This is a genomic window from Rhizobium acaciae (assembly GCF_025941625.1).
In the GTDB taxonomy this organism is placed as follows: domain Bacteria; phylum Pseudomonadota; class Alphaproteobacteria; order Rhizobiales; family Rhizobiaceae; genus Rhizobium; species Rhizobium acaciae.
Map to the genome: position 1 here is coordinate 1 of NZ_JAPCZO010000017.1, position 57,671 is coordinate 57,671.

The window sequence follows — 57,671 nt, forward strand, 5'->3', positions numbered from 1 at the left end:
GCGCGTCGCGCGCGGAAAATTGCCGCGGTGACGTTCGAGATCGGCAAAAACGCGGTAACGGCCCTCGGTGTGAAGCCCGTCCAGCTCGCTTTTAAAATACGCTTCAAAATCCATCATATGCTCCAGTATCACGCGACCGTTCTTGCTGACCGGACGTTCGCGCGTCAACCCTTGCCCTTTGCTTTAACATCAACTGCGGCAAAAGGCGCAGAGTTTTGAATGATTCCAGATAAAGAATATGCGAGCCGCGATCAACGAAATTGATGTGGCAAGCATAATGGAAATTCGCGAAACCGCGCAGCTGGCGACAACATCCTGTATCGAAAAAAATCAGGACAGCAGTGGACAACCCTTTCTTCCGACATAGTTTTCGGGCTAGCCTAAAAAAAACAGAAGGGACGGTCCCCGCCCATTAAGGCGGCAACCCAGGAGAAAAAAGATGAAGAAAGTCGTCATACTCGCATTGATCGGTCTGTCGATCGCAAGCTGCACGCCGACGCAGCAGGGCGCCGGCATCGGTGCTGCATCAGGTGCCGTCATCGGTGGCGTCGTCACCGGCGACGTCCGTGGCGCGGCAGTCGGCGCCGCTATCGGCGGCGTGTCCGGCGCCCTCATCGGCAGCGTCGCCGAACAGCCCGGCCAGTGCTACTATCGCGACCGCTACGGCCGCCGCTACATCGACAGTTGCCCGCGCTGAGAGCGCTTGGAAATCGGCAAATTCAGGAAATCCCGGACACAGGTCCGGGATTTTTTGTGCTAAATTAGCGCGTTGGCAATTTAAAATGGTACACCCCGCGCGATTTTGCCGCTAAGCTATTCATGGCTGGGCAACGAAGCTTCAATGTAGACACAACCAAAAGCGGCGGATGCGGATCAGAGGGACAGGCCCGAAAACAGGTACTGCGTATCGGCGAACAGGCACCATGATGGTGGTCGCAGCGGCAGCTGCGTTCTCACCGGTCCTGATCGGCGACGCTTACGCCTTCAAGCTTTTCGGCATCACCATTTTCGGCAAAGAGGAAGACGAAGGCGAACAGGTGCCCGATCCGGTGCGCTACCAGGTCGACCTCAAAGCCGATACCGCCGATCCCGACCTCAAAGAAGCGTTGGAAAACAGTTCCCGTCTCGTCAGCGACCAGAAACAGCCGGTGTCCGGCGATCTCGGCATCGTCGTCAAGGCGCGCGACGACCGGGAACGGCTGATCGCCACTCTGTATGAAAAGGCCCGTTATGGCGGCCTGGTGACGATCACCATCGACGGCAAGAATATCGACGACCTGCCGCCCAATCCGACATTCGACCGGTCAGGGTCGATCCCCGTCACCGTCGCCATTGCTCCCGGCCCCGTTTTCAAGGTCAGGGAGGTCCAGTTCGGCGGCGATGCCGCAAACCATAATCCCGCCGATTACGATCTCGCCCCTGGTGCGCAAGCCGGCTCGCTCGCCATCATCAGGGCCGGCGACAAGATCGTCGAACAATTGAAGAGCGAAGGCCGGCCCTTCGCCAAGTTGACCGAACGCAAGGTGGTCGCCGATCACAACAGCGATACCGTCGATATCGTCCTTGCTGCCGATGGAGGCCCCATCGCTCCGATCGGCGATGTCGGCGTCACCGGCGAGAAGACCGTCAAGCCAGATTTCATCCAGCGTTATTCCCGGCTGAACAAGGGCGAAGCCTATTCGCCGGAAACGCTGAAGAAAGCCGGCGAGCGCCTTCGCGCCCTCGGCGTCTTTTCGAGCGTCACCATTCACCAAGGAGATGCATTGGCATCGGACGGCACCTTGCCGATGACGATTGAAGTTTCCGAGGGTAAGAGGCGCTACTTCGGCGTCGGCGCGCAATATTCCACCACCGACGGCTTCGGCGTTCAGGGCTATTGGGGCCACCGCAACCTTTTTGGCGAAGCCGAAACGCTGAGGATCGAGGGAGCGGTCTCCAGGCTTGGCGAAACGACGGATGTCGGCAGCCTCGACTATTCCGCCGGCATCCTCTTTACCAAGCCCGGCGCCTTCTTCCCCGCCGCCACCCTGAAGGCCGGCATCGTCGCCAAGACCGAAAATCCGGATGCCTATAACGCGACGCTTGTCACCGCCTCGCTCGGCCTTTCCTACGAACTGACCGACCAGGATACGATCTCGGCGAGCGGCGAGGTCAGCTGGGAGCGCGACGACGACGCCTTCGGCACGAACGACTATCTGACCTTCACCTTGCCGATCCAATATGATCGCGACGCACGTGACGACAAATTCAACCCGACGGAGGGTTATCGCGCGACGCTCTCGGCTAAGCCCGGCTACGAGATCTTCAACGCCACGCCCTATGCAGCATTCGAGGGCTCGATCTCCGGCTATCTGCCGTTCGGACAGGAAGACGGCGTGGTGCTTGCCGGCAAGGTTTCAGCCGGCGTCCTGATCGGCGGCGACAGCATTGGGGACATTCCCGCCACGCAGCGCTTCTTTGCCGGCGGCGGCGGCTCCGTGCGCGGATACAGTTATCAGGAAATCTCGCCCTATAACGACAATGGCGATCCCACCGGCGGCCGCTCCTATGTGACCGGTTCGCTGGAGGCGCGCATCAAGATCACCGATACGATCGGCATCGTGCCCTTCATCGATGTCGGCACCGTATCGGACAGCACCTTTCCGGGTTTTTCCGATATCCGCGCCGGCGCCGGCGCCGGAATACGATATGCAACGCCTTTCGGCCCGCTGCGGCTTGATTTTGCCATGCCGCTGAACAAGTACGAAGATGGCACAGATTACGGAATCTACGCCGGCATCGGCCAATCCTTCTAGGATTGCCGATTTCGCTCGTGTTTTCCGATCTGTGGGCCGTCACGAAAACGGGGTAGTGTCCACGCCGATGCAAACGCTGACAAAAATCGTCAACTGGATCGTACGGCTCGCCGGCTATGTCGTCGGCGCCACGTTGATTCTCGCGGTCGTAGCACTGGCGATCTTCGGCTTCACCAGTTTTGGCGCGCGCATCGTCACCGAAAAGATAGCCTCGACGCTGTCCAATCGCGACATGACGATCGAGGTTCGCGAACCGCAAGGCCTTTTGACCGGCGGGCTTCGCGCCGCCGAGATCTCCATCTCCGACACCAGGGGCGTCTTTGCGGAAATTCATGGCATCGCGATCGACTGGAATCCGCTTGCGCTGCTGACCGGAACCTTCCATGCCAAACGCTTCGAGATCGAAGCGATCAACGTGCTGCGCAAGCCGGTACGCACCCTGCCCTCGCGGCCCGCGGCTGAAAATTCCGGCGGATTCAGCCTTCCGATCAAAGTGGATGTCGACCGTATTGCGCTGCCCGATATCAAACTTGCCGCACCCGTTGCCGGCCGCGCCTTTGCGCTCGCCGCCGAAGGCAGCCTTTCGGCGAACGGCGATGGCGGCGAGGCCGTCGTCAATGTCAGCCGTCACGCGGTTCCGGATGCGCGGCTTGCTGCCGACATCGCTTTTGCACCAGCAGAAAACCGGCTGCGGCTGAAGGCACAGCTGTCCGAGCCGAAGGGCGGACTGCTGGCGGGCTTTCTCGGCCTGCCGGACAGCCCGGCCGTCAACATCGATCTCGATGGCCAGGGGCCGATATCCGATTGGAAAGGCAAATTGCAGGCTGCCCTCGACGGGCAGCAGCGCGCCGCAATCGAGGCCCGGCATCAGATTACGGAAGACGGGCTGCACCACCTCGATCTCAAGGGCGGCGGTGACCTGAGCTCGCTGCTTCCATCGGCATTTCGGCCGCTTTTTGCCGGCCAGACCAATATCGATCTTGCCACCACCTTCGACAATCACGGCAAGATCGATATCCAGACCGGCAATATCGCCACCGGCAGCGTCGTGATCGCCGCCTCGGGCACCCTCGATCCGGCCGGCAACAACAGCCTCAACGCCAATCTGCTCGGCACGTCGGGGCCTGTCGATTTCCGCTGGCCGCTCGCCGAAGGCGAAGCGCGCTTCCTTATATCAGGCCTCAACCTGGCGCTCACGGGCGATGCGCAGACCGCCCGACTCAACGTCAGCGGCTCGCTCGACACCGCAACCCTGCCGCAGGCCGATATCGGCAACGTCAAACTGACGGCAAAGAGCGACGCCTTCAATCTCGCCGCCCGTTCCGGCAGCGTCCAACTGCGCCTTGTTGCCGGCGACGCGACCTTTGCCGAGCCGAACCTCAACCGTGCGGTCCAAGGCCCGATCACCATCGCCTCGCCGCTGCAGATCTCGCCCAGTGGTATCGGCTTCAACGGCACCACCGTCGAAAGCGCCAATATCAACGGCAGCCTCAACGGCTCCTATCGGCTGACAGACCAAGCACTGACCGGCAATCTCAAGCTCACCATCAACCCGGCAGCCCTGCCGGCTGCGGCAACAGGCAGGTTCGACGGGCCGATCTCGCTCGAGAGCCAGGTGGTCGGCACCATCCCGTCGAAATTCGCGCTGTCCAACCTCATCCTAAAGTCCGGCACGCTCGAAGCCGCCGGCAACGTCGCGCTCGACGGCGCGATCTTGAACGCCGATCTCTCCGGCCGGCTGCCTGACATCGGCAAGCTCATCCCCGGCGCCAGCGGCGGGGCGGGTTATGCGTTGAGAGTGGGGGGTGAACTCCCGGCAATCTCCCTGACGGCCAATCTCAAGGCCGCCAGCCTAAATATGGCCGAGCGCACGCTCGGCAACCTCAATATCGACCTGTCGGGTCTCGCCGATCCCAAGGCGCCGCAGGGCAGGATCGCCGCCACCGGCACCATCGACGGCCAGCCGATCGGCATCAACGGCGACATCCGCTCGCAGGACGGCAAGATAAGCATTCCGGCGCTGACCGCCGACATCGGTGGCAACCGGCTGACCGGCAATGTGGAATTCTCGTCCTCCCTTGAGCCGACTGGCGCGCTGACCTTCGATCTCCCCAATATCGGCCTGCTCGCCGCACTCGGCGGACAGAAGGCCGAAGGCGACCTCAAAGGGTCGCTCGGCGTCAGCAGCGATGGCGGCAGGATTGCGCTCAAGCTGCTTGCGACCGGCGGCTCGATACGCCGTGATACGCTTGCGATCGTCAAGCCGGATATCGATGTCACGGTCAGCGATCTCAAAGCCCTTGCGGCAAACGGAACGGTCAAGGCCGAGGAGGTGAGTGCCGGAACGAACAGGCTCGCCGACCTTTCGCTCGATTTTACCAAGCAGCAAGACCATACCGATTTCGATCTCGATGCTGCCTATGACGGCAATCCCGTACTGGCCGCCGGCAATATCGAAGCGGCCGGCGGCACAATGCACCTGAACCTTGATCGCTTCTCGGCAAGCCCCCGCAATATCCCGATCGAGCTTGCCGCACCGACGCAGGTCGCCATCGGCGGCGGTGCCGCCAGCCTGAACGGACTGACGCTGAAGACCGGCGCCGGTTCGGTGATCGTCACCGGTTCCGCCGGCGAAACGCTGAAGATCGATGCAGACATTCGCGAGCTGCCGGCAGCGCTTGCCAACGGTTTCGTGCCAAACCTGTCAGCCGGCGGCACGATCTCCGGAACCATTGCCGTGACCGGAACGCCGGCAGCACCGGTTGCCGACTTCAAGCTCGACTGGAAGGATGCGACGACGGGCCAGACGAAGGGGGCAGGTCTGGCACCGCTCGGCATCACCGCCGGCGGCAAATTCGCCGACAATAAGCTCGATTTCGACACGACGGTCGGCAGCAATGACGGCCTGTCGCTCAAGGCCGCCGGCAATGTCGCGCTCTCAGACCCGAAGGCGCCGGTGCTTGATGTCGACGCCGATATCCTCAATCTGCCTGCCCGCATCGCCAATGGTTTCGTTGCCGATCTCGCCGCCGAAGGCACGATTACCGGAAAACTGGCGGCCTCCGGCTCCCTCGCTAATCCCACCGCCAATTTCGATCTCGATTGGAAAAATGCTGCGACGAGCCAGACGAAGCGTGCCGGCCTTGCCGAGCTCGCCGTCAAGGCATCCGGCAAATTCGCCGACAACAAGCTCGATTTCGACACCGTGATCGGCGGCGCCAACAGCCTGTCGCTGAAGGCAAACGGCAATGTCGCCATCACGGGCACGACGCTCGGCAACGTCGCGGTCGACGCCGCACTGGCGAATATCCCGGCAAATATCGCAAACAGCTTCGTCCCCGATCTCGCCGCCGAAGGCGCGATCTCAGGAACGGTCTCGGCCAGCGGCTCTCTTTCCGCTCCGACCGCCAATTTCGATCTCAATTGGAAAGATGCTGCGACGAGCCACACGAAACGTGCCGGCTTTGCCGCGATCGGCGTGACCGCATCGGGAAAATTTGCCGAAAACAAGCTTGATTTCAATGCTGCAGCGAGCGGCGACAAAGACCTCTCGCTGAAGGCCATGGGCAATGTCGCATTGGCCGGCACGGCGATCGACAGCATCAAGGTCGATGCCGAGATCGCCAAGCTTCCGGCCAGTCTCGCAAACGCCTTCGTTCCGGATCTCGCGGCCGGCGGCACGATATCAGGCACCCTGTCCGCCGCCGGCACACCCGCCGCACCGAAAGCCGACTTCAAGCTTGACTGGACAGATGCTGCGACCAGCCAGACCAGAAGCGCTCGCCTCTCGGGCCTCGCACTTGCCGCATCGGGACGTTTCGCCGACAATCGGCTCGATTTCGATGCCAATCTCGCCGGCAAGGACGGCCTCTCGCTGAAGGCCGCCGGCAACGTCGCGATTTCAGGCACGTCAGTCCGCAACCTCGACGTCAAGGCCGATCTCGCCAACCTGCCTGCAGGCCTCGCCAACGGCTTCGTTCCGGGTCTTGCCGCCGAAGGCACCGTCTCGGGCACGGCATCCGCTTCCGGCGCGCTTCCGAAGCCGGCGGTCGATTTCAAGCTCGACTGGAAGAACGCCGCGACCGCCCAGACCAAGAGCAGCGGCCTTTCGGGCCTGAATGCTGCGGCCTCCGGCAAATTCGCCAATGACAGGGTCGATTTCGACGCCAATCTCGCCGGCAAAGACGGCGTGCTGGCCAAGGCGACGGGCGGCGTGACGATCGCGGGAACAGCCATCCGGGACCTTTCGATCAATGCCGATATTCCGGCGCTGCCGGCAAATATCGCAAATGCCTTCGTTCCCGGTCTCGGCGCCGAAGGCACGCTTTCGGCAAACGCCGTGACGTCGGGGACGCCAGCAAATCCGATCGTCGATTTCAAGCTCGACTGGAAGGATGCCGCGACCAGCCATACCAAGGCTGCCGGCCTGTCCCGCCTTGCGCTGGCGGCGACCGGGAAATACGCCGGTGACAGGCTGGATTTCGATGCCGCCCTCAACGGCGGCGGCGGCATTGCGCTGAAAGCCACCGGCAATCTCGCCATCGCCGGCACGTCGATCCGCTCGCTCGACGTCACGGCGAACGCCACCAATCTTCCGGCGGGCATCGCCAACGGCTTTGTTCCGGGCCTTGCAGCCGAGGGTGCGGTCACGGCGACAGCAAAGGCCACCGGCGCGCTATCAGCGCCCTCCGTCGACTTCAAGGTCGACTGGAAGAACGCCGCCACGAGCCAGACAAAAGGCGCCGGCCTTTCGCCGTTCAGCATCGGCGCATCAGGCAAACTTGCCGGAAACAGGCTGACGGTCGATACCAGCCTTGCCGGTGACGCCGGCATGTCGCTGAAGGGTGGCGGCAGCGTCGTCATCACAGGAGGTCGCGCCATCGACATGCGCTTCAACGGCAATCTTCCTTTCGCCGTGCTCGGCGCCCCGCTTGCGCAACAGGGCCTCGTCGCCGACGGCGTCGCCACCGTCAACCTCCAGATCGGCGGAACGGCCGCAGCACCCGTCATCAACGGCACCGTTTCGACCAACGGCGCCAAGCTTGTCGATGTCCGGCGCAATCTTGCTGTCAACAATCTTGCGGCAACAGTAACCTTCAATGGCAGCCAGGCCGTGATATCGCGCCTCAGCGGCAACCTTGGCGGCGGTGGCACGATTTCGGCCAGCGGCACCATCGGCATCCAGCCGGCCGGCGGCTTTCCCGCCGACATTTCGATCAAGCTCGACAAGGCGGTCTATGTCGATGGAACGCTTGTCGTCTCCACCGTCAACGGCACGCTCAGCCTGCGCGGTCCGATCAAGAGTGCGACGCTTAGCGGCAAGCTGCGGCTGGACAAGACCTCGATCACGGTTCCGGAAAAATTGCCGACCTCGCTGAGAGAAATCGACATCCGCCATAAGAATGCTCCGCGCGCGGTGCTTGCGCAGCTGCGCGATGACGGCGAGCGTAAACCCGGCGAGAAATCCTCCGTAATCACGCTGGATCTCGAAATCGACGCGCCCTCGCATATCTTCGTGCGCGGCCGCGGTATCGACGCCGAGCTTGGCGGCCGCGTGACGATCCGCGGAACGGCGGCAGCGCCCATCGTCACCGGCGGCTTCACCATGCGCCGCGGGCGGCTGACCATTCTCAACCGCCGCCTGGATTTCTCCGACAAGAGCAGGATAACCTTCGCCGGCGATCTGACGCCGGCGCTCGATATGGAAGCGACCTCGGCCTCCGGCACGACGACGCTGACCGTCGACGTCGCCGGCCTCGCCACCGACCCCGCGATCACCTTCTCCTCGTCCCCCGAGCTGCCGCAGGACGAAGTGCTGGCGCAGCTGATCTTCGGCCAGTCGATGTCGAAGCTCTCGCCGGTGCAGATCGCCCAGCTCGCCGACGCCGTCAGTCAGCTGGCCGGCAACCGCTCCACTTCGCTTTTCGAAGGCCTGCGCAACCAGCTCGGCGTCGACGATTTCGACGTCAGCACCGATTCCAAGGGCCAGACAAGCGTCAGCGTCGGCCGCTATCTTAACGATCGCACCTATTTCGAATTGCAGCAGGGCGGCTCGGCCGGCGCCAAGGCGGTGATCAACCTCGATGTCGGACGCGGCGTCAAGCTGCGCGGGGGGGCCGGTGGCAACGGTGAGGGTGAAGCCGGCATTGTCTATGAACGGGAATACTGATGCATTTCGCCCGAAGCTGTGCAGCAGTTTGTGGGCAGCATGCACAGGCTTTAAGCCGGTTTAGAAACCGGTTTTGCTGGTCTTGAGAAGGATGTTGGTCTCGGTCGAATTGATGCCGTTGATCAGCCGGATGCGGCGCAGCGTCTCGTCGAAGGCGGCAAGGTCGCGGTCCTCGAGTTCGGCGACGAAATCCCATTTGCCGTTGGTGCTGTGAAGCGCGCGCACCTGCGGCAGGCCCCTCAAATGATCGGCCACCCTGTCGGCGAGCTTGCCGAGCACCTCGATCATCACGATGGCGCGCACGCCGGCGGAGCGCGTCTCATGGCCGGTGCGGATGGTGAAGCCGACGATGGTGCCGCTCGCCACCAGCCGGTCGATACGGGTGGCAACCGTTGCCCGCGATGCGCCGGTCATCGCTGCAAGCGAGGAGACGGAAATCCGGGCGTTATGGCGAAGTGCACTCAGAAGTTCGGTGTCGAGATCGTCCACGCTGATCACTTTGTCAAAATAGGTTTATCAATCTGCGCAATCATAGTCCATTTCTGACACTTTTCCATCTTTTTGCCGCCAGCCCTTTATCCCACTATCGGCCGAAACAGGCCTCAACACGGAGCCCTCCAAAATGAATGCGCAATCGCGATCTGTCACCCTCATCGGCGCGCCGCTCGAAGAAGGCTCCGGCCGCAGAGGGGCTGCCATGGGCCCTGCGGCCCTGCGTATTGCCGACGTCGACCAGACGCTGATCGAGCTTGGCCATGACGTCGCCGATATCGGCGATCTCAGGATCGTGCCGGCGATGGACCTGCCGAACCATCCGAAGGCCCACAATCTGAGGATCGTCGGCGCCTTCACCCGCGCGCTGGAAAGCAGCGTCCACGACGTGGCCGCCTCCGGCCGTTTTCCGCTGATTCTCGGCGGCGACCACAGCCTTTCCATGGGCAGCGTTTCCGGCATGGCGCGGTATGCCGCCAGCAAAGGCCGCCCGCTCTTTGTGCTCTGGCTTGATGCCCATGCCGATTTCAATTCTCCGGCCACCTCGCCCTCCGGCAATATTCATGGCATGCCGGTCGCCTTCTTCTGCGGTGAGGCGGAGTTTGCCGAGATCCTGCCGAAGGACCGTCCGTTCGTCGATCCGAAGAATGTCTTCCAGGTCGGCATCCGTTCGGTCGATGCGCGCGAGCGCGAGGAAATCCACGAACACGGCGTCAACGTCTTCGACATGCGCGCGATCGACGAGCAGGGCATCGGCGCCATCATGCGTGAGATCCTCGATGTCGTCACCAAGGCGAACGGCCTGCTGCATGTCAGCCTCGACCTCGATTTCCTCGATCCCGAGATTGCCCCCGGCGTCGGCACGACGGTGCCTGGCGGTGCGACCTTTCGCGAGGCGCATCTGGTCATGGAAATGCTTTCGGACAGCGGCCTCGTCTCGTCGCTCGATCTCGTCGAGCTCAATCCGTTTCTCGACGATCGCGGCAAGAGCGCCCGCATCCTGGTGGAGCTGACGGCAAGCCTGTTTGGCCGCCGCATCTTCGATCGTCCGACACGCGCCGCATAAAACAGGATGATTTTAGGCCGGGATGGCCTAAAATCTGAATCCTGTTCTAAATTAAATAGTTAGAGCATGATGCTGCCCGAAAACCGCTCACACTTTTCGGCATCATGCTCTGGAGGGAGAACGGCCATGAACACTTCGGAAAAACTGATCGCCACGGAACAGCGGCTCGGCGCCCATAACTATAAGCCGCTCGACGTGGTGCTGACGCGTGGCGAAGGTGTTTATGTCTGGGATACCGACGGCAACCGTTATCTCGATTGCCTCTCGGCCTATTCCGCCGTCAACCAGGGCCATTGCCATCCGAAGATCCTCGCCGCCATGCTCGAGCAGGCGGGCAGGCTGACGCTCACCTCCCGCGCCTTCCGCAACGATCAGCTCGCCTATCTCTACGAAGAGCTCGCGGCTCTCACCGGATCGCACAAGATCCTGCCGATGAATTCCGGCGCCGAAGCGGTGGAGACCGCCATCAAAGCGGTGCGCAAATGGGGCTACGAGGTCAAGGGCGTGCCGGAGGGCAAGGCGGAGATCATCGTCTGCGCCGATAATTTCCATGGCCGGACGCTGAGCATCATCAGCTTCTCGACAGATCCCGACGCCCGCAGCGGTTTCGGCCCCTACACGCCGGGTTTCCGCATCATTCCTTTCGGCGATGCCGAGGCTTTCGCAGCCGCAATCAATGCCAATACGGTGGCCGCCCTGATCGAGCCGATCCAGGGCGAAGCCGGCGTCATCATCCCCCCGGCAGGTTATTTCACCCGCGTCCGCGAGCTTTGCACGGCAAACAACGTCACCCTCATCCTCGACGAGATCCAGACCGGCCTCGGCCGTACCGGCAAGCTGCTGGCCGAGGAACACGAAGGCATCGAGGCCGACGTGACGCTGATCGGCAAGGCGCTGTCCGGCGGTTTCTATCCCGTGTCGGCCGTGCTTTCGAATTCCGAAGTCTTGGGCGTGCTGAAACCCGGCCAGCACGGCTCGACCTTCGGCGGCAATCCGCTCGCCTGCGCAGTGGCGCGCGCAGCACTCAAGGTGCTGACGGAAGAGGGCATGATCGAGAACGCCGCTGTTATGGGCGACTACTTCATCGAAGGCCTCAAGTCGATCCGCTCGAACATCGTCAGGGACGTGCGCGGCCGCGGCCTGATGATGGCCATCGAGCTGGAACCCGAAGCCGGCGGCGCACGGCAATATTGCCATGCGCTGAAGGAGCGCGGTCTTCTCGCCAAGGACACCCACGACCACACAATTCGCCTCGCTCCGCCACTGGTCATATCAAGAGAGCAGGTCGATTGGGCGGTCTCGCAGATCGAAAAGGCGATAAGCTGAGTAAATCGGCGCAATTCTTCTTCACGATCCCGAATGCCAGCGATCGGCTGAAAGAGATCGACAGCAAAACCGCCTGGTTTTTCATCAGAGATTAAAAACCTTCGCGATCTCGTCGCCCAATTTAGATTTGGGCAACACTCTTTCGCTAAAGTCATCGATAACCGTAACGATGCTTCGCCGAGCGCAAAGCCATCGCGTGGTATGAAGGCAAAGCTTGTCCGCGCCAATGGTGGCGCATCCGCTTCTGCCCTGGCTTCGACAGTTGGGAAGAATTCTAATGGCCACGATCAATTCGACTAACTTCAGCGGCGATACGCTCGAAATTATTGCCTTCCGCCTGCATGATCAGGAATTCTGTGTGAAGACCACGACCATCCGCGAAATCCGCGGCTGGGCGCCGTCGACGCCGATCCCGCATGCACCGGCCGATGTCATCGGTGTCATGAACCTGCGCGGTTCGGTGATCCCGATCATCGATCTTGCTTTCAAGCTCGGCATGAAGAGCACGGTCGCCAACGAGCGCAGCGCCATCGTCGTCGCCGAAGTTCATAGCATGGTCATCGGCATGCTGGTCGACCGCGTCTCGGATATCCTCACCATCTCGTCCAGCCAGGTCCAGCCGGTGCCTGAAGTGACCGCCTCCTTCGACCGGGCCTATTGCGAAGGCATCATCGCCTCGGAAAATGGCATGATCTGCTTCCTGAACCTTGCCAAGATGTTCAAGGAAAACGAGACGGATGAACTGGCCGCCTGATCGGCCAATATAATTCTAAAAAAAGCCGCCCACCTGGGCGGTTTTTTGTTGCGCATCGCAAGCAAGCCTCGGCCGCCACCACCCACCTTGGCGCTTCATGATTAGAAACAGCTTCTATACCGGAAATTAACCACGTTCCGTCATCATGAGATACTCAAGGATGACACGTTTTCCGCCAATTTGGGAATGACAGCCAGTACTGTTTGTCTTCTCATCACGGCATTCCTCGTCCGATCGGCTTCGATTTACCAGACGAAGCAGCAGAAACTGTGGATTTCAGAGGGGCGGGAATGTTTGGTCTATCTTCCGATTCGAAATATATTCTTAATGCCATTTCCAAATCGCAGGCGATCATCGAATTCGACCTCAAGGGAAATATCCTCACGGCGAACGAGAATTTCTGCAATGCACTGGGTTATCGCCTGAGCGAGATCGTCGGCAAACATCACAGGATGTTCTGCGAGCCGGCCTATACGGCAACCCCGGAATATCGCGCCTTCTGGGCGCGGCTCGGACGCGGCGAATATGATGCCGGGGCTTACAAGCGTCTTGCCAAGGGCAACAGCGAGATATGGATCCAGGCTTCCTACAATCCTGTTCTCAAGGGCGGAAAGCCATTCAAGGTGGTGAAATTCGCGGCCGACATCACTGCCGCCAAGAAGCAGGCGGTCGAGGATTCCGGCAAGCTGCAGGCGATCTCGCGCTCGCAGGCAGTGATTGAATTCACCCCGAAGGGCGAGATCCTGACGGCGAATGAGAATTTCTGCAAAGCCATGGGATATTCCCTGGCCGAGATCACCGGCAAGCATCACAGCATATTCTGCGATCCGGCCTATGCGCGCACCGATGATTACGGCAGCTTCTGGGGGCGTCTGGCCAATGGCGAATTCATTGCCAACGAATTCGTCCGTTTCGGTAAGGACGGCCGCGAAATCTGGATCCAGGCGGCCTATAACCCGATCGTCGATGCCGACGGCAAGGTCTACAAGGTCGTGAAGTTCGCCACCGACGTCACCCAGCGCATGAGCGCGATTTCTCTGCTCGGCGGCGCGCTGCGTCAGCTGTCCGAAGGTGATCTGACAAGGACGGTGGACACGCCCTTCGTCCCGTCGATGGAACAATTGCGCCACGATTTCAACACCGCGATCAAAGGTCTTGCCGAGACGATGAAGACGATCGGCGAGAATGCCAGTGCGATCGCCAGCGGCTCACGCGAGATTGGCGCATCGGCGGATTCCTTCTCCAAGCGGACGGAACAGCAAGCCGCATCGATCGAAGAGACGGCCGCCGCGCTGGAAGAAATCACCACGACCGTCAACGATTCCAGCCGTCGCGCCGATGAGGCCGGCCGCCTCGTCGCCATGACCAAACAGGGCGCCGAACAATCCGGTGTCGTGGTCCGCAATGCCGTCGCCGCCATGGGCCAGATCGAACAGTCCTCCCGCGAGATCACCAACATCATCGGCGTCATCGACGATATCGCCTTTCAGACCAACCTGCTGGCATTGAATGCCGGCGTCGAGGCGGCCCGCGCCGGCGAAGCCGGCAAGGGCTTCGCAGTGGTGGCTCAGGAGGTGCGGGAGCTCGCCCAGCGTTCCGCCACCGCCGCCAAGGAGATCAAGGCGCTGATCAACACGTCGGGCGAGCATGTCAGGAACGGCGTCGGTCTGGTCGGTCAGACGGGCAAGGCGCTCGAGGAGATCGTCACCCAGGTCGGCGATATCGACGGCAACGTCGTCGCCATCGTCGAAGCCTCCAGGGAGCAGGCAATCGGCCTCAAGGAAATCAACCAGGCGGTCAATACGCTGGATCAGGCAACCCAGCAGAATGCCGCGATGGTCGAGGAAAGTACCGCCGCCAGCCACAGCCTTGCGAGAGAAGCCGAAACGCTGCGTGTCCTGCTGGCGAGGTTCCGCCTACCGGGTCAAACGCAGTCCATCGGCGGAGCTGGGCCAAGACAGACGGGCTCACCGGCGCTGCACCTCGTTTCACGTGTCACAAAGGTGAATAGTGCTGGCGCGGCGACCGCCCAAAGCTGGGAAGAGTTCTGAACCATGCCGGTGCAGGCGGCACCTTGACCGGATCGCGCTGTATACGACGATAAAGCGCGCCGCATGAAGCCCATGCGACGCGCTTTGATGGCTTAGCCGAACAGCGCGAAGGTTGCCCTCAGCGTCACCCAGACACCCCACAGCAGCGGAATGCCGACGACCGCCCAGGCAAGCATCGCCTTGGCGTCCAGCCCGCCTGTGCCAATGCCGAAGGAACCCGTCGGCCCGGCATTTACGGCCGCCGACTTCGCCTGCAGCGCGGCGACCTCGTCATCCGACATGAACCATTTGTCCGAAAGCGGCCTGATCAGCGCATTGGCGATCAGCCCGAGCGCCAGCATGCCGGCGAGGATATACATGGTGCCGGTATAAAGGGTTGGACCGGGCGCAACGCCGGCGGCGATCTGCGCTTCGCGGATATAGTTGACGACGACGGGCCCGACGATGCCGGCCGTTGCCCAGGCCGTCAGCAGCCGGCCGTGGATGGCGCCGACGAATTGCGTACCGAAAATATCGGCAAGATAGGCCGGGATCGTCGCAAAGCCGCCGCCGTACATCGACAGGATGATGCCGAAGGAGAGAACGAACAGCGCCTTGTTGCCCATGCCTGCGAAAGTGGGCGCCAGTGCATAGAGCACGATTCCGAGGACGAAGAAGCAATAATAGGTATTCTTGCGGCCGATCTTGTCGGACAGCGACGCCCAGAAAAACCGTCCGCCGATGTTGAAGAGCGACAGCAAGCCGGCGAAACCGGCGGCGATCGTGGCAATCGATGCCTTCTGCCCGGCGTCGAGTTGGGCGAAGCCGACATCCGGCAGCCCGATCAGCGAGCCGGCGAAGATTTCCTGCAGCATTGGCGAGGCCATGCCGATAACGCCGATACCGGCCGAAACGTTGAGGCAAAGCACCGCCCAGATCAGCCAGAACTGTTTTGTCCTGTGGGCATTGCTGAGGTGCACATGTTTGGTGGTGATCATCGTGCTCTTGGCTGCAGGCGGCGTCCAACCTTCTGGACGCCAGCCGGCCGGCGGAATGCGATAGCCGAAGGCACCGCCCATCATGAAGACGAAATAGATCACCGCCATGACGATGAACGTCTGCCAGACGCCGACCGAACTGTCGGTCTTGAAGGCATTCATCAGCAGGTTGGCCAATGGGGCGCCGATCATCGCCCCGCCGCCGAAGCCCATGATCGCCATACCCGTCGCCATGCCGCGCCGGTCGGGAAACCATTTGATCAGTGTCGAGACCGGCGAGATGTAACCGAGGCCGAGACCGATGCCGCCGATGACGCCGGCACCCAGCCACATCATCCAGAGCTGATGAGTAATGACGCCGATCGCGGCAAGAATGATGCCACCGCACCAGCAGCAGGCGGAAACGACGCCCGCCTTGCGCGGACCGGCCCGCTCGAGCCAGCCGCCCCAGATGGCGGCCGATGAGCCAAGCAGAACGAAGAACAACGTATAGATCCAGCCGAGGTCGGCAACGCGCCAGTCGCAAGTCGTGGTGAACAGCGCCGAGGCAAGTGTCAGATCGGGGCAGGCCGTCGAGGCCGTGATCCCGAGCGACTTGGAAAGCGGCAGCCAGAAGACGCTGAAACCATAGGCCATGCCGATGCAGAGATGAATGGCGAGCGCTGCCGGCGGCACCAGCCACCGATTGAACCCGGGCCTTGCGACGATCCTTTCGCGATCGAGCAGGCCTGAGCCCGCCAGCACTCCATCAGTCCGTGTTTCCGCTGCCGTCATGAAAAATCCTCCTTAAATCAGACCTGGTTTAAATTCAAATATGGCTTGATTCAGCTTGCCATTGCCGACGCATGTGCAGGCAGGTTGCTCCTGCCTCTCCTCCCGCATGAGCCGGTCTACCGGACCGTGGGTGTCGCCGGTTCCGGCTTTCGGATCAGCGGAACGGCCTGAAGCACGAGCGCGTCCAGGCCATTCTCCTCATTCTCCAGAATTTCGAACAATTGCCGCCGCATGCGCGGGTCCCAGAATTTATTGATATGGGTGGCGACCCCCTGCGCGGCCTCGCTTTCCGGCTGGCTCTTGAAGAAGGTGGCGATCTGGTTTGCCATATAAACGAGCTTGGTCTTGGTATCATGCGACATCGGCAATGCTTCCGGGCGAGATGCGGTGCGGGTGGGTGAAAATCTCGAAATCCTCGCCACGCACCAGCGCGACGAGCGTCATGCCGGCTTCTTCGGCCGTGCGGATGGCGAGGGCCGTCGGAGCCGAAATGGCGATGAGCACCGGGCTGCCGAGGATCGCCGCCTTCTGCACCATCTCGACGGAGAGCCGACTGGTGACGACGACGGCGCCATCCCCGCCTTTTTCGCTGGCGCCGATGACGGCGCCGCAGAGCTTGTCCAGCGCATTGTGCCGACCGACATCTTCGCGCACGGCAATCAGCCCCCTGCCGGGAAGATAGAACCCGGCGCCATGCACCGCCCGCGTCTCACGATGCAGCGGCTGTGCCTCGTTCAGAAGCGAAACGGCGCGGACGATATCCGCATGCGACAGCGCCAACGGCGATGCCGAAACGTCAGGCACCGGCCGTACCGCCTGTTCGATCGATTCGATGCCGCAGAGCCCGCAGCCGACCGGTCCCGCCATACTGCGGCGTCGTGCCCGCAGCCGATCGGCGACGTCATCGACCAGGCTCACCTGCACATCGATCCCCTGCTCGCCCTCGACCACCTCGATGCCCGATATCTCCGCCGGCCCGGTGATGATCCCTTCGGTCAGACTGAATCCGACGGCAAAATCCGCGAGATCATCGGGCGTTGCCATCATCACCGCATGCGAACTACCGCCATAGGAAAAGGCGATCGGCACCTCTTCCGGCACGATGCGCGAACCGGTCTGGAGGATGCCGTTGCGACGGGCGGTTTCGGAAGCACGGGCGGTAACGGTGAAGGTCATGATGCGCGTTCCCGCCTAAAGAGCCGCCCCCGCATCGTCACTCCGCAGCCTCGAGCTTGCCGGCGATGCGGCGCGATTGCCGCGCCTGCTCGTCATATTCGAGTTGCCATTCGCTCGGCCCATTGGAGGGCGAGATCTGCACCGCCGTCACCTTGTATTCCGGGCAGTTCGTCGCCCAGTCGGAGAAATCGGTGGTGATGACGTTCGCCTGCGTCGTGGGATGATGGAAGGTCGTATAGACGACACCCGGCGCGACGCGATCGGTGATCAGCGCCCTGAGCGTCGTGTCGCCGGAGCGGCTGCCGAGCTTCACCCAGTCGCCGTCGCGAACGCCGCGCTGCTCGGCATCGTGCGGATGGATTTCCAGCCGGTCTTCCGCATGCCAGACGACATTCTCGGTTCGCCGTGTCTGCGCCCCGACATTGTACTGGCTGAGGATGCGGCCGGTTGTCAGCAGCAGCGGGAAGCGCGGACCGGTGCGCTCGTCGGTCGCCACATATTCGGTGCGGATGAACTTGCCTTTGCCGCGCACGAAGCCATTGACATGCATGATCGGCGAGCCGAGCGGGTTCTTCTCGTTGCAGGGCCACTGCACCGAGCCCATTTTTTCGAGATAGTCGTAGGAGACCATCGCGAAACTCGGCGTCGTCGCGGCGATCTCGTCCATGATCTCCGACGGATGGCTGTAATTCCAGTCGAGCCCCATCGCCTGGGCAAGCTTCTGCGTCACTTCCCAGTCGCCATAACCGTTGCGCGGCGACATCACCTTGCGCACGCGGTTGATGCGGCGCTCGGCATTGGTGAAGGTGCCGTCCTTCTCGAGGAAGGTCGAGCCCGGCAGGAAGACATGGGCGTAATTGGCGGTCTCGTTGAGGAACAGATCATGCACGACGACGCATTCCATCGCCGCAAGCCCGGCCGCGACATGTTTGGTATCGGGATCGGACTGCAGGATGTCTTCGCCCTGGATGTAGATGCCTTTGAATGAGCCGTCGACTGCCGCATCCAGCATGTTCGGAATACGCAGGCCCGGCTCGTTGTTGAGCTTCACGCCCCAGAGCTTTTCGAAGATATCGCGCGTCGCATCGTCGGAAATGTGCCGGTAGCCCGGCAGTTCGTGCGGGAACGAGCCCATGTCGCAGGAGCCCTGCACATTGTTCTGGCCGCGCAGCGGGTTCACGCCGACGCCGGGACGGCCGATATTGCCGGTCGCCATCGCCAGATTGGCGATCGCGATGACCGTGGTCGAGCCCTGGCTGTGTTCGGTGACGCCGAGGCCGTAGTAGATCGCGCCATTGCCGCCCTTGGCATAGAGCCTTGCCGCGCCGCGCAGATCCGCCGCCGGCACGCCGGTGAAAATCTCGGTCTCTTCGGGACTGTGCTGCGGTTCGGCGACGAAGGCCGCCCAGTCCTCGAACTCCGACCAGTCGCAGCGCTCGCGGATGAACGCCTCGTCAAAGAGCCCTTCGGTGACGATCACATGCGCCAGCGCCGTCATGACCGCGACATTGGTGCCGGGCTTCAGCGGCAGGTGATAGGAGGCCTCGATATGCGGCGAGCGGACAATATCGGTGCGGCGCGGGTCGATGACGATGAGCTTGGCGCCCTGGCGCAGCCGCTTCTTCAGCCGCGAGCCGAACACCGGATGCCCGTCGGTCGGATTGGCGCCGATGACGATGACGACGTCGGAATGCTCGACGCTGTCGAAATCCTGCGTGCCCGCCGACGTGCCGAAGGTCTGGCCGAGACCGTAACCGGTCGGCGAATGGCAGACGCGGGCGCAGGTATCGACATTGTTGTTGCCGAAGCCGGCGCGGATCAGCTTCTGCACCAGATAAGTTTCCTCATTGGTGCAGCGCGACGAGGTGATGCCGCCGATCGCCTCGCGGCCGTATTGATACTGGATGCGGCGGAATTCCGTCGCCACATGTGCGAAGGCCTCGTCCCAGCTCACTTCTCGCCAGGGATCGCTGACCTTTTCGCGGATCATCGGATTAAGGATGCGGTCCTTATGGGTGGAATAGCCATAGGCGAAGCGGCCCTTGACGCAGGAATGGCCGCGATTGGCCTGACCGTCCTTCCACGGCACCATGCGCACCAGTTCCTCGCCGCGCATCTCCGCCTTGAAGGAACAGCCTACGCCGCAATAGGCGCAGGTCGTCACGGCCGAGTGTTCCGGCTGGCCGATCTGGATCACCGATTTCTCCGTCAGCGTCGCCGTCGGGCAGGCCTGGACGCAGGCGCCGCAGGAGACGCATTCTGAATCGATGAAATGCTCGTGCATGCCGGGCGAAACGCGCGAGCCGAAGCCGCGCCCCTCGATCGTCAGCGCGAAGGTTCCTTGTACTTCTTCGCAGGCGCGCACGCAGCGCGAACAGACGATGCACTTGGAGGGATCATAGGTGAAATAGGGATTGGATTCGTCCTTCGGCATCCATTTCAGATTGATGTCGCCATTGCTGCGCGCCTTGACGTGGTTGTCTCCCTCATAGCCGTAGCGCACGTCGCGCAGGCCGACGGCGCCTGCCATGTCCTGCAACTCGCAATCGCCGTTGGCCGCGCAGGTGAGACAGTCGAGCGGATGGTCGGAAATATAGAGTTCCATCACGCCGCGGCGGATATCCTTCAACCGCCCCGTCTGCGTGTGCACCACCATGTTTGCCGCCACCGGCGTCGTGCAGGAGGAGGGCGTGCCGTTGCGGCCCTCGATCTCGACGAGGCAGAGCCGGCAGGAGCCGAAAGCATCGACCATATCGGTGGCACAGAGCTTCGGCACCTTGATACCGGCCTCCATCGAGGCGCGCATGATCGAGGTGCCCTCCGGCACGCTGATCTGCTGTCCGTCGATGGTGAGCGTCACCATGGCCTCGGATTTCGAAGCGGGGGTGCCGTAGTCGATTTCATGGATGAGAGACATGGTTTGCTCCTCCGATAGATTTCCTTGTCGGCCGCCTCAAGGCGTGCCCCTCATCCGCCTGCCGGCACCTTCTCCCCGCTTGCGGGGAGAAGGGAATACGCCGCAACCTCTCCGTCCCCCGCCACGTCTCGCATGGCACGTCCCCTCTCCCCGCAAGCGGGGAGAGGGTTAGGGTGAGGGGCAAAGTTAGAGAAAAACGCGTCATTCCGCCGCCTCCACCAGAGGTGCCGGCGAAAAATCCTCCGGGAAATGCGTCATGGCGCTCATCACAGGATAGGGCGTGAACCCACCCAGCGCACAGAGCGAGCCGAACTTCATCGTGTTGCAGAGATCGGCAAGCAGCGCCCGGTTCTTCTCCGGCTCGATACCGTGCGCGATCTTGTCGGCCGTCTCCACGCCGCGCGTCGAGCCGATGCGGCAGGGCGTGCACTTGCCGCAGCTTTCGACGGCGCAGAATTCCATGGCGAAACGCGCCTGCTTCAGCATATCGGCCGTGTCGTCGAAGACGACGATGCCGGCATGGCCGATCAGCCCGTCCTTGGCGGCGAAGGATTCGTAGTCGAACGGCGTGTCGAACAGCGCTCGCGGGAAATAGGCGCCGAGCGGTCCGCCGACCTGCACGGCCTTGACCGGCCGTCCCGTCGCCGTCCCCCCACCGATCCTGTCGACGATATCTCCGAGCGAAAGACCGAAGGCCGTCTCAAAGAGGCCGCCATATCTGACATTGCCGGCGATCTGCAGCGGGATAGTGCCGCGCGAACGGCCCATGCCGAAATCGCGGTAGAAGGCCGCACCCTTTTCCATGATGACGGGCACCGAAGCCAGCGAGATCACATTGTTGATGACGGTCGGACAGTTAAACAACCCCTTATGCGCCGGCAGCGGCGGCTTGGCACGCACGATGCCGCGCTTGCCTTCCAGACTATTCAGCAGCGCCGTCTCCTCGCCGCAGACATAGGCGCCGGCGCCGGTGCGCACCTCGATATCGAAGGCGCGGCCGGATCCGAGCACCGATGGTCCGAGAATGCCGGCCTGGCGCGCGATGCCGACGGCCTCGGTCATGACAGCGATCGCATGCGGATATTCCGAACGCGTATAAATGAAACCCTTGGTCGCCCCGGTGGCGAGCCCTGATATCGCCATGCCCTCGATCAGCACGAAGGGATCGCCCTCCATGATCATCCGGTCGGCAAAGGTGCCGCTGTCGCCCTCATCGGCATTGCAGACGATATATTTGCGTTCGCCGGCGGCATCGAGAACGGTCTTCCACTTGATGCCGGTCGGAAAGCCGGCGCCGCCGCGTCCGCGCAAGCCGGAATCGGTGATTTCCTTGACGATATCGACTGGTGTCATCGAAACGGCGCGGCGAAGGCCGGCAAGACCGCCATGCGCCTCGTAATCGCCAAGCGAAAGCGGATCGGTGACGCCGCAGCGGGCGAAGGTCAGGCGGGTCTGTTCCTTGAGGAACGGGAGGTCTTCAACCTCCCCGAGACAGAGCCGATGCTCGCCTCCGTCAATCATCCCGGCATCGAACAGATCAGGCACATCCTTCGCCTTCACCGACCCGTAGCCGATGCGCTTGCCGGCAACCGCGACCTCGACCAGCGGCTCCAGCCAGAACATTCCGCGCGAGCCGTTGCGCACGATCTCGGCATCGAAGCCGCGGGCGGCGATCTCCTGGGCAATCGCCTTTGCCACCTTTTCGGCCCCGAGCGCCAGCGCTGCGGCATCGCGCGGAACATATATCCTGACCGTCATCGGCGTGCCTCCGCGACGAGTTCCACCACCGTCTGATCGTCGATCCGGCCATAGACCTCGCCGTCGAGCATCGCCGCCGGCGCACAGGCGCAGAGCCCGAGACAGTAGACCGGCTCCAGCGTCACGCCGCCATCGAGCGTCGTCTGATGAAAATCGATGCCGAGCAGCGCCTTGACACGTTCGGCCAGCGCATCGCCGCCCATCGACTGACAGGCTTCGGCGCGACAGAGCTTCAGCAGATGCCGGCCGGCGGGATGGTCGCGATAATCGTGATAGAAAGTCACCACGCCATGCACCTCGGCGCGCGAGAGGTTCAATTCCTCCGCGATAACAGGCATGGCTTCCTGCGGCACATAGCCGAATTCCTGCTGAACCTCGTGCAGAATGGGAAGCAGCGGTCCTTCGAGAAAGCGAAGATCGGCGACGATGGCTCGGGTGCGTGCTGCAATATCGCCTTCGGCGATATGAATGATCATAAGGCAGCCCTCCCAGCGGCTTGCTCGTTACAAAATAGCGGGCCTCCCCCAGCCGAGTGCTATTCCGCAACCACCATCTCAGGGAAGCAGCCGGCGATCAATAAAGCTATCTCGTTGCTTGATAGGTTTTTTCTATCAAAGTTCTTCATCTTGCACGAGCACTCTCGCTTCATGCAGCAAGGCCGAGACAAGCGGCGTGAAGGGCTCGCGATAAGGCGCAACAAGGCCGACCAGATGATGCGCCTCCGGCTCGACGATCGGGATCATGCGGATTTCCACTGGAAACCCGAAGGATTTGGCGACGTTGCGCGGCATGATGCTCGCCCAGCGTCCAGTCCTGACATGCGAGAACAGCACGATCATCGAGTTGGATTCGAGCGTCGGATGCGCGGTGGCGCCTGCTTCCGTCAAGTGCCGGTTGATGATGCGGCGGTTCTGCATGTCGGCAGTCAATAGACAAAGCCGAAGATCACCGATCTCCCGCCAGGTCACGTTGTCGCGATCAGATAGCGGGCTGCCGGCAGCCGTGATCAGATTATAGCGCTCGGCATAAAGGGGAACGGTCGTGACGCGGCCGAGCGGCTCGTTTTCGAGATAGGTGATGCCGGCATCGATTTCGAGGTTTTCGAGCATGCTCAGCACCTGCAGCGAATTGCGCGAGACGATCGAGAAGGTCACGCCGGGATGCCGCTCCTGAAATGGCGTGGTGATGCGCGACAGCATGGCAAGCGCGGTCGGAATGGCGGCGAGGCGGATGTGGCCGGAAAGACCGCGGCGCGCGGCGCGCATCTCCTCGCGCATGGTGCGGGCATCGCCGACGATGCGTCGGGCCCATTCGAGCACGCGCTGCCCCTCAGGCGTCAGCCCCTGGAACCGCGAACCGCGCTGCACCAGCATGACGCCAAGCTGATCCTCGAGCTGCCGGATGGCAGCCGAAAGCGTTGGCTGCGAGATCCCGCACTCCTCCGCGGCGCGGCCAAAATGCTTTTCATTGGCAAGGGCGATGAAGAATTCCAGCTTGTCGATCATCCGGTCTCCCGATCCGGCATGACATCATCCGGGCCAGTTCATCTTTGACGCAGCAGCCGTGCTCCGCAAGGGCGATCTCTAGATCAGGATGATTTTAGGCCCGATCGGCCCAAAATCTGAATCCTGATCTAAATCAAAGAAATAGAGCATGATGTCGTCCGAAAACCGCGCACACTTTTCGGCATCATGCTCTAGCTGTTTTCTGCAGCCGGGAAAAGATCGAACAGCGATTCGAGGAAGGCAAGCACGCTGACATTGCCGATGCTGTAATAGACCAGCCTGCCCTGGCGGCGCGTATGGACCAGGCCTTCTAGCCTTAACCGCGCCAGCTGCTGCGAGACCATTGCCTGCTGGATGCCGAGGATATTTTCGATCTCACCCACCGTGCGCTCCTCGTTCGCCAATATGCAGAGGATCAGAAGTCGGGTCGGGTGCGCTAGCGCTTTCAGCAGATCGCTCGCTTCATCGGCTTTTCCAGCGAGTTTGTGCAATTCCTGGCCGGACATCCCCGGCTCGGGTTTGGGCAACGGCATTCGGTATCTCGGAAGGGAGGCAATGAGTAGATCAGCACAATAGCATATTCGCACAAGCGAATTGGTCAAAAGTGATGAAATGTCAAAAAAGGTCCAAACAAATCAGCAGATAAGCTGACCTCCATTGATCTCGATCACCTGTCCGGTGATGTAGCCCGAGAGCGAGGGAGCCGCCAGAAATAGGTAGGCGGGAGCACAATCCTCCGCCGTGCCGAGCCGCTGCAGGGGGATGGATTTTCTCGTCTGCTCCAGCTTTTCGCGCGAGGAATAGCGCTCATGGAAATCCGTCTCGATCGTTCCCGGCGATACGCAATTGACGCGGATTCCGTCCGGTGCAAGCTCGCGGGCAAGCGCCTTGGAATAGGTCGCAACAAAGGCTTTCGAGGCCGAATAGATCGAGGAACCGGGGCTGCCGCCGGTCAGCGCCGAAATCGAAACGGTGTTGACGATGGCAGCGCCACCAGCCGCCTTCAATGCCGGCAGCAGCGCCCGCGTCAGCGCCACCACCGATGTCTGGTTGAGCCGTACGACCGCTTCATATTCTGCGTCGGTGAGCGTGGCAGCGGGAAAACGACCGAGCATGGTGCCGGCATTGTTGACCAGCACATCGACCTTATCGAAGAAGGCGAGAACATCCTCGGCAAATTGCGCTGCCCCACCGACTGCAGAGAAATCGGCATTAAGCAGCAGCGCCCGTCTTTCGGATTCAGCCGTCAGCAGGAAATCCGGCAGGGCGCGTCCCGGCTTGCGCCCGGTATGGACGATCACCTTCGCGCCGCAGTCCAGGAACTGCCGGGCCACTTCAAGGCCGATGCCGCGGCCGGCGCCGGTCACCACGACATTGCGATTTTCGAACAGTCTGGGATGGAACACGAAGCCGTCCTCCTCGCGGACAGTGCCGCCGGTTGTGTCATTCGCCCTTAACATATGAGCGCGCCGACTGAAAGAAAGGCGCGCATCGATCTTTCCTGGGGAGGACCGGGGTTAGTTTTCGTTCTCCAGAAGCCGCGCGCCCGGCCCTTCCTTGCCGAGCCGGTCGCAGGGATTGCGCAACGGACAGCTTTCGATCGACAGGCAGCCGCAGCCGATGCAGCCGGTCAGACGGTCGCGCAGCAGGCTAAGCCGCCTGATTCGCGCGTCGAGATCATCCTTCCACAGCGCCGACAGCGTCTGCCAGTCGGCGACGGTCGGCGTGCGTCCTTGCGGCAGGGACTCGAACGCCGCCTGGATTTCCGAAAGCGGAATGCCGACACGCTGCGCCACCTTGATGATGCCGAGCCGGCGAAGCACATCGCGCCCATAGCGCCGCTGATTGCCGCGGGAGCGGATGCTCGAGATCAGCCCCTTGGTCTCGTAAAAATGCAGCGCCGAGACGGCCAGGCCGCTGCGCTCCGCCACTTCGCCGACCGTCAGGAGCTTGCCGAGCGGCGCTGCCGGAATTGTATCCATCGCCTCTTGACCTCAATATTAGTCGAGGTTCTATAACCCTTGCTCCTGCAATCGTAAAGTCCAATCGCAACAAGGAGCGACGCATGAAAACACCCACCAGGCTGGCTGTCATCTACGGGAGCACGAGAGAGGGCCGCATCTGCGACCGGGTGGTCAAATGGCTGACGCAGGAACTCCTCCGCTTCCCGCAATTCGATATCGACATCATCGACCCACTGGATTTCGCACTGCCGACCAACCGTGACATAGCGCATCCTGAAATCGACAGGCTCGCCGGACGGCTTGGCATGGCCGACGCCTTCATCATCGTCACGCCGGAATACAATCACAGCTTCACCGCCTCGTTGAAGTCGATCATCGATTTCTTCTTCGAGCCCTGGCAGGGCAAGCCGGTCGCCTTCGTTTCCTATGGCGGCATATCCGGCGGCCTGCGCGCCGTCGAACAGCTGCGGCTGGTCTTTGCCGAACTCCACGCCGTCACCATCCGCGATTCGGTCAGCTTTGCCGCACCTTGGAACCGCTTCGATACGCAGGGAAGGCTCGACAATCCCGCCGATGCAATGCGTTTGCTCGATCGGATGATGGCGAGGCTGGAATGGTGGACACGGGCGCTCGTCACCGCCCGCAGCGATCGTCCCTATGCCGACATAGAGCGCCGCGCGTCTTTTCAGGAGCGCTAAGGACGCTCTATCACTTTGAATCTGCGTATGATCCTTTCCGAAAATCGATGCCGATTTTCGGGGTTATGCGCTAGCCGCCTGAGGCAGGAAGCTCCGGTTCCGTTCCCGGCAGGTACGGAACCATTGGGAACACCCGGGCAGATCCTCCGCCCGGGTGTTTTCCGCCACATCCGGTTCATTCCGACCGCACGGACGGGTTCGCAATTTTGCGGTTGCGGGGAGAAAACCGCGGTGATAGTTTCCGAGCAAATAACAGGGGAGCTCTGTATTGCCGGGGCTGAGATGTGAGGCGCAAGCCTCTGGACCCTTCAAAGCTGATCTGGGTAATGCCAGCGGAGCGAGGTTCAGATGTTCTCAGGCGCACAAGTGTCACTCTATCCGATGTCCGACAATTTCGTCGGCATCATTCTCGACGCCGTCACGGCGCTGGATCCCTATCGCGACCGGTTGCGCATCGAGGTCGATGACATCTCCACTCTGCTGGTCGGCCCGCCTGACATTCTCTTCGCCGCCATGCACGATCTTTTCGTCGCCGCCGCAAAAACCGGCGAGCATTGCGTATTATCCGCTGCCGTTTCACGCGGCTGCCCCGGCGAGCCCGACGACGCCATCTGCGGCGTCAACCCCTCCCTCGGCCAGGCGGAGCCGCTTGCCGAGCGTATAACAGCCGCACTTGCCGCCGTTGAAACCACCGCCGAAAGCGGACAGCCGACCGCTGCGCAATTCTCGCTCTACGTCATGGGAACCGGTACCCATATGGACGAGATCTATGGCTGCATCGACTTCCTGAAGCGCTCCGGCACCTTCGACCGCGCCAAGAATTTCTGCACCAGGCTCTCTGGCGACGCCGGCGCGGTCTTCGCCACCATTCGCGAGGCCTTCTTTCGCTTCGGCGACCCCGAGGGACATGTGACCCTCGACATCACGGTTTCCGCGAATAGCCCGACGAAAGCCTGAATCGAACGCTGATGACACCGCCATCACCATCGGAATCGCGCCTTGCCGCGCTCCGCACCGCTCTCTGCCGGGGCATACCCGCCCTGCTCGCCGGTTGCGCCTTCTTGGCGGCATGGGAACTCTATGCCGATCTTTCGGGCATAAAACCTTCTATCCTGCCGGCGCCTTCGCGCATCGTCGTCCAGGGCTGGCTGAACCGCGAGGCGCTGATATCAAATACCTGGCCGACGCTCGGCGCGACACTCGGTGGTTTCGCCCTGTCGCTTGCCTTCGCCTTCGCCGCCTCGATCCTCATGGATTTCGTGCCTTTCATGCGCCGGGCATTGCTGCCGATCTTCATCGCCAGCCAGACCCTGCCGCTGGTGGCGATCGCTCCCCTCGTCGTCCTCTGGTTCGGCTTCGGCCTGTTGCCGAAGATCCTGCTGGTGGCGCTCGTCACCTTCTTCCCGCTGCTCGTCGCCCTGCTGCAGGGCTATGAATCGACCGACCGCGACATTGCCGAGTTGCTGAATTCGATGAAAGCGAGCCGCTGGCGCATTTTCCGCCTGGCACGGCTTCCCTCCTCGCTGCCCTATTTCTTCGCCGGCCTGCGGATCTCGATCACCTATGCTGTCGTCGGCGCGATCTTCGCCGAATATGCCGGTGCCGCCCGCGGCCTCGGCATCTATATCCTCAACGCCAAGAACAATTTCCGTCCCGATCTCGTGCTCGCCGCCGTCGTCGTCAGCGCCGTGCTGACACTCTGCCTCTTCGGGCTGACGCTGATGATCCAGCGCCTCATCATGCCCTGGCAACAATCCGGGGAGCAGCGCCGATGAGCGATGCAATGGTTGAACTGCGCAACATCTCGAAGTCCTTCGACGGCATGAAGGTACTGGACGATATTTCACTCGCTGTCGCAAGCGGCGAGTTCGTTTCGATCGTCGGCCCATCCGGCTCCGGAAAATCGACAGTACTGAGGTTGCTGACACAGGCGCTTCGGCCCGATTCCGGCACCATGCTTTTCAAGGGCGCGCCGCTGGAACAGGCGCCGCATTCCTTCGCTTTCATGCCGCAGCGCGATGCGCTGATGCCCTGGCGCCGGATCATCGACAATGCCGCACTCGGCCTGGAGGTGCGCGGCATGAGCCGCCGCGCGGCCCGCGCCGCCGTCGCGCCGCTGTTCGAGCGCTTCGGCCTCGCAGGCTTCGAGCATCACTATCCCTCCGAACTGTCAGGCGGCATGCGCCAGCGCGCCGCGCTGCTGCGCACCGTCGTCCAGACCCAGGACATGTTGCTGCTCGACGAGCCTTTCGGCGCCCTGGATGCGCTGACGCGCACGCAGATCCAGGAATGGCTGCAGGGCATGTGGACCGAACACCGTTGGACGGCGCTGCTGATCACCCATGATGTTCGCGAGGCCGTGTTCCTTTCCGACCGGATCTACATGCTCTCGGCCCGTCCGGCGCGTATTATCCGCGAATTCCGCGTTCCCCTGCCCCGTCCGAGAAGCATTGCCGATCTAGGCTCGCCGGCGGCCCAGGCGATCGAAACCGAAATCCTGCAAACCCTGCTTCATCCGCTAGAACAGGATGATTTTAGGCCGGTCGGCCTAAAATCTGAATCCTGTTCTAATTTAAAGAGTTAGAGCGTGACGCCGAAAACCGCTCACACTTTTCGGCATCATGCTCTAGAGACCAGAGGAGGTCACCATGCTGCTTCTCACCCGTCGCCAGACGATCTTCGCCGCAATCGCGGCAAGCCTCGCCGGCCGCTCCGCCTTCGCCCAATCGGCGCCCGCAAAGGTTCGCATCGCGCTCGACTGGACGCCCAACACCAACCATATCGGCATCTATGTCGCCAAGGCGAAGGGCTTCTATGCCGATGCCGGGCTCGATGTCGAGATTCTTCCCTTCACCGACACCAGCGCCGGAACGCTGGTGTCGAACGGCGTTGCCGATTTCGGCATCAGCAGCGAGATCGAGACCCTCACGCAGCGCGCTGGCGGCGGTGACGTGAAGATGGTCTACGGCGTCGTCCAGACGGAAACCGCACGCCTGATCTTCAAGGGCGGACGCGATGACATCAAGAGCCCGAAAGACCTGGACGGCAAGACCTATGGCGGCTTTGGCGGCACCTGGGAGAGCGCGCTGATCTCCGCGATGATCCGCAATGATGGCGGCAAAGGCGACGTCAAGACCGTCACCCTCGGCACCTCCGCATACGAGGCGCTGGACAATGGCTCGATCGATTTCACGCTGGAGATCTACACCTGGGAAGGTATCGCCGCCGAACTGGAAAACCGGAAGATCGGCCGCTTCCACTATTCCGATTATGGCATTCCCGATGAGCAGACGACGGTCATCGTCTCCAGCGACGCTTATCTCTCCGCAAGTCGGGAACACGCCCGCGCCTTCATCCAGGCGACACGAAAGGGTTATGCCTACTCAGTCGACCATCCCGACGAAGCCTGCGACTTGCTGATCTCTGGAAGCAACGGCGCACTGATGAATACGGAACTGGTAAAGGCTTCTCAGAAGGCATTGATCGAGGGGCACTTCCTGAAATCCGAGGCCGGTGTGATCGGTAAGCTCGACCCGGCAAAGGCCGAGGCCCTCGGCAGCTTCCTGATGGAGAATGGCATTCTGGTCGATGCCAATGGCGCCGCACTCAAGGAGAAGCCGGACTTTTCCACCTATTATACCAACGAACTTCTCGACTGAGCCCAACGCCTGCCTTGCCCGTCGCGGCTTTCCGCTGCAAAATCCTAGATACGGCTTCAGATCATAGGCCGGATCGACTTAAAGGTCCGAATCCGTATCTAAATCAAAGAAGTAGAGCATGATGTCGTCCGAAAACCGCTCACACTTTTCGGCATCATGCTTTGGGCAAGGTGGGGAGGCAAGATGCGACAACAGGAGAGACTGGCCGGAGCGGACTTTCTGCGCGCGACGGCCTGTCTGCTGGTGCTCGCCCACCACTTCGCGCTGCGGCTGGATATGCGCAGAATCCCTGATGAACTCGGCCCGACCGCAAACATCCTCCGCTTCGGCAATTTCGGCGTCGCCATCTTCTTCGTGCTCAGCGGCTTTCTTCTTGCCCATCCCTTCTGGCGCGCGCTCGACGCGGGCGGCGACAGGCCGAGCCTGCGGCACTACACGATCCGCAGGATGGCGCGCATCGCTCCGGGCTTCTGGTTCGCCGCCACCATCGGCTTCGCCCTCAGCCTGACGCTGCTTGCCCTGCCGCTGACGCCTGAGCTTGTGCTCCGCTACGTCTCCGGGCTGCTGTTCATGAGCCAGTGGCATTGGCGCACCTTGTTTCCTGTCGAAGCCGACGGGCCGCTCTGGTCCATTCCCTTCGAGGTCACCAGCTATGTGCTCCTGCCGGTCTGCTTTCTCCTGCTGTTTCGTTTACCATTCCTCAGGCAGCGCCCATTGCTTGCCCGTTTCGCTTGGCTTTGCGTCATCACGGGCGTACTCCTCGCCCATGTGCTGATCCTGACCCTGTTTCCGCTCGACGACATCGAACGCGGCTGGCAGTACGGCCTGCAGGGCGGGGCGAAAGAATGGATGCCGAGATATAACCCGATCGGCTTCTTCGCCGTCTTCGCGCTCGGCGCGCTTGCCGCCGGCGTCGAGGTGATGCTGCCAAAAAGACGCTCCTCCTTTTTCGATGCCGCAGCGCTGCTGGCCCTCGCCATTGCCGGCTACCGCCTCGTCATATCGCCCGGCGGTTCCGCCGAAGCTTACGGCTGGCTCGAAATCCCCTACGGTTTTCCGGTCTTTCCGCTGGCGGTCGCAACGGCGCTCGTTTCGCTCAGCCATTCGCAACGCCTGGGCAGGCTGCTCGACAACGCCCCTGTCCGCTATATCGCAAAGATCTCCTTCGGCATCTATATTTGGCAGGAGATCATCCTGATATTGATCCAGAGGCTCGATCCGGGTTCGTTCGGCGTTTCCTCGGAAAATGTCGTCACCGGCTGGCTGCAGTCTTGCGGATTGGCGGCAGCGCTCATCATTCTGGTCGCAACCCTCAGCTACGCGCTGCTGGAAAAGCCGGCGATCCATTTCGGAAACCGGCTGACATCTCGTCAACCCAATCGGGCTACTCCTTTCAAAGTATAAATTTCCCGTAAGCGCAACTACAGGCGTTAAGATTAACGCGGAATACTCCCATTTTTGGCATCTTTAGGGTTATCAAATTCTTATTTATACCGATGACAAACGATACGTGACCATGTATTTGTCTCCATGTTGTTCAGTACCGCATCTAAACTTGTGGACCTTGCGTAATGAATGCTTTTACTTCGAAGACGAATCCACGCTTCGATCCGTCTCAGCGTCAGGACAAAACCAAGACCCTGGTTATAGCGAACTCCAACATTCGCCAGCCGGATAGCTTTTCCCTTATCGAAAGAAAGATGGCTGTGCGGCTGGGCGTGAAGCGGTTGATCGACATCGTCGCCTCTGTCAGCGCCCTCATCGTGCTGGCGCCGCTTTTTCTGGCAATCGCTCTTTTCATCAAACTCGACGATGGCGGTCCGGTGTTTTTCCGCCAGATCCGCTGGGGGCTGAACGGCCGGAAGATCACGGTCTTCAAGTTCCGGTCGATGCGCGCGGAAGCTTGCGATCCGAGCGGCATTCAACAGACCGTCAAGGGCGACAGCCGGGTGACAGGCGTCGGCGCGCTGCTCCGCAAGACCAATATCGACGAGCTGCCGCAGCTTTTCAACGTTCTCAGGGGCGAGATGTCGTTGGTCGGCCCGCGCTGCCACGCCATCAATATGCGGGCAGCCGGCCGGCTCTACGAGGAATTGGTGCCGGACTACCACCACCGCCACATCATGCGCCCCGGCATCACCGGCCTTGCGCAGACGCGCGGCTGGCGCGGCCCGACGGCACGATCGCTGGAAGCCCGCGCTCGCATCGCCTGCGATATCTATTATGTCAGGAATTTCAGCCTGCTGCTCGACCTGAAGATCCTGTTCAAGACGGTCGTCATCGAGCTGCGCGGCGGCACCGGCTTCTGAGACGATCCGGCATCACTGCCAGAGGTAGGCGACCCCTGCAGTGTCACGCGTCTTTTCAGACGCGCAAAGGTCGCATTAGCCCTTTGAATTGCTGCGGCCGCGTCTTAATTTCAACTCGGCCGATAGCGCTGTTTTCCGTACATCGACAGATAAAGGCAGAAACAAAAAAGCGGCCATCCCGGCCGCTTTTCATGGACCTTACCGATGGCAATCAATCCTGTTCAACGACGCCGCGCAGGTGCGTCATTTCCATGATGAAGTGCTCGAGCTTCGACTTGTGCTCGTGCAATTCGGCATGTTCGAGTTCCTGGCGGGCAGCCTCGATGCGGCGTGTCAGCTCGTCCTTCTGGAGTTCCTCGACCGGAACCGCGGATTCGGCAAGCAATGTACAGCCGGTCGGCAGGATATCGGCAAAACCGCCGAACACGACGTAATCTTGCTTCTTGCCGGAGGCCGAACGCACGCTCACGACGCCCGGCTTGATCGTCGTCATCGTCGGTGCATGGTTTGCCATGACCGTCATCTCGCCTTCAGTCGCAGGGATGACGACCTCGGTCACCATCTCCGACAGCAGCAGACGCTCCGGCGAAACGAGCTCAAAGTTGAAATTGTCAGCCATCAGTGACTTACCTTCTCGGCTATGGCTTTCGCATCTTGCAATTTAGTCCCGCAAAACGGGCAGTGCATTATCGCTTGGTCGAGATAACCGAGGCCTTCCTCGCTCTGGACCAGACCCACCACCATCATCAGCACGCCATTATCGGCGCGATAGACGGTTGGCGCTGCTGGTTCCGGAAGATCCGCCACGACCCCTTTCAAGGAGTCGCAGCAGAATATCTCGTCTAGCGCATCGCTCATTAAGCAGCTGCGAGCTTCTTGGCCTTTTCGACCGCTTCTTCCATCGAGCCGACCATGTAGAAGGCAGCTTCCGGCAGATGATCGTATTCGCCGTTGACGAGGCCCTTGAAGCCCTTGATCGTGTCTTCCAGAGCAACCAGTTTGCCCGGCGAACCTGTGAAGACTTCGGCGACGAAGAACGGCTGCGACAGGAAACGCTCGATCTTGCGGGCGCGGGCGACAGCAATCTTGTCGTCTTCGGACAGTTCGTCCATGCCAAGGATGGCGATGATGTCCTGCAGGGCCTTGTAGCGCTGCAGCGTCGACTGGACCTTACGGGCGACGTCGTAATGTTCTTCGCCGACGACCATCGGGTCGAGCATGCGCGACGTGGAGTCGAGCGGATCGACCGCCGGGTAGATGCCCTTTTCAGCGATGGAGCGCGACAGAACCGTCGTTGCGTCAAGGTGAGCAAACGAGGTCGCCGGCGCCGGGTCGGTCAAGTCGTCGGCCGGAACGTAGATGGCCTGGACCGAGGTGATCGAGCCTGTTGTTGTCGTGGTGATGCGCTCCTGCATCTGGCCCATGTCGGTTGCGAGCGTCGGCTGGTAACCGACGGCCGACGGGATGCGGCCGAGCAGAGCCGACACTTCGGAGCCTGCCTGCGTGAAGCGGAAGATGTTGTCGACGAAGAACAGAACGTCCTGGCCCTGGTCGCGGAAGTGCTCGGCGACCGTCAGGCCGGTCAGGGCGACGCGGGCGCGGGCGCCCGGCGGTTCGTTCATCTGACCGTAAACAAGTGCCGCCTTCGAGCCTTCGCCGCCGCCATGCTTGTTGACGTTCGATTCGATCATTTCGTGGTAGAGGTCGTTACCTTCGCGGGTACGTTCACCGACGCCTGCGAAAACCGAGTAACCACCATGCGCCTTGGCGACGTTGTTGATCAGTTCCATGATCAGAACGGTCTTGCCGACGCCGGCGCCGCCGAAGAGGCCGATCTTGCCGCCGCGTGCATAGGGAGCCAGAAGATCGACGACCTTGATGCCGGTGACGAGGATCTGCGATTCCGTCGACTGCTCGACATAGGATGGTGCATCCTGGTGGATGGCGCGCTTGTGAGCGGTGACCAGCGGACCGGCTTCGTCGACCGGCTCACCGATGACGTTCATGATGCGGCCGAGCGTCTCGTTACCGACCGGAACCATGATCGGAGCGCCGGTATCGGCGACTTCCTGGCCGCGAACGAGACCTTCGCTCGAGTCCATCGCGATGGTACGGACGACGTTCTCGCCAAGGTGCTGCGCAACTTCGAGAACCAGGCGGTTGCCGTTGTTGCTGGTTTCCAGCGCGTTCAGGATCTTCGGCAGTTCGCCTTCGAAAGCAACGTCGACGACGGCGCCGATAACCTGGGTGACTCTGCCGACAGAGCCGATCTTGGGGGTAGCTGCCTCAGCCATTTTCTGACCCTCTTTTCCTAGCCTCAGAGCGCTTCCGCGCCCGAAATGATTTCAATGAGTTCCTTGGTGATCTGCGCCTGACGCTGGCGGTTGTAGCTCAGCGTCAGCTTGTTGATCATCTCACCGGCATTACGCGTCGCATTGTCCATAGCGCTCATCTTGGCGCCCATCTCGCCTGCGACGTTCTCAAGGAGCGCGCGGAAGATCTGGACGGAGATGTTGCGCGGGATCAGATCTTCGAGGATCGATGCCGGATCCGGCTCGTATTCGTAGACGGCGCCTGCATGTTCGGCATCTTCGGCCTGCACAGCTTCCGCCGAAGCCGGGATGAGCCGCTGCGCCGTCGGAATCTGGCTGATCACCGACTTGAACTCGGAATAAAACAACGTGCAGACGTCGAACTCACCGGCAGCATACATCTCGATGATGCGCTTGCCGATCTGATCCGCATTCTCGAAACCAACGCGCTTGACGTCGCGCAATTCCTTGCGCTCGATGATCAGCGACGCGAATTCGCGGCGAAGGATATCGTAACCCTTCTTGCCGACGGTGAAGATCTTCACCGTCTTGCCTTCGGCAACCAGCTTGCGGACATGTTCGCGTGCAAAGCGTGCGATCTGCGAGTTGAAACCGCCGCAAAGACCACGTTCGGCCGTGCAGACCACCAGCAGATGGACCTGGTCCTGGCCGGTGCCGGTCATCAGCGTCGGTGCACCGTCGGCATCGGTGACGGCCTTGGCGATATTCGCCAGAACCGCACCCATGCGCTGCGAATAAGGCCGGGCGGCCTCGGCCGCCTCCTGCGCACGCCGAAGCTTCGCCGCGGCGACCATTTTCATCGCCTTGGTGATCTTCTGCGTCGCCTTGACGGAGGCGATCCGGTTTTTCAGATCCTTAAGTGAAGGCATCCGTGATCCGTCCTAACTTAGGGCCCGATTACGAGAAAGACTTTACGAAGCTATCGAGAGCAGCGGTGAGCTTGCCCCTGGTATCATCGCTGATTGCCTTTTCCGTGCGGATCGCGTCGAGGATGGCAGAGCCTTCCGAACGCAGGTACGAGAGGAAGCCCTGCTCGAACTTGCCGACCGAAGCGACCGGCAGCTTGTCGAGATAGCCGTTGACGCCAGCAAAGATCACAGCGACCTGCTCTTCCGTCTTCAGCGGCGAGAACTGCGGCTGCTTCAGGAGTTCGGTCAAGCGTGCGCCGCGGTTCAAGAGGCGCTGCGTCGCAGCGTCGAGGTCCGAACCGAACTGGGCGAAGGCGGCCATTTCGCGGTACTGGGCGAGTTCGCCCTTGATCGAGCCGGCAACCTGCTTCATCGCCTTGATCTGCGCCGCCGAACCGACGCGGGAAACCGACAGACCGACATTCACGGCCGGGCGGATACCCTGATAGAACAGGTCGGTTTCAAGGAAGATCTGGCCATCGGTGATCGAGATCACGTTGGTCGGAATGAAGGCCGAAACGTCGTTGCCCTGCGTTTCGATGACCGGCAGAGCCGTCAGCGAACCGGCGCCCATGTCGTCGTTCATCTTCGCAGCACGCTCAAGCAGGCGCGAGTGCAGGTAGAAAACGTCACCCGGATAGGCTTCGCGACCCGGCGGGCGACGCAGCAGCAGCGACATCTGGCGGTAGGAAACGGCCTGCTTGGACAGGTCGTCGTAACCGATCAGCGCATGCATGCCGTTGTCGCGGAAGTATTCGCCCATGGCGCAGCCAGCAAACGGGGCCAGGTACTGCATCGGTGCCGGATCGGAAGCGGTGGCGGCGACGATGATCGAATATTTCAGCGCGCCGCGCTCTTCGAGCACCTTGACGAACTGCGCGACGGTCGAACGCTTCTGGCCGATGGCGACGTAGACGCAGTAAAGCTTTTCGCCTTCCGGACCGTTGTCGTGAATAGCCTTCTGGTTGAGGAAGGCATCGAGAAGAATCGCGGTCTTGCCGGTCTGGCGGTCGCCGATGACCAGCTCGCGCTGGCCGCGGCCGACCGGGATCAGCGCGTCGATGGCCTTGAGGCCGGTCGACATCGGCTCATGAACCGATTTGCGCGGAATGATGCCGGGAGCCTTGATGTCGACGCGCGAACGGCGCGTCGCGTTGATCGGGCCCTTGCCGTCGATCGGATTGCCGAGCGCGTCTACGACGCGGCCGAGCAGTTCCGGACCAACCGGAACGTCAACGATGGCGCCGGTCCGCTTGACGGTGTCGCCTTCCTTGATGTCGCGGTCGGAGCCGAAGATGACGACGCCGACATTGTCGGATTCGAGGTTCAGCGCCATGCCGCGGATGCCGCCTGGGAACTCGACCATTTCACCGGCCTGGACATTGTCCAGACCGTAGACACGAGCGATACCGTCACCGACGGAGAGAACCTGGCCGACTTCCGAGACTTCTGCCTCTTTGCCGAAATTTTTAATCTGGTCTTTGAGAATTGCGGAAATTTCCGCGGCGCGGATATCCATCAGCCAACCTCTTTCAATGCGAGCTTAAGGGTAGAGAGTTTGGTACGAAGAGACGTATCAATCTGACGGGACCCGACCTTCACGATCAGACCACCAAGAATTGACGGATCAACCGTGACGGCAATCGTCACGTCTTTGCCGGTAACGCTCTTGAGTGCCACCTTCAATTCGGTTTCCTGCGCTTGCGAAAGCGCATGCGCCGAGGTGACCTCGGCGGAGATTTCACCGCGATGGTTCGCGGCGATGATGCGGAAGGCCTTGATCATGCCCGGCAGGGCGAACAGGCGACGGTTGCGCGCCACGACCTTCAAAAAATTGGCGAAGAAACCGCTGATGCCGGCCTTCTCGCTGATGGCGACGATCGCCTTCAGCTGGTCTTCAGCGGAAAAAACCGGGCTTGCGACGAAACGCTTCAGATCGGCGCTCTCATCCAGCATAGCCTGGAAATGGTCAAGATCGGCGGTGACGCTATCGACGGCGCCCTGCTCGAGCGCCAGTTCGAAAAGCGACGAGGCATAGCGTTCTGCAACACCAGAAGTAAGCTGGGACGTGTCTGCCACTGGCACAAATTTCCCTGATTTCAACCCAAAATCCGGCTCTCGGCGGGCGCCGAACCTATGATCTTGAATTCGTTTTGATTTCCCCCAGAAATCACAAGAGAAGCCTCTTGCTTCTTCCGAAATTCGGGGTCCGTCTAACATAGGATGTTCGGACTCGCAACACGCGTAATGCCCGAATACGCCTTTCCCATGAATTTCTGTCTGCAAAATCGCGCAATGGCCCGAAAGCAGGCCGAAGAAGCCGTCTGTCGGCAGAAAGAGTCACGTCTGGGTGAAGCCGAAAACGTAGAGCAGCGGTAGCGCGGCCAAAGCGATCTGCACAACCAGGAGTAAATAGTTGACGAGATTACTCCCCTTATCGGACAGGATCGAGATGACGCGGGCAAAGGCAGCCATCGCGAAGGAGGCGCCGAGCGCCATATAGATCCAGTCCTGGGCGAGCATGATCGCCGACAGCCCGAAGCCGAGATAGAAACCGCCCATCGAGCGCCCCTCGCCGAAGCCTTCCGGCCGCCCCTCCTGCGCCTGCAGACCGAGAAGACGGAAAGTTTGGCCCGGCGCGAACATCATGATGAAGCCGGCGAGCGCCGTGAAAGCGGCGGAGCAAAAGGCAAGCTGCTCGCCAAACTCGGTCGGAAAGTAAAACTCCATGCGTCAGCCCCAAATCACCGGATGAATCAGTGTTTTATGGCATGGGCCGAAAAAGGAGGGAATGGCGGCGTCATTTGATTTAGAGAAAACTCTGCGGATCGATATCCAGCTGCACCTGCACCGATCCGCGCTCTTTGGGCGATTGCGACAGCATCGCCCGCAGGAACCCCTGCATGTCAGAGTTCCGCCGGCCGTGCACCAAGAGCCGGAAGCGGTGGCGACCGCGCACCAGCGCGAGCGGCGCTTCGGCCGGGCCGAGCACCGAGATACCCGACACCTGTGGTGCGGCGTTGCGCATGCCGCGCGCATGGTTTTCGGCGTCGTGGCGGGTTTCAGCCGAAACGATGATCGACGCCAGCCTGCCGAAGGGCGGCAACAGGGCGCGTTCGCGTTCGGTGATCTCGCGCTCGTAGAAGGCGTCGGAATCGCCGGAGACAATTGCCTGCATGACAGGATGCTGCGGCTGATAGGTCTGTAGCAACCCATGGCTCTTGAGGCCGGTGCGGCCGGCCCGGCCCGTCACCTGCGACAAGAGCTGGAAGGTGCGCTCGGCCGCGCGCGGGTCGCCATTGGCAAGGCCGAGATCGGCATCGACGATGCCGACCAGCGTCATCAGCGGAAAATTGTGCCCCTTGGCGACAAGCTGGGTGCCGATGACGATATCGGCCTCGCCCTTGGCGATCGCTTCCAGTTCCAGCCGCAGCCGCTTCACCCCGCCCATGATATCCGAGGAGAGAACGATCGTCCGCGCCTCTGGAAAATGCCGTTCCACCTCCTCGGCGATGCGCTCGACGCCTGGCCCGCAGGCGACGAGATGGTCGAGTGTGCCGCATTCCGGGCATGCCTCCGGCGTGCGCTCGGCATGGCCGCATTGATGGCATTGCAGCTGCTTGCGGAAGCGATGCTCCACCAGCCAGCTCGAACATTGCGGGCATTGGAACCGATGGCCGCAGACCCGGCAGAGCGTCAGCGGCGCATAACCGCGCCGGTTGAGAAAGAGCAGTGCCTGTTCGCGCTTTTCCACCGTCTTGCCGATCGCCCGGATCAGCACTGGCGACAGGAAGCCGCCCCGCTCCGGCGCGTGCCTGCGCATATCGACCAGATGCAGGTCCGGCATCGCTGCATCGCCGAAACGCGTCGGCAGGTGGACGGTGCTGTAGCGCCCGCTCTGCCCGTTGACCTGGCTTTCGACCGACGGTGTCGCCGACACCAGAATGACGGGGAAATCGCCGATGCGGCCGCGCACGACGGCCATATCGCGAGCATTGTAAAAGACGCGATCCTCCTGCTTGTAGGCGGGATCGTGTTCCTCGTCGACGATGATCAGGCCGAGATCCTCGAAGGGCAGGAAGAGCGCCGAGCGGGCGCCAGCCACCACCCGCACTTCGCCGGTCACCGCCTGGCGCCAGACCTTTTCGCGCATGCGCGGCGCAAGATCGGAATGCCATTCGGCGGGCTTTGCCCCGAAGCGGTCCTGAAAGCGCTCCATGAAACTGGCCGTCAGCGCGATCTCCGGCAGCAGGATCAGCACCTGCTTGCCGCGTTTCAGCGTCTCGGCAATCGCCTCGAAATAGACCTCGGTCTTGCCGGAGCCGGTTACCCCGTCGATCAGCGACACCGAAAATTCGCCCTTGCGGACGTCGGAAACGATCTCTTCGGCCGCCTGCTTCTGCGGCCCTTCGAGACGTGCGGCGGCAAAATCCGGATCCGGCATCGCCACGACCGGCGGCGGCGGCAGGAATACAGTCTCGAAGATGCCGAGCGTGATCAGCCCGTCGACGACACTCGTCGAGACACCCGCCGCATGCGCAAGGCCGCTGCGTGTCCAGGAAAAGCCGTCGGAGGCCATATCGAGCACCCGGGCACGCGCCGGCGTCATCCGCTCCGGTTCACCGCCGACGAACTTCAACCCTTCCACCATCGGTTCCGGTTCGAAGGCATTCGGCGCCCGCAGGGCCATGCGCGCGACGAGGCCGGGCGGCGAGAGCGTATAGGTTGCCACCCAATCGATGAAATCCCGCATCTCCCTGGAAAGCGGCGGGCAGTCGAAGACATGGCTGATCGGCCGAAGCTTCTTTGGATCGACGCCGTCTTCGCCGCCGTCCCAGACGACGCCGATCACCTGCCGCGGGCCGAGCGGCACCTGCACGACCGAGCCGGGCTCGACCGCCATGCCATCCGGCACCGAATAGGAATAGGGTTTCGGCGCCGGCATCGGCACCAGCACGGGAACCGTTCGGTTCGCGGGCGGTGCCTCGAAAAGCGCGCCAAAGAGATCGGACGAATCTGTGCTCATCGCGCGAGACCATGCCCGCAAATCGATGGAATTGGAACCGCAAAGACGGAGTGACGCGTTCCGGGTCATCGCGACGATTTAAACGGTGTAGGTCAGAAATTGCGCTTCACCTGGCAAGGCGGTCGCCACTGCCGGAAGTGGCTTCACTTGTCTCGGCATTGCGCTGCCGCAGACGCAGGATCGCCGACGCCTCACGGGGATCAGGCGGCAGCACGGCATTCTTCAACGCGATCGAATAGGCGTGTTTCGGATTTTCCAGCACCTCCCTGGCATCGCCGCTCTCCACCACCACGCCTTTGCGCATGATCACTACGCGGTCGGAAATGTAATAGGCGGTCGCAAGATCGTGGGTGATGTAGACGATCGAGACGTTGAGAGCGTCGCGCAGATCGCGGAAGAGATTGACGATCGACATGCGAAGCGATGCGTCGACCATCGAGACCGGCTCGTCCGCCACGATCAGCTTCGGCTCGGGTATCAGCGCACGGGCGACGGCGATGCGCTGCAATTGGCCGCCTGAAAGCTCATGCGAGAAACGACCTTTTATCTCCGCCATCGACAGGCCGACACGTTGAAGGGCGACATCGGCAAGCGCTTCCTTTTCGGCCCGGCTCTTCGCGCCCTTGAAGCGATGGGCGGTGGCCAGCAGATACTCGTCGATCCGCGTCAGCGGATTGAAGGCTTCGAACGGATTTTGAAAGACCGGCTGGACCTTCGCCATGAAAGCCTCGCGATCCCGACGGGAACGCACCGCCTTCACATCCGTACCGTCGAAATGAATGCTGCCCCGATCGGCCTTTTCGCTGCCGAGGATCATCTTCGCCAGCGTCGATTTTCCGGAACCGGATTCGCCGACGATCGTGAATATCTCGGGCTTGTCGGCGGCAAGCGCAAAGCTGACATCGTCGACCGCCTTCATCTTTTCGCGCGAGAAGAAACCGCCGATCGGAAAGAGCTTGGTCACATGGTCGAGTTCGAGAAGAAAATGGCTGCTCATTGGATCTGGTACTCCCCGGCACGGAAGCATGCGACCCGCCCTCCCGTGGCGCTCGGCAGCATGGCCGGCACTTCACGTGCGCATTTGTCGATCGCGATCGGACAGCGCGGATGGAAACGGCATCCCGAAGGCGGATCCGAAAGTGCCGGCGGCTTGCCCCTGAGGCTCTTCCGCGTCGAGACGTCGCCGATGCGCGGCAGGCTGCCGATCAGGTGGACGGTGTAGGGATGCTGGGGATTGTCGAAGATCGCCTGCGTCGGCCCCTCCTCCGCCAGCCGTCCCGCATACATGATGGCCAGCCGGTCGGTGATGGCGGCATGTACCGACATGTCGTGGGTTACGAAGATGACCGAGGACTGCATGCGGGCCTGCACTTCCTTGATCAGCGCCAGAACGTCCTGCTGCACGAGCACGTCGAGCGCCGTCGTCGGCTCGTCGGCGATGATGAATTCCGGCTCGCAGACAGTGGCGAGAGCAATCGTCAGACGCTGGCGCATGCCGCCCGAAAGCTGATGCGGAAAGGCCTCGAGCACATGCGGATCGAGATGCAGCCTGGCAAGATGCGCCTCGACGCGCGCCCGGAAGGCGGCGGGATCGAGGTTCATATGGCGGGAGGCGAAATCGGTGAAGGCGTGTTTGACCCTTCTGACCGGGTTCAGCACGTTCATCGAACCCTGCATGATGTAGGAAAGGTGACGCCAGCGTGCCGCCTTCATCTTCGCCGGTTCGCCGTAGACATCGATCGGCCCGTCGGCAAAATTGAATTTCACCGTTCCACCGACGACGCGCATCGGCGGACGGATGGCGCCCGCAAGCGTCTTGATCAGCGATGTCTTGCCGCTCGAGGATTCGCCGGCAATGCCGTAGATCTCGTTCTTGCGGATGGTCAGGCTGATATCGTCGACGGCGCGGATTTCCCGCCGCACGCCGAAATAGTCGTTGACGTAATAGCATTTCAGCCCGTCGATCGTCAGTGCGTCCACGGTGTTTTCGGCAAGGGTCAAAGGCTGCGTCCTCATCAGGTTCTGCATCTCCTCAAGCTCCCATGCGGGCGAGCCGCGAGCGCGGGTCGATATATTCGTTCACCGACATGGCGAGCATGAACAGACCGAGGAAGAGGATGACGACGAAGAGCATCGGAAAGGCGACCCACCACCATATGCCCGATACCATCGCGGAATGCGCATTGGCCCAGTAGATCATGCCGCCGATCGTCGGCCGGTTGATGTCGGAAAATCCGAGGACCGAGAGCGTTACCTCGAGACCGATCGCCCAGATCATGTTGTTCATCGTCGTGAAGAAGACGATCGGCATAACATAGGGCAGGTGTTCGCGGATGAGAATCTGCGGTGTGCGCATGCCCGAAAAGACCGCGTGCCGGGTGAATTCCCGCTGACGGAGAGACAGGGCGACGGAACGGATCAGGCGGCTGTCGTGCGTCCATCCGAGCAGCGCTGCGGTGATCGCCAGCATGAACCACGTCATCTGGTCGCGGAGCACGAAGACCAGAAGCAGCAGGATCGGAATGTTAGGCAGTGCGCCGAGCGTATCGTTGACCGCCATGATGATCTGGTCGGTTCGCCCACCGATATAGCCGGAGATCAGCCCGACGGCGATGGCGATGATGCGGCTGACGAATGCGACGATGATGCCGAAGAACAGCGTATTGCGCATAGAGGCGGCGATCTGCCAGAAAACCTCCTGGCCGCGCGAGGTGGTGCCGAGCCAGAATTCAGCCGAAGGCGGCATGTCGGGCGCGACGACATAGATGGCATTCTCGTCATAGGGCGAGAAGAACGATGCCACGATCAGAGCCAGGATGATAGCAATCAGGATGGTTCCGAGCAGGAACTCCTTGTTATAGCGCAGCAGGTCTCTGAGGACTTTGAACATCACGGATTACCCCAGTTTCACGCGTGGATCGATCAGCGGATAGATGATGTCGATCACGAAGACCGCGGCGGCAACCGCGATGATGGCGATTGTGGTGACACCGAGCACGAGGCTGTAATCGCCGGAATAGATGCCGGAGATCAAAAGCTTGCCGATCCCGGGATAATTGAAGACGAACTCGACGATGACGGCGCCGCCGAAGACGTTTCCGAGACTGAGTGCCAGGCCGGTGACCTGCGGCAGCATGGCGTTGCGCGCCACATATTGCGAAAAGATGCTGCGCGAGCGCACGCCGCCAAGTTCGGCATAGACGACGTGGTCGTCGGTGACGATGTTGGAAACCAGCGAGCGCATCGAGATGAACCAGCCGCCGACGCCGACGAGCACGAGGGTCAGGGCCGGCAGGATGCCGTGTTCGATCACCGAGCTGATGAAGGCCCAGTTGAAGGCCGGCGCGAGATTGACCTGCGCGCCGTCGCTGATCGGCAGGATCGGCCAGATGAAACCGAAGAGGATCACCAGGCTGAGACCGATGATGTAGGTTGGGATCGGCTGCAGCGCCATGATGACGATGCCGGCAACCTTCAGCAGCTTGCTGCTGCGGAAATAGCCGGCAAGCGCGCCGAGAAAATTGCCGATGATCCAGGAAATGATCGTTGCGAGCGTCAGAAGCCCGACGGTCCAGGGCAGCGCTCGGCCGATAACAGTCATCACCGGGGTCGGGAAAGACGAAAGCGACGGGCCGAAATCGCCGGTCAGGACACGGCCCCAGAAGGTGAAATACTGCTCCAGCAGCGGGCCGCCGGTGCCGTAGAGCTCGCGCAGCGATTCGCGGAGGATTTCGACGGCCTGCGGATCGGTGGAGCCGAAGCTCGTCAACAGCGACACGGTCTGCTCGATCGGATCGACCGGCGAAAAATGCGCGATCAGGAAGGCCAGCGTGATGCCGGTGAAGACCACGAAGAGAAATTGCAGAAAGCGTTTTGCCGCATAGATCAGAAAGCCGTTCATGACATCGACCCTTCAATAGCAGAACGGAAACAGCCGGCGGCCGGCTGTTTCCTTTGTTGTGCCTCGATCAAGGCTTCGGCGCATCCGGATTGGCCTTCAGCCCGACCACCATGTAGCGAATGTTCGACCAGTTCGGACCCGAGGCCGAATAGGGATTGTCGGCGCTCGGATAGTTGGTCCAATAGGTCGTATCGAGCGGTGCGAACTTGTTGTAGGCCATCAGCGGGATCATCGGCATTTCCTCGACGGCAAGCTTCAGGAAGTCCTGGCCGAGCTTGGCGACATCGGGCGAATCGAAGGCGATCGACCGATTGCGCTCGATGATCTGGTCGAGACGCGGATCCTGCCAGCGCTGCAGATTGCGCGGCGGCTGGATCTGCCCGACCGGCTTGATGAACTCCGAATGATAGCTGTCGAGGAAGAAGGAGAGGTCGGGATGACCGCCCCAGGTCTCGATGCTCCAGTAGATCGCCGCCTCGAAGTCGCCGGTGCTGAGACGCTGGCCATTGGTCGGGCCGGCGACATCGACCTTGGTGGCGATGCCGGCTTGCGTCCATTGCTGGGCGATCACCGTGCCGGCGCGGGCAAGCGTCGGGATGGCATCGCCTTCCACCTGCAGGCGGATCGCAAAGGGCGTGCCGTCAGGCTTCACCCACTGGCGGCCGCTTTTCTTGAAGCCTGCCTTCTGCAGCAGCTCGGTTGCAGCCTCAACGTCCTTCTTCCACCAGCCGAAGCCGAATGTGCGCTGCAGCTTGGCCGGATCGGTCGGGATCTGATCGGCCCATTGGCCGCGCACCATATTGGCGATCTGCGCCGAGATGTTCGGATCGTAGGGTTTGATCTTGCGGGATCCGGTGTCGAGCTCGAAATTCGTCAGCCAGTCCTGCATCGGTGCGTAATAATCGTCCGGGGCAGAACCCGTCGGCGGCGTGGCAAGGGCGGCGATATTCGCCGCGCCGCGGTAGGAGCCGAGCGCCACTTCGCGGATATCGATCAGAAGAGCGAGAGCCCAGCGCACGTCCTTATTGTCGAAGGGCGCCTTCTTCGTATTGAAGAGAACGGAAGGCAGCGTCGGGTCCGGATGCGCGAAAGGAAAGCCCTTCAGCCAGGAGGCCGTGGTCTTGCTGTCGCGCATGATCGAGAACATGCCCTCGGGCGCCATATCGTTGATGACGTCGAGATTGTGGTTGCGCTGTTCGATGACGCGAGCTTCGGGATTGCCGGCCGCACGATAGACGACGTATTTGACCTCAGGCGGCTGTGCCGCAGCCAGGCCGATCGACGTGCGCTGCCAGTCGTCGCGCAGCTTCCAGATCGTCCAGTTGCCGCCCTTGTCATAGCTTTGCAGCTGGTAGGGCCCGAGCGAAACCGGCGGATTATTGTTGAAGGACAGCGGATCTGCGACCTTCTCGAAGACGTGCTTCGGCATGATCCAGGCGGCATTCCAGCGCACGGTGAAAAGCGTGTGGAAGCGCGAGTTCGGTTTCTTCAGATGAAAGACGACCGTCTGCGGATCCGGATTTTCCACGCTCGCGACATTGACGGTGAAGGGCGCGCTCCAGGACATGCCGGGATGATCGATCTGCGTCTGCACCGTATAGACGACGTCGTCGCTGGTGAATTCGACGCCATCGCTCCAGAAGATGCCCTTGCGCAGCTTCACCGTCATCTCTGTGAAGTCAGCATTATAATTCGGCGGCTCGCTGGCCAGCGCATTCTGCCAGGCATCCTTGCCGCCCTCGGGATTGATGAACCACAGCGTGTCCGTGGTGAGCTGCTGCAGGCCATTGACGTTTGCTGCCCCCCCGCCTCCCGGAGCCCAGACGTTGAACCAGTCGGCATTCTGTTGCGGCGTGCCCTGGATGATCAGCGTTTCGTTGCGCGGTATGCCGGCAATGAAATCCTGCGCAAACGCCGGAAGGGCCATGAGCGACAATAAGGCAACGGCTGCATATTTACGGAACTTCATCGGATGCTCCTCCTCCTCAACTCGCCAAGGCGAGCGCTTCCCGTAATCAATTGACGATGGCGTCCAGCGAACCCCTGCCTGCGCGTGCCGCAGGGACACATGCACTCCTCGGCGGCGGGCGAACTCACGCCATAGTTATCGACAATTTTTTGAGAAACGGCAACTGATAATTTTGTCAGTTGTAAAAAATAGCGCGTTTACAGGCTTTTTCGAAGAACAGCGATGATCGGCTTTTTTATATTATTGACAAAGTGAGCGTTTGGCTTAGCTTTTGCGGCGAGCGCGGCGCCCTCCCAAGAGGCCGCACTTCATCACCAGACAGGTCGGCTGCTTTCGGGAGGAGGCTTTGGCATGACCGTTCAAGAGGACACTAGGATGAGCAGCCCCTATGACGTGACAGTCTCCGTTCACGCCAATCGGCCAACCGGCAAATACGAACCCTTATGGAACTGGTTCGGATACGACGAGCCGAACTACACCTACTCCCCGCACGGCAGGAAACTGCTCAAGGAGCTTACAGAGCTCAGCCCAGAGCCGCCGCGCATCCGCGCGCACAATCTTCTGACCAGCGGCGATGGCCTGCCTGCCCTCAAATGGGGTTCGACCAATGCCTATACCGAGGATGCGAACGGCAATCCGGTCTACGACTGGACCATCATCGACAAGATCTTCGACACCTATGTCCAAGCCGGCAATATTCCGCTCATCCAGATCGGCTTCACGCCCGAGGCGCTCTCCGACTTCGACGGCCCCTATCGCCACCAATGGGAGCCGGCCGACAAATACGCAACGATCACCACCGGCTGGACGGCCCCGCCGACGGACCTGAAGAAATGGGGCGACCTGATCGAAGCATGGGCGCGGCATCTGGCCGAAAGATATGGCGAGGACGTCGTTTCAAGCTGGCCGTGGGAAGTGTGGAACGAGCCGGACGGCCACTACTGGACCGGCACCATCCCGCAATTTTGCGAGATGTATGATGTCAGCGCCAAGGCCTTGAAACGCGCGCTTCCGAAGGCCCGCGTCGGCGGGCCGCACACCTGCGGCGCCTTTGCCAATGAAAAAGCCCAGACCTTTCTGCGCGCCTTCCTCAAGCACGTGGTCGACAACAAGTCGCCGATCGATTTCCTCGCCTTCCACGCCAAGGGCAATCCGGTGATCTACGAGGGTCACGTGCGGATGGGCCTGCACAAGCAACTCCGCGACATCGAGACGAACCTTGCCATCATCAATGAGTTTCCGGAACTCCGCCACCTGCCTGTGGTGATCGGCGAATCCGATCCGGAAGGCTGTGCGGCCTGCTCCGCACGCGTCCATCCGCAGAACGGCTATCGCAACGGCCCGCTCTACGGCGTCTATGTCGTCGAGAGCATGATCCGCACCTATGAGCTTGCAAGACGCGCCAACATCCATATCGAAGGCGCGGTCACCTGGGCCTTCCTCTTCGACGATCAGCCCTATTTCGACGGCTTCCGCGATCTTGCGACCAATGGCGTCGACAAGGCTGTCCTCAACGGCTTCCGCATGCTCGGCAAACTCGGCGGCGAATGGCTGGAATCGGAAAGCGATTTTCGCCGCGATATCGAGGATATCATGAGCCATGGCGTTCGCGGCAAGCCCGATGTCAACGTCGTGGCGACCCGCGACGACAAGGGCGTTTCCATTCTCGTCTGGCATTACCACGACGATGATGAAGCCGGGCCGTCCGCAGACATCACGGTCAATCTCGACGGCTGGGGCGACAAATCCGCCTCGCTCAGGCATTTCAGGATGGACGAGGAGCATTCCAACGCCTTTGGCGTCTGGAAAGCGATGGGCAAGCCGCAGAATCCGGCCGGCGAAGACTATGCCAGGCTGGAGGCCTCGGGACAGCTCGCCGAGATCGACGGTCAGGCGTCGGTCAAGGTCGATGACGGCAAGATCGCCCTCAAGGTCTCCCTACCGCGTCAAGGCGTGTCTCTCCTGCGCCTCGATTGGTGAGCCGGTAGGCGAAGGGAGCGCAATCGAATGATTGCGCTCCCTTTCAAACGACCGGTCAATTCTCGCTGACATAGGCAAGATAGCGTTTCTTGCTCGGCTGCAGATGGTCGACGCAGAGTTGGGCGAGAACCCAGTTATCCCCACCGCGCAGCATCTCGATCATCAGCCGGTGGTGCTCGTGCGAGATGCGCAGCGATTCCTTGCTCGACATCGAATTGGCACGCACCGGCAGGCTGAGCCGCATATAGAGCTCGATCGATTGCACCAGATGCGTATTGCCGCAGGCGCCGAAGAGCGTCAGGTGGAATTTGTCGTTGGCCTCGTGCACACCCCTGAGATAGCCGGATTCGATGTGGCGGCCATGCTCCTCGTGTAGCGCCAGCAGCTCCTCGATCAATGATTCGGGCGCCGGCAGCCTTATCCACAGTGCTGCCTGCCGTTGCAGCAACTCACGAACGTCGTAGATTTCCTGGACCTGGCGAGCCGTCAGCGAACGGACCGTCGCCCCCTTGTTGCGCTCCCGCACCACGATGCCCATCGTCTCGAGCTGCACGATCGCCTGCCGGGCGAAATGGCGCGTGACATGAAAGCGGGCAAGGAGCGTGTCTTCGGTCAGACGGGTTCCGGGCGCAAGCCGCCCGAAAATGATGTCCTCCTCCAGCGCGCGGGCAATACTTAGATCATCATGCTCGATGCCGTCTTCGCGGCTTTCGTTGAGCGTCTGCAAATGTCATCTCCTCTGAAGCATAACCCCGAAAATCGAAGTCGATTTTCGGAAAGGGATTATGCGCCAATTAATGTGATAGAGCGTCCTTAGCGCGTCCTGTCGGACGCGCGGCGCTCTAACGGCGAGCCATGTTACAGTGGATTGCGTTCCGGGTCGAACCGGCTCAGGCGATAGATATCCTCGACAAGCGCAAGCGTCTTGATGTTATCGTCCGGCGATGTCTCCATCGCCACCTTTCCATCGAGGCTGTCGAGGAAATGCGCAATGGTTGCGTCATAGGCGCCCTGGTAGGTCTCGTCAGGATCGAAGCTTTCCCGGCGCTGCTGCGCACCCTCGGCCGTGAGCAGATTGCCGTTCAGTTCGAGCGTGCCGCGCGCCCCGAAGATGCGTAGGTGATCGCGCGGCGCCGGCGGCGCGCCATGCACGGCGAGATTGGCATTGATGGTGACGAGAACGCCATCGCTCGTCCGGCGCAGGACGACGCTTGCGACATCTTCCGCGACGATATCGCGATTGCTCCTCTCAAGCCGTGCACTGACCACCTCCATCTCGCCCAGAAGATATCTCAGCGTATCGAGATGATGGATCATGACTTCCATGACCAGCAATCGCTGCTGCGTCCGGAAGAACGGCTGGCGCACCAGCGCCGGTCTCTTTCCCTCCGCATCCGCGATCATCCCGCTGGACAGGAATTCGAACTGCACCTGCCGGATCTCGCCGGCAAACCCCTCGTCGAGCCACGCCTTCAGCCGCCGATAATAAGCGCGGAACCGCCAGTTCTCGTGGATCATCAGCCTGCCCCTACCGGAAAGGCTTGCCAGCAGATCGACCGCCTCGCCGTAGGAGGGTGCGAGCGGCTTCTGGCAGATGATGTCGAGGCCCTTTGCCGCCGCCAGCCGGACCAGTTCGACATGGAACTCCCGCGGCGCGCAGATATCAACGGCATCGAGCTGCTCGGCATCCAGCATCGCCTGAACGCTCGCATAGCTGCGCGCGATATCGAAGTCGGCAAGCCGGGCTTCGATGGCGCTCGGCGACGGGTCGGCAATCGCCACGACCTCAGCTCTTTCCGATTGCCGCATCCATGCAGGCAGATGGTAGGCACTGACCCAGCCGGCACCGATAATGCCGATACGCCGTCGTTCCGTTCCCATCATCGTGCTTCCTCTGTATTCAATCCCATTTTATCAATAATCTATCCTGCTTCATCGCAAAAGCCAATCATCGGATTGCCGAACGAAAGCGTAAATTTCGGAGATTACCATTGTATTTTATGGTGATCGCCAAAGAAATCCAAAAATACGATACAGTGGCGCCATCTTATTTATTGACAATCCTCCACATCCCTCTACGCTGACAGCACGGCCATGGAGCAATTTGGCGAGGGAGGAACAGGTTTGTCGAACGGTCTTCGCCGCAAGCTGACGAGTTATGGCGATCAGGGATTCTCCCTTTTCCTGCGCAAAGCATTCATCAAGGCCATGGGCTATTCGGACGATGCGCTCGACCGTCCGATCGTCGGCATCGCCAATACCTACAGTGATTTCAATCCCTGTCACGGCAATGTGCCGCAACTCATCGAGGCAACCAAACGTGGCGTGATGCTGGCGGGTGCGATGCCGATGGTGTTTCCGACGATCTCGATCCACGAGAGCTTTGCCTCGCCGACCTCGATGTATCTGCGCAATCTGATGGCGATGGAAACGGAAGAGATGATCCGCGCCCAGCCGATGGATGCCGTCGTCCTGATCGGCGGCTGCGACAAGACCCTGCCGGCCCAGATCATGGCGGCCGCCAGCAGCGAGATACCGGCGATCTTCCTGCCGACCGGCCCGATGGCCGTCGGCCACCACAAGGGCGAACGGCTTGGCGCCTGCACGGATTGCCGCCGCTTCTGGGGACGCTTCCGCGCCGGAGAGATCGACGAGGCCGAGATCGCCGAGGTCAACAACAAGCTGGCCAGCTCGATCGGCACCTGTACGGTGATGGGCACAGCGAGCACCATGGCGAACCTGACCGAGGTCATGGGGCTCTGCCTTCCCCGCGCCGGTTCCGCACCGGCCGTAGAATCCGAACGGGTCCGCCTTGCGGAGGAGACGGGCCGTGTCGCCGCGCGTCTCGCCATGGATGAGGCTGCCCCGACGGTGCGCGATATCCTGACGCCGCGGGCAATCCGCAACGGTCTCGTGGCGCTGCAGGCGATGGGCGGCTCGACCAATGCCGTCGTCCATCTTGCCGCAATCACCGGCCGCCTCGGCCTGCGCCTCGACATGGCCGAACTCGACCGGCTGGGCCGAAGCATTCCCCTGCTCGTCGACCTGCAGCCCTCCGGCCAGCATTATATGGAGCAGTTCCACGAGGCGGGCGGCGTCCCCGCCCTGTTGAAGGCGGTGCGCCATGAAATCGACGGCAGCGCCCCGACGGTCTACGGCAGGACGATCGGCGAAATCATCGACGATGTCGTCGACGAACCGGGCCAGACCATCATCCGCACCGTCGAGAAACCATTGAAGCCGATCGGAACGATCGCCGTCCTGTACGGCAATCTTGCGCCGCGCGGCGCCGTCATCAAACAATCGGCTGCCTCCAAGGAACTGCTGCAGCATATCGGACGCGCCGTCGTCTTCGATTCCGTCGAGGATATGACGCTGCGCATCGACAGCGACGATCTCGACGTCCATGCCGATGACGTTCTGGTTCTGCGCAATGCCGGACCAAAGGGTGCGCCCGGCATGCCGGAAGCCGGCTATCTACCCATCCCCCGCAAGCTGGCGCGGCAGGGTGTGAAGGACATGGTGCGGATTTCCGATGCCCGCATGAGCGGCACGGCCTTCGGCACGATCATCCTCCATATCGCGCCAGAGGCGGCCGATGGCGGGCCTCTGGCGATCGTCCGCACCGGCGATCGCATTCGCCTCGACGTCGAGGGCCGGCGTATCGATCTCGATATCGACCAGGCGGAATTCGATCGCCGCATGCTTGATGTCGTCAATCGGCCCGCCCCGGCCCCGGCGCGCGGCTATGCCAAGCTCTACCAGCAGCGCGTGCTCCAGGCTGACGAAGGCGCCGATTTCGACTTCCTGCAAAGCGAGGAGCTCGACGCGCGATGAGCGCCGCTGATATGGAGGCACCGCTTTGCCTGCCCCGCCGGCCGCTGACGCGGTTGCCGCGGGCGGCGCTGCCGCAAGGCACGGTCGATACGCATTTCCACGTCTTTCGCGCCGGCGCTCCGCTCAATACCCCGCGCAGCTACACGCCTGACCTAGCGACGATTGCCGACTGGATCGAATTATCCGGCAATCTCGGCATCGCCAGGGGCGTATTGGTGCAGCCCAGCGTCTATGGCCTCGACAACAGGGTGCTGCTCGAGGCGCTGGCCGCCTATCCGGATCGTCTGCGCGGCATCGTCGTCATCGATCCCGAAACCGCAGAAACCGAGATAGAACGGCTCGACCGGCTCGGCGTGCGCGGCGTGCGGATCAATACGCGCAACAAGGGCGGCCTCCCACTCGCCGCCGCCAGGACACTGGCGGAAAGCATTGCCCCTCTCGGCTGGTCGCTGCAGTTGCAGATCAATCCCGAACAACTTCCCGATATTGCGGCAACGCTGTCCGGCATCCGCCTGCCCATCGTCATCGACCATCTCGGCTTCATTCCGCTTGCCAGAGAGACGAGATCATTGCATGTCGATGCGCTGAAAAGACTGATGGACAGAGCCGAGGCCTACGTCAAAGTAACCGCACCCTATCGTCTGACGAAGGATGTGAATTACGACGGTTTTGCCGAGGTCGCCTGCGCTCTTGCCGCCAGCCATGCGGAAAGGCTGCTCTGGGGCAGCGATTGGCCGCACACCGAATTGTGGGACGGCATGCCCGACGACGCCGAGCTGGTAGAGACTATGCAGGCCGCCATCGACGACCCCGCGGTTGCTGAAAAGATTTTTGTTCGAAATGCCGAAGCGCTGTTCTTCGGCCGCTGAATTGGAGAGCACCAATGGCCAGACTGACTGAAGATGCCAAGGGCGTCTATGTGATCGCCGTAACCCCCTTCGCCGATGACGGCGCGCTCGATCTCGCCAGTATCGACAGCATGGTCGATTTCTATGAGGATGCCGGCGTCACCGGCCTGACGGTGCTTGGTCAGCTCGGCGAGGCTCCGAAGCTGACCGCCGAGGAATCGCGGACAGTCGTCGAACGGGTGCTGAAGCGCCTCGACGGGCGCCTTCCCGTCGTCGTCGGCGTTTCGGCGCCAGGGCTTGCGCCGATGAGCGAACTCGCCGAAGCCGTCATGGGCAGGGGTGCCGCCGGCGTCATGGTCGCGCCACCCTGGACCGTCAAGACCGACGATCAGGCTTTCGCCTTCTACCAGTCGGTCGGCGAGGCCCTGGGCAATACGCCCTTCGTGCTGCAGGATTATCCGCTCACCACCAATGTGACGATCGCGCCCAAGGTCATCGAGCGCATCGTTAATGAGGTGCCGAACTGCGTCATGCTCAAACATGAAGATTGGCCGGGTCTTTCGAAAATCTCGGCACTTCGCGCCGCCAGCGACAAAGGCGCCATGCGGCGCATCTCCATCCTCTGCGGCAATGGCGGGCTTTTCCTGCCCGAAGAGATGGGCCGCGGCGCCGATGGCGCCATGACCGGCTTTTGTTATCCCGAGATGATGGTTGGCGTCGTCGAGGCCTATGCCGCCGGAAATCCCGATCGCGCCCATGCGATCTTCGATGCCTATCTGCCGCTCGCCCGCTACGAACAGCAGCAGGGCATCGGCCTTGCCTCGCGCAAATATGTGCTTGCCAAGCGCGGTGTGATCAAGTCCGCCACCCTGCGCAAGCCGGGCGCCAAGCTCTCGGCGCTCGATATTGCCGATGTCGAGCGCTTGCTGGCGCGCCAGGCCATCCGCCTCAAGGAGATCGGGGCGTAACGCACCGGCGCAAATCCGAAGCCGCTGGATCATCGCTATGGTGCTGCAGCGCGAGCAGATGGGTATGTCCATCTCGTCCGTGAGGCTGAAACCCGAGCGACTCCCAGAACTTCGCCGCACCATCGTTTCCCGCATGAACGGTGACGACGATGCAGAAGGAACGCGCATGGTCGAGCAGAGCCAGGGCAAGCATCCGGCCGATGCCGCGCCCGGCGCATTGCGGGACGAATGTAGAAACGCCGCATCCGCAGCGCCCCTGACATGGCCGTTTCAACAGTCATGCCGCCGATGCCGGCGAGCTTCCCATCGGCATAGGCGCCAAGCAGCCTTTCGCCGTCACGATCGAACCTGACGGCGCCGGTCGACCATTCGTCGACAAGGCGGGCGACATGGCGATGGCCCTCCCGCCGGGCCTCGCTTTCGAGATCCGCGATCTCCTGCGGCAACCGATCGCGGATCCGGCGGATATCGATCGTCATGGCGATGCCGGTGGTTAGATTGCAGGAACCGGAATCTCGCGGCGCGTCGCCGCAACCGGCAGGCCGACCGGCACGAAACTCGCGTCACCATCGACTGCCATGTCATGCACCGTATGTTTCTCCAGCGCCTTGGTCACCTCGTTGAGGTCGCCGTCCAGCTGTTCGGCCGGAATAAGATTGCCGATGACGAAATCGAAGCGGTCGCCACGTTTGTTCAACAGTTCGTGGAACACTGTCATGTCGCGAAGCTCCGTCGACCACTTCGCCAGCCAGTAGAACAGGCCGGAATTGCGTGCGGTCATATGGACGGGAAGGATCGGCAGATTGTATTTGCGCGCCAGCCCGACGGCCGAGGTCTTCCACGGACGTTCATTCAGCCGGCCGTTCGCCCAATAGGCGATGCGGCCTGAGGGAAAGAGCACTGTTGCCTTGCCTTCCTTCACCGCATGGTTGGTCAGCTGCAGCGTTTCGCGCGCTTTCAGCTTGCTCTTATGCTCCTCCCGCCATTCGACGGGAATGATCATCTCGGCAAACCGCGGATTGACGCGGATCGCATCGCGGTTGGCAAAGAACATCATGTCCGGCCGGCGCGTTTTCAAAAGATCGAACACGGCAACGCCGTCGGCGATGCCGGTCGGATGGTTGCTGACGAGGATGAAGCCGCCGGCATCAGGGATACGTTCGCCATTGGTGATGCCGATGTCGAGCCTCAGCACATCGCTCAGATATTCAAACGACTGGAAGCCCGGCATTTTCGCGACCGCATTGGCGAATTCGAGCGCCTTGTTGTAGCGCAGCAGCGTATAGAGGAACGGCCGCATGACCGGCCAGAGCGGATTTTTCACGATCCTCTGGCCGCGTTCGGCAATCAGCGTATCGACGATATGACCGGGCTTTCCGTGTGAAACGAGAGCGATCGCTTCCGCGAGCTGTCCGAAAGCCGTCATGGAATCGCGCCGTGCCATGAAAGATCCTGTCTATAGGGTATAAGCTATCGCAGTTGAATATGATCGAAGGATGACAAAGGCTTGGCCGGCATTAGCAATTCCATAACTGTTCCTGCTCCAAATTGGCGGACTTGAAGGCAAAATCAAGGCCCGCAACGTGAACGAACTGCTTGTTATCGCCGATCAGCGCCTGATGGCGGAACGGGCCGCGTGGCTCGAAAACCTCGCCAGGGAGCGCCGTCTTTCCGAGCACACGCTCGACGCCTACGAGCGCGACACCCGCCAGTTTCTGACCTTTCTGACCGGCCATCTCGCCGGCCCGGCGACGCTCAGCGATATCAGGGAATTGCGCCCCGCCGATTTCCGCGCCTTCCTGGCGGCCCGACGCAAGCAGGGTTCCGGCGCCCGATCGCTCGGCCGCAATCTCGCCGGTCTTCGCTCGCTGCTGCGCCATCTCGAAAAGAAAGGCCTGGTCAATGCCGCCGGTGCTGCCGCGGTGCGCTCGCCGAAACAGCCGAAATCACTGCCCAAGCCGCTGTCGGACACCCAGGCGATCACCGTCGTCAGCGACGACGCCCAACTCCATGACGAACCCTGGATTGCGGCGCGCGATGCAGCAGTGATGACGCTGCTCTACGGCTGCGGCCTGCGCATCTCCGAAGCGCTGGATCTTACTCCCGCCGACCTGCAGAAGGGCGCGACGACGCTGCGCATCACCGGCAAGGGCAACAAGACGCGGCTGGTGCCGCTGCTCTCCGTGGTTTTCGACGCCGTCGAGAAATACCGCGCGCTCTGCCCATATCATCTCGAAAGCGGCGAACCGCTGTTTCGCGGCGCTCGCGGCGGCAAGTTGCAGGCGGCGATCATCCAGCGCACCATGCAGAAGATGCGCAGCGCCTTCGGCCTGCCGGAGACGGCGACACCCCATGCACTGCGCCACTCCTTCGCCACCCACCTGCTTGCCGGCGGCGGCGATCTGCGCACCATTCAGGAACTGCTCGGCCATGCCAGCCTTTCCACAACACAGGTCTATACCGGCGTCGATGCATCGCGGCTCCTCGAGGTGTATGATCGGGCGCATCCGCGAGCGTAGCGCATCGGCCCGAAAATCGGACCGATTTTCGGAAAAGCACGATGCGTAGATTGAAAGTGTTACAGCGTCCTTTGCGCGTCTGAAAGACGCGCAAAGGACGCTGTAGTGGATGTCGCCCAAAAGTGCGCAGCGGTTTTGGGACAACGACATGCATAAACGATAGGCTTAAAGCGCGTCGCATGGATGCGATTGAATGTGAGGCGCTTTAAGCTCTCGTTAAGGCATTCTCTTAAGGGAATATGCGCAAGCCCGGCGTAGAGCATGAAGCCTATAGCATGTGATCGGAACACCCATCATGACGACATCAATCGGCCGCCGGACGTCTTACCTCGCAGTGCCGGCCAATCTGTTGCTCTGGCTGATCGCAGCCTTTCACATTCTGCTTCTTGCCGCCCTGTTCGCCGCCTTCCTGACGGCAAGACCGGCAGCGGCCGAAGACGTCGCCTGCACCGGCCGCAATCTGATGCTCGAGCTGCAGCAGAACGACCCTGCCCGCTACGCAGAGGCGCTGAAGGAAGCCGACGCCACGCCGAACGGCAAGGGCATCTTCTGGAAGATCGAGAAGCCGGGGCTCGCACCCTCGTGGCTGCTCGGCAGCATGCATGTCACCGATCCGCGCGTGCTTGCCCTGCCGCCGCGCGCCCAGGCAGCCCACGACGCCGCCGACACGATCATCATCGAATCCGACGAGATCCTCGATGAGCGGAAAGCGACCGCCGCCCTGCTCGCAAAGCCGGAACTGACGATGTTCACCGACGGCACGACGATCGACAAGCTGCTTTCTCCCGAGGACTACAAGCGTCTCGAAACCGGGCTCAAGCAGCGCGGTATCCCGATCAGCGCCGTTTCCCGGATGCGGCCCTGGATGATTTCCAGCGCCGTCGCCCTGCCGGCCTGCGAAATCGCCCGCAAGGCAAAAGGCGCGCAGTTCCTCGACCAGAAGATCGCCACCGATGCCATTGCCGAAGGCAAGCAGGTCAAGGGGCTGGAAA

At 61.4% G+C, this 57,671-nt stretch carries 48 protein-coding genes, 1 pseudogene and 1 riboswitch (1 of these 50 running past the window's edge); of the genes and pseudogenes, 21 read left to right on the top strand and 28 right to left on the bottom strand.

Annotated elements, in window-relative coordinates; genetic code table 11:
• The 4 genes from OLZ32_RS25065 to OLZ32_RS25080 all read left to right on the top strand — a co-directional run.
• Positions 1-219: hypothetical protein (locus OLZ32_RS25065; protein ID WP_264423496.1), on the top strand; the 219-nt coding region annotated here is incomplete at its 5' end.
• Between the two features lie 220 nt (positions 220-439).
• Positions 440-697 carry a YMGG-like glycine zipper-containing protein gene (locus tag OLZ32_RS25070; protein ID WP_003543419.1) on the top strand — a complete coding sequence of 86 codons (258 nt, stop codon included), beginning with the start codon at positions 440-442 and terminating at the stop codon, positions 695-697.
• A 169-nt stretch (positions 698-866) separates the two neighbouring features.
• Positions 867-2,795 (top strand): autotransporter assembly complex protein TamA, encoded by a 1,929-nt coding sequence (locus OLZ32_RS25075; protein WP_264423333.1) that lies wholly within the window; start codon positions 867-869, stop codon positions 2,793-2,795.
• 67 nt (positions 2,796-2,862) lie between these two features.
• Positions 2,863-8,964, top strand: a complete 6,102-nt coding sequence (locus OLZ32_RS25080; protein WP_264423489.1) for a translocation/assembly module TamB domain-containing protein — start codon at positions 2,863-2,865, stop codon at positions 8,962-8,964.
• Between the two features lie 60 nt (positions 8,965-9,024).
• Here OLZ32_RS25080 and OLZ32_RS25085 read toward each other — a convergent pair whose 3' ends face one another.
• Positions 9,025-9,462: an Lrp/AsnC family transcriptional regulator gene (locus OLZ32_RS25085; protein ID WP_003543424.1), complete on the bottom strand. Its 438-nt coding sequence runs from the start codon at positions 9,460-9,462 to the stop codon at positions 9,025-9,027.
• Between the two features lie 124 nt (positions 9,463-9,586).
• On the opposite strand from OLZ32_RS25085, the gene rocF reads away from it, so the two are divergent.
• The 4 genes from rocF (at position 9,587) to OLZ32_RS25105 (ending at position 14,653) form a co-directional block, all read left to right on the top strand.
• Entirely contained in the window at positions 9,587-10,522 is a 936-nt protein-coding gene (gene rocF / locus OLZ32_RS25090; protein WP_264423335.1) for an arginase, read from the top strand.
• 126 nt (positions 10,523-10,648) lie between these two features.
• Positions 10,649-11,848, top strand: a complete 1,200-nt coding sequence (gene rocD / locus OLZ32_RS25095; protein ID WP_017989630.1) for an ornithine--oxo-acid transaminase — start codon at positions 10,649-10,651, stop codon at positions 11,846-11,848.
• Positions 11,849-12,125: 277 nt separating this feature from the next.
• On the top strand, positions 12,126-12,602 hold the full coding sequence (locus OLZ32_RS25100) for a chemotaxis protein CheW (RefSeq protein ID WP_003543427.1): 477 nt from the start codon (positions 12,126-12,128) through the stop codon (positions 12,600-12,602).
• A 290-nt stretch (positions 12,603-12,892) separates the two neighbouring features.
• Complete coding sequence (locus OLZ32_RS25105) at positions 12,893-14,653, top strand: methyl-accepting chemotaxis protein (RefSeq protein ID WP_264423338.1); 1,761 nt, start codon at positions 12,893-12,895, stop codon at positions 14,651-14,653.
• Between the two features lie 92 nt (positions 14,654-14,745).
• Here OLZ32_RS25105 and OLZ32_RS25110 read toward each other — a convergent pair whose 3' ends face one another.
• From OLZ32_RS25110 to soxR, 10 genes are all read right to left on the bottom strand, one after another.
• Positions 14,746-16,404, bottom strand: a complete 1,659-nt coding sequence (locus OLZ32_RS25110; protein ID WP_003543430.1) for an OFA family MFS transporter — start codon at positions 16,402-16,404, stop codon at positions 14,746-14,748.
• Positions 16,405-16,520: 116 nt separating this feature from the next.
• Positions 16,521-16,766, bottom strand: a complete 246-nt coding sequence (locus OLZ32_RS25115; protein WP_017989632.1) for a formate dehydrogenase subunit delta — start codon at positions 16,764-16,766, stop codon at positions 16,521-16,523.
• A complete protein-coding gene (fdhD, locus tag OLZ32_RS25120; RefSeq protein ID WP_264423340.1) occupies positions 16,756-17,580 on the bottom strand; it encodes a formate dehydrogenase accessory sulfurtransferase FdhD in 825 nt (274 codons plus the stop codon). The genes OLZ32_RS25115 and fdhD overlap by 11 nt, the downstream gene beginning before the upstream one ends.
• Positions 17,581-17,617: 37 nt before the next feature.
• Positions 17,618-20,497 carry a formate dehydrogenase subunit alpha gene (fdhF, locus tag OLZ32_RS25125; RefSeq protein ID WP_017989634.1) on the bottom strand — a complete coding sequence of 960 codons (2,880 nt, stop codon included), beginning with the start codon at positions 20,495-20,497 and terminating at the stop codon, positions 17,618-17,620.
• Positions 20,498-20,698: 201 nt separating this feature from the next.
• Complete coding sequence (locus OLZ32_RS25130; protein ID WP_264423343.1) at positions 20,699-22,255, bottom strand: formate dehydrogenase beta subunit; 1,557 nt, start codon at positions 22,253-22,255, stop codon at positions 20,699-20,701.
• On the bottom strand, positions 22,252-22,731 hold the full coding sequence (locus OLZ32_RS25135; RefSeq protein WP_264423345.1) for a formate dehydrogenase subunit gamma: 480 nt from the start codon (positions 22,729-22,731) through the stop codon (positions 22,252-22,254). Before OLZ32_RS25135 ends, OLZ32_RS25130 begins: the two co-directional genes overlap by 4 nt.
• A 135-nt stretch (positions 22,732-22,866) precedes the next feature.
• Positions 22,867-23,760 carry a LysR family transcriptional regulator gene (locus OLZ32_RS25140; protein WP_003543441.1) on the bottom strand — a complete coding sequence of 298 codons (894 nt, stop codon included), beginning with the start codon at positions 23,758-23,760 and terminating at the stop codon, positions 22,867-22,869.
• 191 nt (positions 23,761-23,951) lie between these two features.
• A complete protein-coding gene (locus OLZ32_RS25145; RefSeq protein WP_003543442.1) occupies positions 23,952-24,293 on the bottom strand; it encodes an ArsR/SmtB family transcription factor in 342 nt (113 codons plus the stop codon).
• Positions 24,294-24,395: 102 nt separating this feature from the next.
• The gene (locus OLZ32_RS25150) at positions 24,396-25,220 is read right to left on the bottom strand and encodes an SDR family NAD(P)-dependent oxidoreductase (protein WP_264423347.1); all 825 of its coding nucleotides are present in this window, start codon (positions 25,218-25,220) and stop codon (positions 24,396-24,398) included.
• A gap of 57 nt (positions 25,221-25,277) precedes the next feature.
• Positions 25,278-25,742: a redox-sensitive transcriptional activator SoxR gene (soxR, locus tag OLZ32_RS25155; RefSeq protein ID WP_264396307.1), complete on the bottom strand. Its 465-nt coding sequence runs from the start codon at positions 25,740-25,742 to the stop codon at positions 25,278-25,280.
• Positions 25,743-25,825: 83 nt separating this feature from the next.
• On the opposite strand from soxR, the gene OLZ32_RS25160 reads away from it, so the two are divergent.
• From OLZ32_RS25160 to OLZ32_RS25190, 7 genes are all read left to right on the top strand, one after another.
• Positions 25,826-26,422, top strand: coding sequence for an NADPH-dependent FMN reductase (locus tag OLZ32_RS25160; protein ID WP_264396308.1), 597 nt, complete (start codon positions 25,826-25,828; stop codon positions 26,420-26,422).
• A 244-nt stretch (positions 26,423-26,666) separates the two neighbouring features.
• A riboswitch (TPP riboswitch) is annotated at positions 26,667-26,780 on the top strand.
• A complete protein-coding gene (locus tag OLZ32_RS25165) occupies positions 26,771-27,379 on the top strand; it encodes a Ykof family thiamine-binding protein (protein WP_264423349.1) in 609 nt (202 codons plus the stop codon). (Overlaps the previous riboswitch by 10 nt.)
• Positions 27,380-27,390: 11 nt before the next feature.
• A complete protein-coding gene (locus OLZ32_RS25170; protein ID WP_264423351.1) occupies positions 27,391-28,197 on the top strand; it encodes an ABC transporter permease in 807 nt (268 codons plus the stop codon).
• A complete protein-coding gene (locus tag OLZ32_RS25175) occupies positions 28,194-29,006 on the top strand; it encodes an ABC transporter ATP-binding protein (RefSeq protein ID WP_264423353.1) in 813 nt (270 codons plus the stop codon). Before OLZ32_RS25170 ends, OLZ32_RS25175 begins: the two co-directional genes overlap by 4 nt.
• 64 nt (positions 29,007-29,070) lie before the next feature.
• Positions 29,071-30,081: an ABC transporter substrate-binding protein gene (locus OLZ32_RS25180; RefSeq protein ID WP_222393516.1), complete on the top strand. Its 1,011-nt coding sequence runs from the start codon at positions 29,071-29,073 to the stop codon at positions 30,079-30,081.
• A gap of 183 nt (positions 30,082-30,264) precedes the next feature.
• Positions 30,265-31,485, top strand: a complete 1,221-nt coding sequence (locus tag OLZ32_RS25185; protein WP_264423357.1) for an acyltransferase family protein — start codon at positions 30,265-30,267, stop codon at positions 31,483-31,485.
• A 167-nt stretch (positions 31,486-31,652) separates the two neighbouring features.
• On the top strand, positions 31,653-32,390 hold the full coding sequence (locus OLZ32_RS25190) for a sugar transferase (protein WP_003543458.1): 738 nt from the start codon (positions 31,653-31,655) through the stop codon (positions 32,388-32,390).
• A gap of 211 nt (positions 32,391-32,601) precedes the next feature.
• Here the strand turns inward: OLZ32_RS25190 and OLZ32_RS25195 are convergent, their stop codons facing one another.
• The 13 genes from OLZ32_RS25195 to OLZ32_RS25255 form a co-directional block, all read right to left on the bottom strand.
• Entirely contained in the window at positions 32,602-33,009 is a 408-nt protein-coding gene (locus tag OLZ32_RS25195; RefSeq protein ID WP_003543460.1) for a F0F1 ATP synthase subunit epsilon, read from the bottom strand.
• A complete protein-coding gene (locus OLZ32_RS25200) occupies positions 33,009-33,248 on the bottom strand; it encodes a hypothetical protein (RefSeq protein WP_003543462.1) in 240 nt (79 codons plus the stop codon). The genes OLZ32_RS25195 and OLZ32_RS25200 overlap by 1 nt, the downstream gene beginning before the upstream one ends.
• Positions 33,248-34,684, bottom strand: coding sequence for a F0F1 ATP synthase subunit beta (gene atpD, locus OLZ32_RS25205; RefSeq protein ID WP_003543464.1), 1,437 nt, complete (start codon positions 34,682-34,684; stop codon positions 33,248-33,250). The genes OLZ32_RS25200 and atpD overlap by 1 nt, the downstream gene beginning before the upstream one ends.
• A gap of 23 nt (positions 34,685-34,707) precedes the next feature.
• Complete coding sequence (locus tag OLZ32_RS25210) at positions 34,708-35,592, bottom strand: F0F1 ATP synthase subunit gamma (protein WP_003543466.1); 885 nt, start codon at positions 35,590-35,592, stop codon at positions 34,708-34,710.
• Between the two features lie 28 nt (positions 35,593-35,620).
• A complete protein-coding gene (gene atpA / locus OLZ32_RS25215; protein WP_264423360.1) occupies positions 35,621-37,150 on the bottom strand; it encodes a F0F1 ATP synthase subunit alpha in 1,530 nt (509 codons plus the stop codon).
• Positions 37,150-37,716 (bottom strand): F0F1 ATP synthase subunit delta, encoded by a 567-nt coding sequence (locus OLZ32_RS25220; protein WP_012759251.1) that lies wholly within the window; start codon positions 37,714-37,716, stop codon positions 37,150-37,152. Before OLZ32_RS25220 ends, atpA begins: the two co-directional genes overlap by 1 nt.
• 255 nt (positions 37,717-37,971) lie before the next feature.
• Positions 37,972-38,361 (bottom strand): AGROH133_08824 family phage infection protein, encoded by a 390-nt coding sequence (locus tag OLZ32_RS25225; RefSeq protein WP_003543471.1) that lies wholly within the window; start codon positions 38,359-38,361, stop codon positions 37,972-37,974.
• Positions 38,362-38,440: 79 nt separating this feature from the next.
• Positions 38,441-40,657 carry a primosomal protein N' gene (locus OLZ32_RS25230; protein ID WP_264423362.1) on the bottom strand — a complete coding sequence of 739 codons (2,217 nt, stop codon included), beginning with the start codon at positions 40,655-40,657 and terminating at the stop codon, positions 38,441-38,443.
• 106 nt (positions 40,658-40,763) lie between these two features.
• Complete coding sequence (locus OLZ32_RS25235) at positions 40,764-41,654, bottom strand: ABC transporter ATP-binding protein (protein ID WP_264423364.1); 891 nt, start codon at positions 41,652-41,654, stop codon at positions 40,764-40,766.
• A complete protein-coding gene (locus OLZ32_RS25240) occupies positions 41,651-42,685 on the bottom strand; it encodes an ABC transporter ATP-binding protein (RefSeq protein WP_011653790.1) in 1,035 nt (344 codons plus the stop codon). The genes OLZ32_RS25235 and OLZ32_RS25240 overlap by 4 nt, the downstream gene beginning before the upstream one ends.
• Positions 42,686-42,689: 4 nt before the next feature.
• Positions 42,690-43,547, bottom strand: coding sequence for an ABC transporter permease (locus tag OLZ32_RS25245; RefSeq protein ID WP_077977821.1), 858 nt, complete (start codon positions 43,545-43,547; stop codon positions 42,690-42,692).
• Positions 43,548-43,553: 6 nt separating this feature from the next.
• The gene (locus OLZ32_RS25250) at positions 43,554-44,558 is read right to left on the bottom strand and encodes an ABC transporter permease (RefSeq protein ID WP_264423367.1); all 1,005 of its coding nucleotides are present in this window, start codon (positions 44,556-44,558) and stop codon (positions 43,554-43,556) included.
• A 67-nt stretch (positions 44,559-44,625) separates the two neighbouring features.
• Positions 44,626-46,527: an ABC transporter substrate-binding protein gene (locus OLZ32_RS25255; protein WP_017989648.1), complete on the bottom strand. Its 1,902-nt coding sequence runs from the start codon at positions 46,525-46,527 to the stop codon at positions 44,626-44,628.
• Positions 46,528-46,878: 351 nt separating this feature from the next.
• On the opposite strand from OLZ32_RS25255, the gene OLZ32_RS25260 reads away from it, so the two are divergent.
• A complete protein-coding gene (locus OLZ32_RS25260) occupies positions 46,879-48,507 on the top strand; it encodes a GH39 family glycosyl hydrolase (protein WP_264423369.1) in 1,629 nt (542 codons plus the stop codon).
• 55 nt (positions 48,508-48,562) lie between these two features.
• On the opposite strand, the gene OLZ32_RS25265 is transcribed toward OLZ32_RS25260, so the two are convergent.
• Together OLZ32_RS25265 and OLZ32_RS25270 are read right to left on the bottom strand one after the other, a co-directional pair.
• Positions 48,563-49,234, bottom strand: a complete 672-nt coding sequence (locus OLZ32_RS25265; protein WP_017989650.1) for a GntR family transcriptional regulator — start codon at positions 49,232-49,234, stop codon at positions 48,563-48,565.
• 131 nt (positions 49,235-49,365) lie between these two features.
• Positions 49,366-50,391, bottom strand: coding sequence for a Gfo/Idh/MocA family protein (locus tag OLZ32_RS25270; RefSeq protein ID WP_264423372.1), 1,026 nt, complete (start codon positions 50,389-50,391; stop codon positions 49,366-49,368).
• A gap of 240 nt (positions 50,392-50,631) precedes the next feature.
• On the opposite strand from OLZ32_RS25270, the gene OLZ32_RS25275 reads away from it, so the two are divergent.
• From OLZ32_RS25275 to OLZ32_RS25285, 3 genes are read left to right on the top strand one after another with little or no spacing between them, the layout of a single operon-like run.
• On the top strand, positions 50,632-52,344 hold the full coding sequence (locus tag OLZ32_RS25275) for an IlvD/Edd family dehydratase (RefSeq protein ID WP_020051970.1): 1,713 nt from the start codon (positions 50,632-50,634) through the stop codon (positions 52,342-52,344).
• Entirely contained in the window at positions 52,341-53,213 is an 873-nt protein-coding gene (locus tag OLZ32_RS25280) for an amidohydrolase family protein (RefSeq protein ID WP_264423375.1), read from the top strand. The genes OLZ32_RS25275 and OLZ32_RS25280 overlap by 4 nt, the downstream gene beginning before the upstream one ends.
• A 14-nt stretch (positions 53,214-53,227) precedes the next feature.
• Positions 53,228-54,160: a dihydrodipicolinate synthase family protein gene (locus OLZ32_RS25285; protein WP_003543489.1), complete on the top strand. Its 933-nt coding sequence runs from the start codon at positions 53,228-53,230 to the stop codon at positions 54,158-54,160.
• Here OLZ32_RS25285 and OLZ32_RS25290 read toward each other — a convergent pair.
• Both OLZ32_RS25290 and OLZ32_RS25295 read right to left on the bottom strand, forming a co-directional pair.
• Positions 54,141-54,594: pseudogene (locus tag OLZ32_RS25290) on the bottom strand (GNAT family N-acetyltransferase). The gene OLZ32_RS25285 and the pseudogene OLZ32_RS25290 overlap by 20 nt on opposite strands.
• A gap of 59 nt (positions 54,595-54,653) precedes the next feature.
• On the bottom strand, positions 54,654-55,604 hold the full coding sequence (locus OLZ32_RS25295) for a GNAT family N-acetyltransferase (RefSeq protein ID WP_003543491.1): 951 nt from the start codon (positions 55,602-55,604) through the stop codon (positions 54,654-54,656).
• Between the two features lie 139 nt (positions 55,605-55,743).
• On the opposite strand from OLZ32_RS25295, the gene OLZ32_RS25300 reads away from it, so the two are divergent.
• Positions 55,744-56,679: a tyrosine recombinase XerC gene (locus OLZ32_RS25300; RefSeq protein WP_003543492.1), complete on the top strand. Its 936-nt coding sequence runs from the start codon at positions 55,744-55,746 to the stop codon at positions 56,677-56,679.
• Positions 56,680-56,974: 295 nt separating this feature from the next.
• Positions 56,975-57,671, top strand: the 5' portion of a protein-coding gene (locus OLZ32_RS25305; protein WP_264423379.1) for a TraB/GumN family protein. The gene runs 380 nt beyond the window's last position; the window shows 697 of its 1,077 coding nt (coding positions 1-697); the start codon lies at positions 56,975-56,977; its stop codon lies off the right edge, out of view.

Coding starts and splice junctions, on each gene's coding strand:
- OLZ32_RS25070 (WP_003543419.1), top strand. CDS start 440: ATGAAGAAAGTCGTCATACTCGCATTGATCGGTCTGTCGATCGCAAGC.
- OLZ32_RS25075 (WP_264423333.1), top strand. CDS start 867: ATGCGGATCAGAGGGACAGGCCCGAAAACAGGTACTGCGTATCGGCGA.
- OLZ32_RS25080 (WP_264423489.1), top strand. CDS start 2,863: ATGCAAACGCTGACAAAAATCGTCAACTGGATCGTACGGCTCGCCGGC.
- rocF (WP_264423335.1), top strand. CDS start 9,587: ATGAATGCGCAATCGCGATCTGTCACCCTCATCGGCGCGCCGCTCGAA.
- rocD (WP_017989630.1), top strand. CDS start 10,649: ATGAACACTTCGGAAAAACTGATCGCCACGGAACAGCGGCTCGGCGCC.
- OLZ32_RS25100 (WP_003543427.1), top strand. CDS start 12,126: ATGGCCACGATCAATTCGACTAACTTCAGCGGCGATACGCTCGAAATT.
- OLZ32_RS25105 (WP_264423338.1), top strand. CDS start 12,893: ATGTTTGGTCTATCTTCCGATTCGAAATATATTCTTAATGCCATTTCC.
- OLZ32_RS25110 (WP_003543430.1), bottom strand. CDS start 16,404: ATGACGGCAGCGGAAACACGGACTGATGGAGTGCTGGCGGGCTCAGGC.
- OLZ32_RS25115 (WP_017989632.1), bottom strand. CDS start 16,766: ATGTCGCATGATACCAAGACCAAGCTCGTTTATATGGCAAACCAGATC.
- fdhD (WP_264423340.1), bottom strand. CDS start 17,580: ATGACCTTCACCGTTACCGCCCGTGCTTCCGAAACCGCCCGTCGCAAC.
- fdhF (WP_017989634.1), bottom strand. CDS start 20,497: ATGTCTCTCATCCATGAAATCGACTACGGCACCCCCGCTTCGAAATCC.
- OLZ32_RS25130 (WP_264423343.1), bottom strand. CDS start 22,255: ATGACGGTCAGGATATATGTTCCGCGCGATGCCGCAGCGCTGGCGCTC.
- OLZ32_RS25135 (WP_264423345.1), bottom strand. CDS start 22,731: ATGATCATTCATATCGCCGAAGGCGATATTGCAGCACGCACCCGAGCC.
- OLZ32_RS25140 (WP_003543441.1), bottom strand. CDS start 23,760: ATGATCGACAAGCTGGAATTCTTCATCGCCCTTGCCAATGAAAAGCAT.
- OLZ32_RS25145 (WP_003543442.1), bottom strand. CDS start 24,293: ATGCCGTTGCCCAAACCCGAGCCGGGGATGTCCGGCCAGGAATTGCAC.
- OLZ32_RS25150 (WP_264423347.1), bottom strand. CDS start 25,220: ATGTTAAGGGCGAATGACACAACCGGCGGCACTGTCCGCGAGGAGGAC.
- soxR (WP_264396307.1), bottom strand. CDS start 25,742: ATGGATACAATTCCGGCAGCGCCGCTCGGCAAGCTCCTGACGGTCGGC.
- OLZ32_RS25160 (WP_264396308.1), top strand. CDS start 25,826: ATGAAAACACCCACCAGGCTGGCTGTCATCTACGGGAGCACGAGAGAG.
- OLZ32_RS25165 (WP_264423349.1), top strand. CDS start 26,771: ATGTTCTCAGGCGCACAAGTGTCACTCTATCCGATGTCCGACAATTTC.
- OLZ32_RS25170 (WP_264423351.1), top strand. CDS start 27,391: ATGACACCGCCATCACCATCGGAATCGCGCCTTGCCGCGCTCCGCACC.
- OLZ32_RS25175 (WP_264423353.1), top strand. CDS start 28,194: ATGAGCGATGCAATGGTTGAACTGCGCAACATCTCGAAGTCCTTCGAC.
- OLZ32_RS25180 (WP_222393516.1), top strand. CDS start 29,071: ATGCTGCTTCTCACCCGTCGCCAGACGATCTTCGCCGCAATCGCGGCA.
- OLZ32_RS25185 (WP_264423357.1), top strand. CDS start 30,265: ATGCGACAACAGGAGAGACTGGCCGGAGCGGACTTTCTGCGCGCGACG.
- OLZ32_RS25190 (WP_003543458.1), top strand. CDS start 31,653: ATGAATGCTTTTACTTCGAAGACGAATCCACGCTTCGATCCGTCTCAG.
- OLZ32_RS25195 (WP_003543460.1), bottom strand. CDS start 33,009: ATGGCTGACAATTTCAACTTTGAGCTCGTTTCGCCGGAGCGTCTGCTG.
- OLZ32_RS25200 (WP_003543462.1), bottom strand. CDS start 33,248: ATGAGCGATGCGCTAGACGAGATATTCTGCTGCGACTCCTTGAAAGGG.
- atpD (WP_003543464.1), bottom strand. CDS start 34,684: ATGGCTGAGGCAGCTACCCCCAAGATCGGCTCTGTCGGCAGAGTCACC.
- OLZ32_RS25210 (WP_003543466.1), bottom strand. CDS start 35,592: ATGCCTTCACTTAAGGATCTGAAAAACCGGATCGCCTCCGTCAAGGCG.
- atpA (WP_264423360.1), bottom strand. CDS start 37,150: ATGGATATCCGCGCCGCGGAAATTTCCGCAATTCTCAAAGACCAGATT.
- OLZ32_RS25225 (WP_003543471.1), bottom strand. CDS start 38,361: ATGGAGTTTTACTTTCCGACCGAGTTTGGCGAGCAGCTTGCCTTTTGC.
- OLZ32_RS25230 (WP_264423362.1), bottom strand. CDS start 40,657: ATGAGCACAGATTCGTCCGATCTCTTTGGCGCGCTTTTCGAGGCACCG.
- OLZ32_RS25235 (WP_264423364.1), bottom strand. CDS start 41,654: ATGAGCAGCCATTTTCTTCTCGAACTCGACCATGTGACCAAGCTCTTT.
- OLZ32_RS25240 (WP_011653790.1), bottom strand. CDS start 42,685: ATGCAGAACCTGATGAGGACGCAGCCTTTGACCCTTGCCGAAAACACC.
- OLZ32_RS25245 (WP_077977821.1), bottom strand. CDS start 43,547: ATGTTCAAAGTCCTCAGAGACCTGCTGCGCTATAACAAGGAGTTCCTG.
- OLZ32_RS25250 (WP_264423367.1), bottom strand. CDS start 44,558: ATGAACGGCTTTCTGATCTATGCGGCAAAACGCTTTCTGCAATTTCTC.
- OLZ32_RS25255 (WP_017989648.1), bottom strand. CDS start 46,527: ATGAAGTTCCGTAAATATGCAGCCGTTGCCTTATTGTCGCTCATGGCC.
- OLZ32_RS25260 (WP_264423369.1), top strand. CDS start 46,879: ATGACCGTTCAAGAGGACACTAGGATGAGCAGCCCCTATGACGTGACA.
- OLZ32_RS25270 (WP_264423372.1), bottom strand. CDS start 50,391: ATGATGGGAACGGAACGACGGCGTATCGGCATTATCGGTGCCGGCTGG.
- OLZ32_RS25280 (WP_264423375.1), top strand. CDS start 52,341: ATGAGCGCCGCTGATATGGAGGCACCGCTTTGCCTGCCCCGCCGGCCG.
- OLZ32_RS25285 (WP_003543489.1), top strand. CDS start 53,228: ATGGCCAGACTGACTGAAGATGCCAAGGGCGTCTATGTGATCGCCGTA.
- OLZ32_RS25295 (WP_003543491.1), bottom strand. CDS start 55,604: ATGGCACGGCGCGATTCCATGACGGCTTTCGGACAGCTCGCGGAAGCG.